Source organism: Mesorhizobium sp. NZP2077 (assembly GCF_013170805.1).
Classification (GTDB): Bacteria; Pseudomonadota; Alphaproteobacteria; order Rhizobiales; family Rhizobiaceae; genus Mesorhizobium.
This window is the reverse complement of the sequence record NZ_CP051293.1, coordinates 6,702,376-6,759,416: the sequence shown is the minus strand read 5'-3', so window position 1 is coordinate 6,759,416 and position 57,041 is coordinate 6,702,376. Positions and strand designations below refer to the sequence as shown.

Here is a 57,041-nt window from a genome sequence, read left to right as displayed (position 1 = left end):
GCACAATTGAACGGCGAGATCAAAGAGTGCGCTGGGACTACCCATTCGCACTCGGCCCAAGTATTCCCCGTCTCCTCCGGCCGGCTTGCATGCTATTAACGCAGGTGAGGGCGCCGGCCATGATATGCGCAGCCCGTTGAAGGCGGAAGCGTACGCCCCGGTTCACATCACCCGCATTGGACTGAGGTTTAGTTCATCCATGGCGTGGATGATGGCTATCCCAACAATCAATTTTACCGAACTGACTGGATTCCATTAGAAGAATCTAACTGAGCGCATGCCGGGCGGCGTCCCTCGTCTGCGTCGGCTAAGGCTGCCGGGAAGAATTCGGAGAAGAACATGTGCGGAATTGTTGGCATCGTTGGGCAACAGCCGGTGTCGGAACGCCTGGTCGACGCATTGAAGCGTCTGGAATACCGCGGCTATGACTCGGCCGGCATTGCGACGATCACCGAGGGCACCTTGCACCGCCGGCGCGCGGAGGGCAAGCTCGTCAATCTCGAGAGGAGGCTCAAGGAAGAGCCGCTGGGTGGTACCATCGGCATCGCCCACACCCGCTGGGCAACCCATGGGCCACCGACGGAACGCAATGCACACCCGCACTTCACGGATGGTGTGGCCGTCGTCCATAACGGCATCATCGAGAATTTCGCCGAACTGAAGGACGAATTGGCGGCGACGGGAGCCGAGTTCCAGACCGACACCGACACTGAGGTCCTTGCGCATCTCTTGGCAAGGCACCGCCGGGAGGGCATGAGGCGTGGTGAGGCGGTGCATGCCATGCTGAAAAGCGTCAGGGGTGCCTACGCGCTTGCCATCCTCTTTGAGGATGATCCGTCGACCATCATTGCGGCGCGCAATGGACCACCGCTGGCGATCGGTCACGGCGACGGCGAGATGTTCCTGGGCTCCGACGCGATCGCGCTTGCTCCATTCACGAATGAAATCACCTATCTCATTGACGGTGACTGGGCCGTTGTCGGCAGGACGGGCGCTGATATCTTTGATTACGACGGCCACCCCGTCGCGCGTCCGCGCCAGACCTCCGTGGCCGTGGCCACTCTGGCCAACAAGGGCAGCCATCGCCACTTCATGGAGAAGGAAATCCTCGAGCAGCCCGAGGTCATCGCCGATGCGCTCGGTCATTATATCAATTTCATCGAAAATGGTGCCGATGCGGTTTTTGGCATCGACTTCGCCAAGATCCCGAGCTTGGCGATCTCTGCCTGCGGCACCGCATATCTCGCCGGGCTGATCGGAAAATACTGGTTCGAGCGCTATGCGCGCCTGCCGGTCGAAATAGATGTTGCATCCGAATTCCGCTATCGCGAGATTCCGTTGTCGCCGCAGTCTGCGGCTCTGTTCATTTCACAGTCGGGCGAAACCGCCGATACGCTGGCATCGCTGAGGTACTGCAAGCAGCTTGGGCTGAAAATTGGCGCTGTCGTCAATGCGCGCGAATCGACCATGGCTCGGGAGGCCGATGTGGTCTTTCCGATCCTTGCCGGCCCAGAGATCGGCGTCGCCTCCACCAAGGCCTTCACCTGCCAGCTAGCCGCTCTTGCCGCACTCGCCATCCACGCAGCCAAGGCCCGCGGAACCGTGACCGAAGATGAGGTGCAGGCGCTCGTCGAGAGCCTCGCCGAAATGCCGGGCCTCATGAGGCAGGTACTGGACAGCATCCAGCCGGAGATTGAGCTTCTGTCGCGCGAACTGTCAAAGTGTCATCATGTCCTTTATCTCGGCCGTGGCACAAATTTCCCACTGGCGATGGAGGGTGCGCTGAAGCTCAAGGAGATTTCCTACATCCACGCCGAAGGCTATGCGGCGGGTGAATTGAAGCACGGTCCTATCGCATTGATAGACGAGAACATGCCAGTGATCGTCATCGCGCCACATGATCGCTTTTTCGACAAGACCCTCTCCAACATGCAGGAAGTGGCCGCCCGCGGAGGGCGCATTATCCTCATCACCGATGGAAAAGGGGCAGCCGCATCGAAACTCGATACGATGCACACGATCGTGCTGCCGGCCACCGACGAGATTATCGCGCCGATGATCTTCTCGCTGCCGATACAGCTTCTTGCGTACCACACGGCGCTCTTCATGGGCACAGATCTCGACCAGCCACGCAACCTGGCAAAATCAGTCACCGTCGAATGATGTGACGCCTTCATTAGTCGCAACGCTCGCCCATTCGGAAAAACTCCAAGCACTTCAACCGGGGCTCAAGCGCGCCGCTACCGCCTTGCCGTTATTTGCTGGAGCATGCCGTTTAGCGACGATTGGTTATCCCTTTGGCCTCCCCTCACGCTGCTTGGCTGTGCCTACGGGCAAACCCGGTCGAGAAAAGCATCGAATACGCAGCAATAGCGCTAACCACAAAGCGATCCTCCTGCCGCATGCGGATAAAACCCTTCGCTGTCCACTATTTCGTCCTCGCTCGATGATTGCGGCTCGCCGCGGTCTTCGTCGGTGAGACGGTTGCCCTTTGACTTTGCCAGGCGGCCAGCTGCGATGTGCGGGCTGTAGGAATCCCGTGTAACCTCGTTCTGGATCTAACGCTCACCGATAGGCCCGGCCAGTCGCAAGAGGACCGGGCGATGATCGACACTTCCTGGAACCGCTCGATGGTTCGGTCGAGCGCGAGGATCGTGAAATCGTGGTCGCACGGCACGAGATTGGGCGAGATAAAGACATGGTCGATCAGCGACTTGAAGGGCGCCTTGACGCAGGTGATTTGCTTGTCCGAAGCATCCTGCGCGGCGAGCGCGGTCAGGCCGGCGGCGGTCAGCGCGGTCTCCGGAAGCCAAGGTTGCATTGAGTCGCCGCCGATTCAGTCGTTATCGAAGCTGGGATACTGGGCGAGTTCGGCGATTGCTTCGGCGATCACGCGCCCGCCAGCAAACCTGCCGCAACGCTTTACCAGCTGTCACATCCCGGCAAGCGGGGCATCGGCCGCGCTCTAATCGCAGCTGTATCCGATTGCGAACGTGTCAGGGCTTATCTGCCGCAGGCGTGGCAGGTCCCCCGCATAATCGTCATTCGCCGCCTGAGGCCACCGAGATGAAGCTCTTCCTCCCGTTAGAATGAACGTTCGAAACGGAGGATGCCGCCGACACTGCTCTTTTTGTTGGCATTAGCCCAGCTAATGGAAGGGTCGACCTTGCCGACGGCGAAGTCGCCGTAGCGGTCATAGTCGAGTTCGGCTGTAATTGTGAAATCTGCAAGAAACGCATAGGCAACGTTTGCAGCGACTCCATAGTTCCTGAGCTGATCACCCGAGAGCTGAAGATTCAACGAAGTTGTCTCATTGAGCTTGTAAGTGGCGCCGGCCCAGAAAGCCCAGTTACCGCCCCAACTTTTGTAGAACCCGCGACCATGAGCGTCGATTGCGTTAGTGACGTCATCGTTGAGCTTGCCGCTGGAGCCGTAGCCGAACATTCCGAATAGCGAGAGTTGGTCGGTAACATCGACGTCGATGCGGACCTTGCCGGCGACCGATTCGTAGTTGCTATCATAAGCGACAACGCCGGTGATCGCGCCCCAGTGTTGTGTGTATTTCACTCCGCCGACTAGGTGCGGAACGTAGCTGTCGATGGTGCCGACCAGGCCCGAGCCTTCTTCGAGTGAAACCACAGCCGAAAAGCCGTTACCGGCGTCAAAGTAGTACTGAACCACATTAGTATCGAAGGCGCCGTACGGGATAAGCATCTGATTGAGCACGTCGCCCGCGTAGCCAATAAACATGTCGAAGGCGGACCAGTCCTTGCCAACTCGGAGGCCACCAAGCTGAACCCAGGCGAAAGTCAACGTGATGCCTTGGCTGAAGGCATAGTATCGAGGACTGTCAGAACCGGAATAGGCGGTGTGCTTGCCGTAGTTCATGCGGGTCTCGATGTAGGTCTGCAATGTACCGAGTTCGGTCTCTTGCCCGGTCCAAGTTTTGAATGTGAAACGCGTGTGGTTTTGCCATATGCCCTGGGCCGCGCCAGTCTTCACATCCGTGGTTCTAGCTTTGTCATACGATACGACATCGCCGAGGCCGATGTCGTAACGGATATAGCCGCCGATGCGCAGGCAGGTCTCGGTGCCGGGGATGTAGTAGTAACCAGCGCCGTAAACGTCGCAGATCTTGACGTATTCAACGGGCTCAGGCTCGGCCAGGACGATGGCGTCGGCGGCTCGGGCACAGGAAACGGCGATCAGGGCCGCAGCTGAGCCGAGCAGGAGGCTCCTGATGTTCATTCTTGATCTCCGTTCAAATATTGAAGAACGGGACGTCAACGAACGAGCCAGCCCTTCCTGTCCCCACAATCGAAAACGATGCACATCGCTGCGCCTATCGCAGTGTGACACACGGATCATAATAATTATTCAACAACAGGGGCTCTGAAGCTGAATCATACTTTAACACGATAAGTTGTTGTTCTCATATCACCTGCTTGAAATGCCCGGGGAGGAATCAAACACTTCCGAGTCGATCGCCATGATTATCTCCGATAGCTGCGGGCGTACCGTCACAACGGCTTCGAAAATCACCCCGCAAATGACGTGCCAACCTCACGACCAAGCTACGATTGACACTCAAGTTTGCCGTCGGACCTTGGTTTGCGTTTTCCTTTTTTGCTCTGAGGGTCAAGCTGAGCACGAAAAGCAAATGTTTCGGACATGGTTCGTCTGTTCGCTTCGCGACAGTATCGTTCAATGGCGATAGCTTTTGTTTGTTTTGAGCCTCGACATTGTTGACATCATGCGAGTGCACCGCTCGGTACGTCAGCCGAGATGCCCCACTGATGCCGACATGCCTAGGCGTAAGCGTCCTCGTTAGGGCGAAGGGCCACACGTCGGCGGTGGCGAGGTGCACCAGCTTTCCAGCTAATCCGGACAAAGTGGTTCCGAAAGGCGGGAAGGTCGAGACGAGCCGTTGTAAGCCCCTCTCTGAATCGGAAGCCGTGCACGGGCCATTTTTGTTTTTACGGAAGCACATGCGAATTCGCTCGATTGTCAGTTGCGAGCGATGCTTGAGTTGCGCTTCACTCCGGCGCTTTGCCGGGCCACAGGAGCGCGATTTGTCGGTGATCATGCGCCTGGCGTAGCGCTACTTTCTAAATTGGTTCATCAAGCTTGCAGCCTTGGCAGGGGCGGACCTGGACGATCTCCTCGAGCACAATTCCCGCTCTGACAGACGGTGCGCCACGGCCAAAGCCTCGTGCCGGCAATTAATACGACGAACTCATCGAGATGCCAGGTATCGCTACGTGACGCCGTCTTACGCACCAGCCGGCGAGCAAAAGTCTGGTCCCAACGCCGAATCGACTGGTCGGATGCGGCATGCTGCGTTCCATCGGACGCTGAAGGGAGGGGATAGGATAGGATAGGATAGTAACACCAAACGGTGTGCGGGAAAGTCTCGACGGGAAACCCATGGCGCTTGTCCCTGACCAGCGCGTGCTCATACCATCGCTGTCCAGCCAAGGCTGAATGGGGCTATCGCTGCGAAATAATCGGGCCCAAAGCGGACCGGACTGATATAGCGCAAAGACACAGGAGAGCGCAGTGGTAAGGATGGAAGGCAACAACATGGGACGGTAACTGTTGCAGACCACAAAACATCGCGAAGCCCGCCTGCCTTGGTACACCATCTATCCGACTGTCGCGGAGTTCTCTGGGGCGGTCGGCGCCGACGCTTATGAGGAATGGCTCAGGAACCTACCGGCTAACGATCCGGCGTCACTCTACTTGCACGTTCCGTTCTGCCGATCAAAGTGCTGGTATTGCGGCTTCCCCACCACCATCACCCGCCATGATGCGCCGATCGTTAAGTATCTGGCGGCGCTGCGTGACGAGATACGTTTGGTCTCGGAGCACGCGCCACAGGCGCTGCCCGTGAGCGATGTGCATTTCGGCGGCGGAACGCCAACTCTCATGGGGCCAGTTGAGTTCCTCGCCCTGACGGAATTCCTGCGCCGCCACTTTGCGCTTGCGGAAACAGCTACGATCGCCGTCGAGATCGATCCACGCACGTTCACGGCCGATATGGCCGAAGCCTTGCAAGCAGCCGGCGTGAACCGCGCGAGCCTCGGCGTGCAGAGCTTCGATCCCATTGTTCAAAAAGCGATCAACCGGGTCCAGAGTGAGGCGCAGACGGCGGCTGCCGTCGAAATGCTGCGTCGGCATGGAGTGACAAGCATCAACTTCGACCTCATCTTTGGTCTCCCGCATCAAACGGTGCAGTCTTGCGTCGAGACCACGAGGGCGGCGGTCGCCATGCGCCCCAACCGGCTTGCGGTGTTCGGCTACTCGCACATTCCGTCCTTTATTAAGAATCAGCGCCTCATCGAGGAGGCATCGCTTCCGGGCAGCGCTGCCCGCGCCGAACAGGATGCGGCCATTGCCGTGACGCTGATTGCCGCCGGCTACCGAGAGATCGGGCTCGACCATTTCGCCTTGCCGGACGACGATCTCGCGCTGGCACAGAAAACCGGTCGCCTGCGGCGCAACTCGCTGGGCTACTCGGCCGACACCTGCAAAACCCTGATCGGTTTCGGCGCGTCGGCTATCGGGCGTGTCGGCGAGGGCTACGTCCAGAACGAGGTTACACGGGATTCCTACTGCCGTCACATCGCAGCTGGCCGTCTGGCGACGTCAAAGGGCTACCGTCTCACCGACGAAGACCGCGCGCGAGCCGCAATCATCGAGCGACTAATGTGCGATCTCGAGGCCGATGTGCCGGCAATCTGTGCCGCCCACGGATCTGATCCGATCCATTTTCTCGATTCAGCTGAACGCTTGGCGATGCTTGCCAAGGACGGGATTGTGGACATCGAAAAGGGTTTTGTCCGCGTACGGCGGCAGCATCGCTTTGCGATGCGCGTTGTCGCTGCCGCATTCGACGCTTTTCTCGACCGGGTTGCCCGCTGAGTCAGCCAACCAAGTGTGAGGAGGCCAAGGCGACGCCGAAGCGAAATTTGACGCCCATGCGGTTTCCTTTCTTCGAGGTCAGGATTTCACAGCCTTCGCCGGCGTAGCAGGCCTCAAGCGGCTTCCCGCCCTCGAAGAAAGCCACGGTGTCGCCATCGATCGTGATCCGCTCGAATTGGTGCGATAGCCGATCTCGTAGTAGGCGCGTACTCATCTGCGCTCTGGTCGCCGCTCTCCGCCTTATAAGCCATGACTGGATCGAGCGTTCCATCGTCAGGAAGGGATAGACCAACTGCCAATCCCGGACCCAAATTCGACAGGGCGCGCTGCTTGATCTGGTCGTCCTCAAATGTAGATCGGCTGGACCACGGGATCGTGGCTATATGCGTGGTCTTTCTCAGCTGCTTGATCGTGGATCTTGCCGCTCCCGCCGACGGCCACGATGTGGAAGGGCTTGCCCTCCACGGCGATCTCGCCGTTCCTGGTGAACGATCCCGCCGACACGATATAGGTCTTGAGGGTCGGTCACGACGATGTTGTCCCCTGCCGCGGCGATGCGCGGCCGTGCCCGTCCATCGAATAGAGGTCGTGAGCTTGAGCGAGTTGGCGATCTTGCCAGCCACGAAGCTTGGCGTTCTGGTGACGCTCAACAAGGCGACCGCAGCAATGGAACGTGCTGCCAGAGAAGCCGAATCCGTTGAGGCGGGCGGCAAGCTGCGGCCGCGCGTGCAAATCTGTAGGGTCAGGGAACTATTGAAGGGCAGAAAGCCCACGCTTCCACCTGTCTATGACATTATCTCTGCCGCTGCCGCCCGGCAGGTGGCCGCCGCGGTTGCCAACGCGACAGGAAATACGGGATCCGCCGTCCTTCAAATATTCCATCGCCGGCAGCGGACAGAAAGCCACGAACGATCAGTCGCCGACACCTGTGAACAAGCCGTGTGCGACATTGCAATCATCCATTTATTGGCTCAACTGCCCACATGGCCGTGAATGAACTGGATTTGTTGGTTTTCCAGATGGCAGTGGAAAGCGTCCGCTCACTCTGCTTGAGCTTCAATGACAAAGCGGCGGAGATAGCCGCGAGGAGCCGCGGAAACCTGCTTTTCGATGTGCGGATCGATGATGACGCCGAGGTCCAACGGCTCGCAGCCATCCGATATCGAGGCGGGCAGATTGGTGTGCTGGCGTTGGACAGACAAGGCCTTATTAGCCGCTACTGCGTCGTCGACGGTACCTTCTCCCGCTTCATTGCACCGTTGGAGAATTGGACCAGCATGCCGGTGTCAATGCAGGCCAAAATCGATGTCACTCACTATGCCGGCCTCTTCCTAGGCGCGTTGCGAAATGCCGGTCATATGCTTGGCAACTAGCGCTGACGGAACGCATCTGTGGATCTTTGCATCCGCCTGGGCGTTTGAGCCGGCGGCTCATCGAGGTTCTGCAGCGCGCGGATGTGCCACGGCCGGGGTGATAGCCGCCTCTGCCCAACAGATCGCCGGCGAGGGCTTGTCGGACAATGAATGTCGTCAATTCACCGTCCGAGAAATGGTGTCTTGCTCACAAGAAGCACAGCGAATTGAGACTGAAACGCAGTCCAGCTGGGAAACCCAGCGCGAAGGCCGGAAGGTAACTTATCTGCGATAGAGGCAACGGGAAGGCGCCTTCCACTTATAAGGCAGCGCCCAATATGTCGGTACTCGCCTGAGGAATTCCCATGGCGGGCAGGGCTACCTCGCGATCCGATCTCGATAGGCTTGTTGTACCTCAGACCGGACTCGATGTTCAGAATTTCCTCAGCGGCTTGCCCGCACGCCACCGCCGCTCCCCGACCACGTGCTCACGATAGGCACGACCGATATGAGTCCCCTCCGACTTAGCAGTCCTCGGGAATGCGCGAATATTGATACACCTCGAAGGAGAGCAACGGCGCGCCAAACAGCCTCTCATCGCACCAAGTCGTACATAGGGCGCATTCCTGTTCCGGCCGTCCCGGGTGATGCTCGATCCATCTCTCCAGAACAGCGGAGCAAGCCAGTGACGCCCACGAAGCTTCTGATTGGGCAGATCGCCATTGTGTTCGCCATCGTTCTCCTCGGCGTGTGGGCTGCCACGCAATGGTGCGCTCATATGCTAGCCTTTCAGGAACAACTCGGCGCGCCATGGTTTGTCGCGGCTGGCTGGCCGATCTACGAGCCGTGGAAACTGTTGGAATGGTGGTTCCAATTCGATGCCTATGCGCCCGAGGTATTCGACAAGGCGGGCATGCTTGCGGGCACCAGTGGATTCATGGGCTGTGCCGCTGCGATCGCTGGTTCCCTCTGGCGCGCGCGCCAGCGCGGCTTGGTCACCACCTATGGCTCCTCTCGATGGGCGGCGACGCGGGAGATCGAGGAAGCAGGGCTGTTTCAGCCGGCAGGCGTCTTCCTCGGCAAACTGAAGGACCGGTATCTGCGTCATGACGGGCCTGAGCACGTCATGGCCTTTGCGCCGACACGTTCCGGCAAGGGCGTCGGACTGGTTGTCCCAACCCTTCTCTCCTGGTCCGGCTCGGCCGTCATTCACGACATCAAAGGCGAGAACTGGCAGCTGAGCTCCGGCTGGCGGTCGAGGTTCTCGCATTGCCTTTTGTTCAATCCGACTGATCCGCGATCGGCCCGCTACAACCCGCTGCTGGAGGTACGCAAAGGTTCGGACGAGATTCGCGATGTCCAAAACATCGCCGACATTCTAGTCGATCCGGAAGGCGCGCTGGAGCGGCGGAATCATTGGGAGAAGACCAGTCATTCACTCCTGGTCGGCGCTATCTTGCACGTGCTCTACGCCGAAGAGGAAAAGACTCTTGCCCGCGTCGCCACCTTTCTCTCGGACCCGCAACGCTCGTTTGCCGCGACTTTGCGGCGAATGATGACGACCAACCATCTCGGCGCGGCCAATAAGCCTCAGGTCCATCCCGTCGTGGCCTCGGCGGCACGAGAGGTGTTGAACAAATCGGAGAACGAACGTTCAGGCGTCCTCTCGACCGCCATGTCTTTTCTCGGCCTCTACCGTGATCCGACCGTGGCGGCGGTAACATCGGACTGCGACTGGCGCATTGCCGATCTGATGGATGCGGAGTGGCCGATGTCGCTCTATCTGGTCGTGCCGCCATCGGACATCTCGCGCACCAAGCCCCTGGTGCGACTGATCCTGAACCAGATCGGCAGGCGGCTGACGGAGCGCCTCGAGGGTGACCCAAAGAAGAGCCGCAAGCATCAACTGCTGATGATGCTGGATGAGTTTCCGGCGCTCGGTCGCCTCGACTTCTTTGAGACCGCGCTCGCGTTTATGGCCGGTTACGGAATTCGTGCCTACTTGATCGCGCAATCGTTGAACCAGATCTCCAAAGCGTATGGCGACAACAACGCCATTCTGGACAACTGCCATTTGCGAATTGCCTTTTCCTCCAATGATGAGCGCACGGCCAAGCGAATCTCGGACGCGCTTGGCACTGCCACGGAACTCAGATCCATGCGCAACTATGCGGGCCACCGGCTGGCACCTTGGCTCTCGCATGTCATGGTGAGCCGCCAGGAAACCGCCCGCCCGCTGCTGACACCGGGCGAGGTGATGCAATTGCCGCCCGCGGACGAACTGGTGCTGGTTTCGGGATTGCCCCCCATCCGGGCCAAAAAGCTGCGATACTATGAGGATCACAATTTCACCGAGCGGGTGCTGCCTTCGCCGGTGTTGCGCGACGGACCCTACGCGGACTGCCCGATGTCGCGGCCGGACGATTGGACTGGGCAAGTACGCGGCGTCGACCGTCGTCTTGCGTCTGACGATGAAAGCGCTGGCGCCGCGCTTGCGGACGAGGGAGGTGTTCAGCAGCAGCGCCATCCTGGCCTACCCGAAGAACATACCGCCGTCACCCAGGAACCGGACCAGGACGATCTGTCCAGACCCGCAGACGATGATAGCGAGGCGATGGCGGACAAGCGCGTCATGGACCGGATCTCCACCGTCGCAGGTGCCTATGGCATCAACGAGGGAAGGGGCGATGATAAGGATATCGTCCCCGGCTTCTGAACGCTTTCCGCAGCTCGGGCGTATCTCAGCGTAGATAACGGCCGTAAGCAATTTTGGGCATCTCGATAATGCTTGTTCCGCCGCCGGCCCGCCAGCGCCGGCCAGTTGGAACAAGCGCATGAAGCCCCACCGCATTCGTCACCAGTTTCTGCTCGAACCGGAATTGAGCGAGAAGCTGGACAACCTCAGCCGCGATCCCTCGACCACAAAATCCGCGGTCGTCGCGAAGGCCGTAGAAGCTTTCATCGAGCGGCGTGGCGAGAATGAACTCGATCGGCGCTATGGCATGAGGCTGGACCGTCTTTCCCGCGACCTCAGTCACGTCAGGCGCGATGTCGACATGACATTGGAAAGCTTGGCGCTCTTCATCCGCTTTTCGATCACGCTTCATGCCCACACGCCTGTTCCGGACAAGGCGACGCAGGCGATTGCTCAGGAGCGTTTCGACAAATTCGTCGAGCAGGTCGGTCGCCAGATCGCATCGGGGAAACGCTCGTTTGGCAAAGACAATGGCGGAGGAGGGGAAGGATGAGCGCTCATCCAGAGGCCGACCACCGACGCCGCGCCATGCTGCGCACCGCCATGGGTCCGACGATCACTGAGGCGCTGGCCGATCCATTGGTCATCGAGGTGATGGTCAATCCCGATGGTGCGCTGCGGCTCGACCGGCTGGGAGAAGGCCGGATCGATACGGCCGTGCATATGCATCCTTCCGAGGCGGAACGCATCATCCGCCTGGTCGCTTCCCACGTGCGTGCCGAGGCGCATGCGGACAATCCGATTGTCAGCGCCGAATTGCCATCGGGCGAACGCTTCGAGGGACTGCTGCCGCCTGTCGTGCTGGCGCCTTGCTTTGCCATCCGCAAACCAGCCGCAAAGCTCTACACGCTGGCCAACTATGTTGCGGATCGCATCATGTTGCCGCTGCAGGCCGATGTGTTGATAAAGGCAGTCCGAGAACGGCGCAACATCCTTGTCGCCGGAGGCACGTCGTCGGGTAAGACGACGCTTGCCAATGCGCTGCTGGCCGAAGTCGCCGAATGCGACGAGCGAGTGATCCTCATCGAGGACACCCGCGAACTGCAATGCGCAGCAAAGGACTGCGTTGCCCTGAGAACCAGGCGGGGCTCGGTCACACTCGCCGATCTCGTGCGCTCGACGCTCCGGCTCCGCCCCGACCGCATCATCGTCGGTGAAGTCAGGGGCGCGGAAGCGCTGGACATGCTCAAGGCATGGAACACCGGGCACCCCGGCGGCATCGCCACGGTTCATGCCAATTCGGCGCGCTCTGCCCTCTATCGCATCGAGCAGCTTGCACAGGAAGCTGTCGTCACCGTGCCGCGCCGCCTCATCGCCAATGCCATCGATCTCATCGTCTTCATCGCGGGGCGCGGCTCGTCGCGCCGCATCGATGCAATCGCTGAGGTCACAGGTCTCGACGGCAGCGGCGACTACGCCGTCACCCCACTCACGCCTCCGCAACTCCAGCAACTCTGAAAGGCCCCCTTATGCGCAAGAAGCTCCGCTTTCTATCGTTTGCCGCGCTCGCGTTTCTTCTCACAGTTCCGGCGCACGCTGCCGGCTCCGGCATGCCTTGGGAACAGCCGCTGCAGCAGATCCTGGAATCGGTGCAGGGACCGGTCGCCAAAATCGTCGCGGTGATCATCATCATCACCACCGGCCTGACCCTTGCCTTCGGCGATACTGCCGGCGGTTTCCGCCGGCTGATTCAGATCGTCTTCGGCCTGTCGATCGCCTTCGCCGCATCGAGCTTCTTCCTCTCGTTCTTCTCCTTCGGCGGCGGGGCGCTCGTCTGATGACCGCCGGAGTGCAACATATCGAGGGCTTCGAGGTTCCCGTTCACCGGGCATTGACTGAACCGATCCTGCTGGGCGGCGCGCCGCGGGCGGTGGCGATCCTCAACGGCACGGTGGCTGCGGCCATCGGACTAGGCTTGCAGCAATGGATTGCCGGGCTAGTGCTCTGGCTTGGCGGCCACACGCTCGCGGTCTTTGCCGCAAGGCGCGATCCCGACTTTGCCAGCGTGCTTGTCCGTCACCTTCGCCTGAGGGGATGGCTCGCATGCTGAACCTTTCGGAATATCGCGGCAAGGCCGACCGGCTTGCCGACCATCTGCCCTGGGCAGCACTGGTGGCGCCCGGCATCGTGCTCAACAAGGACGGCAGCGTTCAGCGGACTCTTCGGTTTCGCGGGCCCGATCTGGAAAGCTCGACCGAAGCCGAACTCATCGGCATCTGCGCCCGGGCCAACAATGCGCTTAGACGCCTTGGCTCCGGCTGGACATTGTTTTTCGAGGCGGAGCGCATCGAAGCGCTGGGCTATCCGTCCTCGCGTTTCCCGGACGCGGCGTCATGGCTGGTTGATGAAGAACGGCGTGCTGCCTTCGAAGGCAAGGGCGCGCATTTCGAGAGCCGCTATCACCTGACCTTGCTGTCCATGCCGCCACCGGACGCCCAGGCGCGGGCGGAAAGCGCGCTCGTCGACTCGCATCATTCAGAAGGCGAAAGAGACTGGCGCCAGGAGATGGCGCGGTTCCGTGACGAGACCGACCGTGTGCTGGATCTTCTGTCGGGCTTCATGCCCGAAGTGCGTCTGCTCGATGACGCCGAGACGCTGACATACCTGCACGACACGATCTCGACCCGCCGCCATCCGGTCGCCGTGCCGGAAACGCCGATGTATCTGGACGGCATCCTGGTCGATGTGCCGCTTACCGGCGGCTTGGAGCCGATGCTGGGTGAGCAACATCTTCGCACACTTACCATCCTCGGCTTTCCGAACCTCACCCGGCCCGGAATCCTCGATGCCCTCAATCATCAGGATTTCGCCTATCGCTGGATGACGCGCTTCATTCCGCTCGACAAGACCGAGGCCACCAAGACGCTGACCCGCTTGCGCCGGCAGTGGTTTGCCAAGCGCAAATCGATCGTCGCAATCCTGCGCGAGGTTGTAAGCAACGAACCCGTTCCGCTCGTCGACAGCGACGCCGACAATAAGGCGCTCGATGCCGATGAAGCACTTCAGGCGTTGGGCGGCGATTATGTCGGCTTCGGGTATCTCACTACAACGGTGACGGTATGGGACGAGGATCGCCAAGCCGCCGCTGAGAAACTTCGCGCGGCCGAGCGCATCATCAATGGGCTCGGGTTCACCACCATCCGCGAAAGCGTCAATGCGGTCGAAGCCTGGCTCGGCTCGCTGCCGGGTCATGTCTATGCCAACGTTCGTCAGCCGCTCGTTCACACGCTGAACCTTGCCCATCTCATGCCGCTTTCCTCGGTGTGGGCCGGTCCTGCGGCGAACGAGCATCTGGCTGAAGTCACTGGACGAGAGGCCCCGCCGCTCCTCATCGCCGAAACCAGCGGGTCGACTCCGTTCCGGCTTTCTTCCCATGTCGAAGATGTCGGCCACATGCTGATCGTTGGACCCACCGGCGCCGGAAAATCGGTGCTGCTTGCCCTGATCGCCCTGCAGTTTCGTCGCTATGCCGGCGCGCAGGTCTATGTCTTCGACAAAGGCAATTCGGCGCGCGCGGCAACGCTCGCGATGGGTGGAGAGCATCATGTCTTGGGTTCGGACGGTGCGCTTGCCTTCCAGCCACTGCGCAATATCGGTGATCAGGGTACGCGCAGCTGGGCAGCTGAATGGATCGCCGGCCTGATTGCCCATGAGAACGTCACCCTCACGCCGGAGGTGAAGGAGGCGATCTGGTCGGCGCTCAACAGCCTCGCCACCGCGCCGGCGCAGGAGCGCACACTGACGGGTCTGTCGGTCCTGCTTCAGTCCAATGCGCTGAAGTCCGCCTTAATGCCCTACACGCTCGACGGTCCCTTCGGCCGATTGCTCGATGCCGACGACGATCGGCTGGCCCTGTCGGATGTGCAGTGCTTCGAGACCGAGGAGCTGATGCATAGCCAAGGCGCTGTGCTGCCTGTGCTCACCTATCTCTTCCATCGCCTTGAGGAGCGGTTCGACGGGCGACCGACGCTGCTCATGCTCGACGAGGCCTGGGTCTATCTCGACAATCCGCTTTTTGCTGCCCGCATCCGCGAATGGCTGAAGGTGCTGCGAAAGAAGAACGTATCGGTAATCTTCGCCACGCAGTCGCTTGCCGACATCGCCGGCTCTGCAATAGCGCCGGCGATCATCGAGAGCTGCCCACAGCGCATTTTTCTCCCCAATGATCGTGCCGTGGAACCGCAGGCACGGACTGCCTATGAGCGCTTCGGTCTCAACGACCGGCAGATTGAACTGATCGCCCGGGCCACGCCGAAGCGGCACTACTATTTGCAGTCGCGCTGCGGCAACAGTCTCTTCGAGCTCGGGCTCGGCCCCATCGCGCTTGCACTTTGCGGCGCCTCGGGTCCGGCCGCGCAAAGCCTGATCGACAGGGTCCTGTCCGAGCACGGGCAGGACAGCTTTGTCTTTCGCTTTCTCGGCGCCCGCGGCCTGGATTGGGCGGCCGAGCTTCTCCAGCAATTCCCTCAACCAACCAAGGAGCAATCGTCATGATGCGGCGCCGCTTTCTCTCGGGCCTGATCACCCTTTCGTTGATCGCCAAGCCGATGGCCGACTACGTGCAGCCGGCCTACGCGCTCATCGTGTTCGATCCGTCGAACTACGCACAGAACGTGCTCACGGCGGCGTGCTCGCTGGAGCAGATCAACAACCAGATCCAGTCGCTCCAGAACCAGGCGACCGTGCTGCAGAACATGGCACGCAATCTTCAGAGTCTGGATTTTTCTTCCGTGGGTCAGCTTACCGGCTCGCTCCAACGGATCGACGGTCTGATGGACCAGGCAAGTGGCCTGAGCTTTGATCTCAACAAGCTTCAGGACCAGTGGCGTAATCAATATCCGGAAAGCTACGACGCCACGATCAAGGTCAGCGATGTGGCGAGCGCCGCACGTGACCGCTGGCACAGCGCAATGCAGGCATTCCGTCAGACCATGGGTGTCCAGTCGCAGATCGTCGAGAATGTTCGCGGTGATGGCGACCTGCTTGCCGATCTCGTCAACCGCAGCCAAGGCGCGGCCGGTGCGCTTCAGGCAAGTCAGGCCACTAACCAGCTCCTTGCGCTTTCGACCAAGCAGCAGATGCAGATCCAGACGCTGCTCGCAACGCAGTTCCGCGCTGAGGCCGAGGATGCGGCGCGCAAGGCGCAGTCCGAGGAGGCCGCGCGCGAGACGACAAAGCGCTTCCTCGGCACAGGCACGGCCTATCCCGGCAACTGATCACCAATCTCTTGACGACGAGGAAGGCGGCATGAACGACCTTGGGGTCATTGATCGCTTCATGGAGACCTTCATCCGCTACATCGATAGCGGGTTCGGTCTGCTCTCGGGCGATGTCGCCTTCCTTACCACGACCCTGATCGGCATCGACGTCACACTTGCCGGCCTCGCCTGGGCATTCGGCGGCGAACCCAACATATTCGGCCGGCTCATCCGCAAAGTGCTCTATGTCGGCGTCTTTGCCTTCATCCTGAATAATTTCAAGAACCTCGCCGACATCATTTATCGGTCTTTTGCCGGTCTCGGCATCAATGCGTCATCCGGCAACCTCTCCGCCGACAATCTCCTGCATCCAGGCCGCATTGCCGCAACCGGTTTCGAGGGCGCCTGGCCGCTTCTCGATCAGGCAAGCCAGCTTCTGGGCTTCCCAGAAATCTTCGGCAACGCGCTCACCATCTTCGTGCTGCTCGTGGCCTGGTTCCTGGTCATCATCGCCTTCTTCATCCTCTCCATCCAACTCTTCATCACCATCCTCGAATTCAAACTCACCACTCTGGCCGGATTCATTCTCGTGCCCTTCGCGCTTTGGAACCGGTCAGCGTTTCTCGCCGAGCGCGTGCTCGGCAATGTCATCTCGTCGGGCATCAAGGTGATGGTGTTGGCCGTCATCATCGGCATCGGCTCCACGCTCTTTGGCGAGTTCGCTTCCGCGCTGCAAGGCAAAGAGCCGGATCTGGCCGCCGCCATGTCACAGGTCCTGGGCGCCTTGGCGCTCCTTGGTCTCGGCATTTTCGGACCTGGGATAGCCTCCGGTCTTGTCTCGGGCGCGCCGCAGCTTGGCGCGGGCGCCGCACTTGGAACCACGGCAGCCGCAGCCGGTGCATCGCTCGTTGCCGCAGGCGCAGCATTTGCCGGCGCGCGCATGGCAACCGGCAGCGGTCTCACCGCACTCCGTGCCGGCACGACCATGGGGTCAGCGGCTTCTACGGCCTGGCAGATGGGGCGCGCAACATCGCCCGAGTCCGGCCTGCCCGGTGTAGCTGCTGGAATGCATGGTGTGACCAGCGCCGCCGGCGGCGCCGCAATGCGGGCGGCACGATCTGCCGCAGGAGGCTTCGGGCGCAGCGTTGATGCAGGGCGCGAAGCTGCCTGGACCGCGACCGGTGGTGCGCCGACCGCATCCATGACCGGAAGCCCTACTGGTCCGGTCACTGATGCCGCGCCCGGCTGGGCCAGGCGCCTGCGTTCCGAACAGACAGCCCGTGCCCAGCGTCACGCCGCCATGCAGGCCGTCCGTGAAGGCGACAGGCCGGGAGGCAGCGCCAATCCCTCTCTCAACGACAAGGACGACTAAATGCTATTCAAGCGACCCATTCAACGTTACGGCAAGACGCCCGAGCCGGTCACGCCGTATCAGAAGGCCGCGCAGCTCTGGGACGAGCGCATCGGCTCATCTCGAGTGCAGGCCCGCAACTGGCGGTTCATGGCTCTTGGCTGTCTGACCTTGGCGGCCGGACTTTCCGCCGGACTCGTGTGGCAGTCGATGCAGAGCCGCGTCGTGCCTTACGTCGTCGAGGTCGACGGCTTCGGCGAGGCACGCGCCGTTGCGCCGGCAGTCCGGGACTACGAGCCCTCCGATGCCCAGATCGCGTGGCATCTCGGCCGCTTCATTCAGAATGTCCGTTCCGTTTCCACCGATCCGGTGCTGGTGCGGCAGAACTGGCTTTCGGCCTATGACTTCGCCACGGACCGCGCGGCGCTCTTTCTCAACGAGTACGCCAAGGCGAACGATCCTTTCGGCCAGATCGGCACACGCAGCGTGTCGGTGCAAGTGACCAGCGTGGTCAGGGCTTCCGACAGCTCGTTCCAGGTCAAATGGGCCGAGCAGGTTTTTGAGCGCGGCAGCCTTGCCAGCACGACGCGCTGGACCGCGATCCTCACCATCGTGATCCGCCCGCCAAGCAATACTGACCAACTGCGCAACAACCCGCTCGGCGTCTTCATCAATGCGATCGACTGGTCGCGCGAGCTCGACAGTGCTGCGCCGACGTCCGTTTCCCCAAAAGGAGTCCACCAATGAAGAATAGAATGTCGTCGGTCCGTGCCGCGCTGATCCTGTCGGCCTCTACAGCAGTCCTCTCCGCCTGCGCGTCGAAGCCGGTACCGCCGCCTGAGATTTCCTATGATGCTGCCGATTTCAAACCAGCCGCAATCGAGAAGCCGCCGGAGAAGCCGGTCAAGATAGTCGAAGTGCCAAAGCCGCTGCCGTTGCCAGGTCAGCTACAGCCCGATCCGGGCAGGGTGGCCGATGACAAGCGCTCTCCTGAAGAACGGGTCTCCGATGCCAATAAAGCAGCGACGCAGCAACCCACCAGGTATGGGTACGTGAATGCGGTTCAGGTCTATCCATTCGCCGATGGCGCACTCTATCAGCTCTATGCCGCGCCGGAGCGCGTTACCGATATCGCACTCCAGCCGGGCGAGAAGCTAACAGCCGTGTCGGCCGGCGACACGGTGCGTTGGGTGATCGGCGATACCGTCAGCGGCACCGGTGACAATCAGCGCACCCATGTGCTGGTAAAACCCTTCGCGCCGGGACTTAACACAAATCTGGTGATCACCACGGAACGACGCACCTACCATTTGCAGCTTCAAAGCACCGAGAAGACCTCAATGGCGGCGATCTCCTGGACCTATAGCGAGGACCAGATCATCGCGCTACGCCAGCGCAACGCCCAAGCCGAGGCTGCCATGCCGGTAGCGTCGAATGTGGCGCTCGAGAATATCCGCTTTCGGTATTCAATCACCGGCGACACACCACCCTGGAGGCCGACGCGCGCTTTCGACGATGGCAGCAAGGTCTATATCGAATTCCCCCGTCGCATTGATCAGGGCGAAGCGCCTCCTCTCTTCATCGTCGGTGCCGATGGGGACAGCCAGCTCGTCAATTATCGCATGCGCGGCAACTACTACATCGTCGATCGCCTCTTTGGCGCTGCAGAACTGCGTCTAGGCAGCAAGCAGCAGCAGGTGGTGCGCATCACCAGGACTGACGGCCGGCAACCGCCGCGGCGGATTCCGCTCTTTGCGCGGCCCAGCAGGTGAGGGGAGCGCTCATGACCGATACTTCCCGATCCGATGCGCCGCCGAAACTCGATCCCGAGCAGCTGCAATTGCGAGCCTCGCCCCGCCGCGCTGTCCGATTCAGGCGCGGTGTGATCGTCGCCATCGCTGCAGTCGGATCCGGTGCCATTCTGGGCGTCACGATGATGGCGCTTCAAGGACCGGCACGGCGTATCAAGCACCAGGCAGAGGACCGCTATAACACCGAGCGCAAGCCACCCGCCGAGGGACTAGAAGCGCTTCCCAAGGACTATGCCGGGATCATGCCGAAGGCCCCTGTGCTCGGACCGCCACTGCCCGGCGACCTCGGTCGCCCCATCCTTGAACGCCAACGTCAGCTCGGCATCGCGCCAGGGCAGGATGTCTCCGCCGAGGAGCAGCGCCTTGCCCAGCAAGCAATTGAGGCGCGCGAGTCGCAAGTCTTGTTCCGGATCGACAATCGACCCAGACAGACAGATGTCGCCGGCGGCGGGCCGAGTGCGCAGCAGCCGTCTGAGGCGCTTCCGCAATCCGGAGCGACGCGCGTGTCAGCTTCCGTTGCCCCAGCCGAGGGTGACCAGAACAACCAACAGCGCAAGCTCGATTTTGTCAGTCAGCGAAACACAAGCGGGATCTACAATCCGCAAGCGCTGCAGACGCCGGCCTCGCCCTACCAACTGATGGCCGGCAGCGTGATCGCGGCCAGTCTCGTCACCGGCATAAATTCCGACTTGCCTGGCCTTGTCGTCGCGCAGGTCACCGAGAATGTGCACGACACAGTCACCGGCAGCATTGTGCTCATTCCGCAAGGCTCACGCCTCATCGGCACTTATGACAGCGTCGTGGCTTTTGGGCAGAGGCGCGCATTGCTGGTCTGGCAGCGAATAATCCTGCCCGACGGTTCCTCGATCGAAATCGACAATCTGCCAGCGACGGATACTGCCGGCTATGCCGGGCTTGAGGACAAGGTCGATTTTCACACCTGGCAGCTGATCAAGGGAGTTGCTCTAGCGACGCTACTGGGCGTTGGTACCGAGTTGAGCTTTGGGGAAAACGAAAGCGACCTAGTTAAGGCGATCCGGGAATCCACTCAGCAAAACATCAGTCAAGCCGGCCAGCGCATCACCGAAAAGAACCTGAATATTCAACCCACCATTATCGTCCGACCCGGTTGGCCCCTACGCGTGATTGTACACAAGGATCTTGTGCTGCGCCCATACCCGACTTGAACAGGAGTAATCATGGCAGATCTGAAACTTGGAAAGCTTCCAGACCGGACACCTTCGAAGATGACCATCACCGTTAGCGCGGACCTGAACCAAGCACTCAAGGACTATGCGGCGCTTTACCGCCAGACCTATGGCGAGTCTGAAACGGTAGCGGAACTCATACCTTTCATGCTGGCAGGGTTTCTGGAAGGTGACAGAGCGTTTGCCAAGGCCAGAAAGGAAAGCTTGCCCGCCGGCATGTCAGAGAAATCGCGACGCGTGTCAGGTTCAGATTCCGAGTAATCGAAGCATAAAGTTGGTCAATTGGCGCAGCCGCCCGGGTGCCTAATTTCCCGGCGGTCGCGGCCTACCGATCCGTCATGTAAGGCCTATGCGCGAACTTCGAGCAGCTGGAGGTCAAGTAAGTGCCTGGGCGGCCCGGAAACCGCGAACAGGCGCAGGGCGTGCGAGCCGCACTGATGCATGGTTTCAGACACGTGGGAACGCCGTGCGGTTGTTACTCAGAATGAGCTCATCTCAAAGGGGCATTCAAGAGCCGCAGCGCTGAGTAGCGGAAGCCGCAATGGGGTGCGTCGCCGACATTCAGTGAAAGACTGGGCCGAACAATCCAACCTGCTTGGGCGGATACGAAGTGGAGCCCTGCCTGCAGGGTTCCGGCGGGTCCCAGCCCTCTGCCATGCGACCCCCTTTGGTAAATACCCGCGTCGTCACAGCATCGTAAAGTGGCGCCATATGCACTATCGAATTGTTAGCTGCTGGTTTCGGCGATTTTGAGGAGGTTCGCGATCGACTGAAGACGGTGACGTTCGTCTGTGGCACTCAGACTGCCACTGAGTGCCTGGCCGTTCCACTTTCGAAATATTTGTCGAACTTCGCTGCAATGCTCCTTACAAAGGGACGACTTTCCGCCGATACGACGTAACTGTCACCTTGGAGTTCAAGCGGTCGAGCAGGGTCGCCAATGGCGATGGAGCTTGCTTGGAAAAGAAGCTTTTGTCCGGCTTCCCCGAAGCGTTCCACCAGATCGGCTGCTGAAAAGCCGAAATCGCACATCAAGCGCTCGATGATCCAGCCGCGAACACGGTCATCTTCGGAAAACGCGATGCCGCGGACCGTGGCCAGATGTCCCCCCTCGACCATGCGTCCATATTCGGCTGTCGACGGCATGTTCTGCGAATAGCCCTGTCGAAACCGGCTGATCGATGACGGCCCGAGCCCGATCAGTGTTTCGCAGCGATCCTCGGTGTAGCCCTGGAAATTGCGGCGGATCGTTCCCGCGCGAGCCGAGACTGCAAGCGCATCATCCGGCTTGGCGAAATGGTCTATTCCAATCGCCTCGTATCCGGCGCCCATGATCAGACGGGCGGCAATTTGCCACTGAGCGAACCGTTCGGCCGGACCCGGCAACCATGCCTCGTCGATCATAGTCTGATGCTTCTTGAACCAGGGCACATGCGCGTAGCCGAACAGCGCCATCCGGTCCGGCTCCAGAGTCAGCGCCTGCGCCACGGTGGAACAGACGCTCTCCCTGGTCTGATGCGGCAGGCCGTAAAGCAAATCGAGGTTCACGGACCCTACGCCGCGAGAGCGAATGCCGTCGACAACCGCCTTGGTCTGCAAAAAGCTCTGCTCGCGGTTGATCGCCTTCTGCACCTTCGGATCGAAATCCTGAACGCCGAGGCTCGCCCGCGCCATGCCGATCTCGGCAAGTGTATCAAGGCGGGCTTCGTCCATGTCGTTGGGTTCGATTTCGACGCTGATCTTCGCATCGGCAAGAAAATCGAAGCTATCCCGCAGGACAGTTCCCAAGGCTATCATATCCTCGGGCTTCAGCATGGTCGGCGAGCCGCCGCCGAAATGCACGGCGCGGACATGGGCCTTGCCGCCGACAAGACCGGCGACAGTCGCGATCTCCGCGTGAAGCGAGCGGAGATACGAAGCCACCGGCTCGTAGCGGCGGGTCTGCTTTGTATGGCACGCACAGAACCAGCACAGCCGGTCGCAATAAGGGATGTGCAGGTAGAGCGAGACCTCGTCACCGCTTTCGAGCGCCTTCACCCAGCTTCGATAGACATCAGCGTCGACGCCAGGATGGAAATGCGGCGCGGTCGGGTAACTGGTATAACGCGGGACGTTCTCGCCAAGCCTGGCAGCTAATTCCGGTCTCATTTGGTGGTCCGCCGTTTTTGCCTCGCCGGTAGTCTGGACGCGTCGAAGAGCCAATGCCCTGATTTCGGTCAGCCTCCAGCACGGACAAACTGCCGCAAGGATTTCTCTGCCATCGCTTGCTATCCTGTCGAAACTTGGGATCGGTAGCGCGAGCGTAATGACAGTACGGCAAGACATTCACAGTTCCGGCATTCCCGTTCTTTGCCTGTCTTGCGCAGCACGACTTCGCGGCGTCTGCGCTGCGCTCGATCCAAACCATTTGGTTGGGCTCGCCAAAACTTCGTCGCGGCACAAGCTCGAGCCGGGGGTCGAACTGATCGCCGACGCCGAGGCCGTCGACAGCTATTCAAACTTGCTTTCAGGCGTTGTGAAGCTGACGAAGTGCCTTTCGGACGGCCGCCAGCAGATTGTCGGTCTTCGGTTCGCACCGGATTTTCTGGGACGGCCCTTCAAGGTGAAAAGCACGATCAATGTGGAAGCAGCAACCTCCGTCTCGCTGTGCTCGTTTCCGAAGGCGGCCGTTGAACGGATAATGAAGGAATCACCGGGACTCAAGCATCGCCTGCTCAAGCAGACGCTGGACGAACTCGACGAGGCACTTGAATGGATGGTGACTCTCGGGCGCAAGACCGCGCCGGAGAAGGTGGCGAGCTTTCTCCTCATGATCGCCCGGAATATGGATTCCAGTATCGACCCGGCGGCTGGGTCGGCATGCTTCGATCTGCCGCTGACACGTGCCGACATCTCTGATTTCCTTGGACTGACGAACGAGACCGTGAGCCGCCAGCTTACGCGATTGCGGGCTGACGGCGTGATCCGGATCGAGAACAAACGCCATGTAACGGTCGACAGCATGAGCCGGCTGGAGCAGCGCTGCGGCGGCCGAGGCGCGCGGCAACCGGCCTTTGAATGAGACCTAAGCGTCGGGGCCTTCGTCGCTTATTACGATCCGCGGCAGGACATGCTCGCGTTCGAAAGCGATGTGTCGCCGCAAGCCTTCGAAGAAGCCGCGTAGCATGAATCCGACAGCTTCCGCGCTCTCTATCGGATCACCATGACCGATCGCTAGGAGCGTTTCGGCCACCTCGCCAGCGAAGCATTGATCCTCAAGGTGCTCGATGCGCAACCGGCTGGTAGAGGCAAGTTTGGCCTCGGCCGGGGTCAAGTGCGCCTCATACGCAGGGAAAATCACCCTCTCCTCAAACCCATGAATGTCACGGAGCAGCGGAACGATCTTCTTGGCCGTTCCAAGACATTTGAGGCGGTCGACGTTCGGCAGTGCATCGGCAATGCTTTCCAGCGAGAAGCAGAGCTCCAGCTTTTCCCGATGGGCAAGCTTCATGACCTCGCCCGGAATCGCCTCTGTCCCGGCCTGGCGCGAGAAAGCCGCACTTGTCCATGAGCGGGTTGGCCCGTGCTGCGTTTCCTTGTTCAAATCGCCACCTTCTGATTGCACCGAACTCGATGCTGCCCGAAGCAAAATCGTGCGGCTCTGACATGGATCAGGGCGAGCAGGCGGCAACTACGGAATTAATGCACCGCGGATTTGGCGTCCGCGCATTGGAATCCTGGTCGGGGACATGTCATGAAATTCGGCACGGAGATCGTCGTTCTAAGCCTGTTTGCTTTTGCGGCCCTGGTGGCTGCCGGCTTCGGCGTAGAAGGACCTTTTCGCCAGCATATGGGGGTTTTGTTCGTCGCCGTGGCTGGCTTTACCGCGATCCTGCTGCGCAACACAGATTTCAAGCCGGCGGCTCCGATCGACACCTCCGCCTACATGGATGGCCCGATCCGCTACGGAGCCATTGCAACGGTATTCTGGGGCGTCGTCGGCATGCTCGTCGGTGTGATCATTGCCCTGCAGCTGGCATACCCTCACCTCAACATCCAACCCTGGTTCAATTTCGGCCGGCTGCGGCCGCTGCACACATCCGGCGTCGTCTTCGCCTTCGGCGGCAACGCTTTGCTTTGCACGTCTCTCTATGTCGTGCAGCGCACGTGCCACGCCCGGCTGTTTGGCGGCAAACTGGCCTGGTTTGTGTTCTGGGGTTACCAGCTGTTCATTGTCATGGCCGCGACCGGCTACCTGCTCGGCATCACCGAAGCCCGCGAATACGCCGAACCCGAATGGTATGTGGATCTCTGGCTGACCATCGTCTGGGTCGCCTATCTCATCCTGTTCCTCGGCACGATCCTGAAGCGCAAGGAACCGCATATCTACGTCGCCAACTGGTTCTACCTGTCCTTCATCGTGACAATCGCGATGCTGCATGTGGTCAACAATCTGTCGATGCCGGCGTCGTTCCTGGGCTCGAAGAGCTACTCCGCCTTCTCCGGCGTCCAGGACGCCTTGACGCAATGGTGGTATGGCCACAACGCGGTCGGCTTCTTCCTCACCGCCGGGTTCCTCGGCATGATGTATTATTTCGTGCCCAAGCAGGCGAACCGGCCGGTCTATTCCTACCGCCTGTCGATCGTCCACTTCTGGGCGATCATCTTTCTCTACATCTGGGCCGGCCCGCACCACCTGCATTACACCGCCTTACCCGACTGGGCGCAGACGCTCGGCATGGCGTTCTCGATCATGCTGTGGATGCCGTCATGGGGCGGTATGATCAATGGCCTGATGACGCTGTCTGGCGCCTGGGACAAGCTGCGCACCGATCCGATCATCCGCATGATGGTGATGGCAGTCGCCTTCTACGGCATGTCGACCTTCGAAGGTCCGATTATGTCGATCAAGACGGTCAATTCGCTGTCGCACTACACGGACTGGACCATCGGTCATGTCCATTCCGGCGCGCTCGGCTGGGTTGGCATGATCTCGTTCGGCGCAATCTACTACATGGTGCCGAAACTGTGGAACCGTGAACGTCTCTATTCGCTGCGGCTCGTCACCTGGCACTTCTGGCTGGCGACGCTCGGAATCGTCGTCTACGCCGCGGTGATGTGGGTTTCCGGCATCATGCAGGGCTTGATGTGGCGCGAATACGACGAGCAGGGTTTCCTCGTCTACTCCTTCGCCGAAACCGTCGCCGCCATGCATCCCTTCTACGTCATGCGCGCCATCGGCGGTGCGATGTACCTCACCGGCGCCCTGCTCATGGCCTGGAACGTGACCATGACCATTCTTGGCCACCAGCGCGAAGAGCAACCAATGCCAGGTTCCGAGCCCGCCCTCCGGCCTGCCGAATAGGGAGCCAGACAATGGGCTTGATGGACAAACACGCGATCATCGAGAAGAACGCCACGCTTCTTCTCGTTGGCTCTCTTCTTGTCGTGACCGTCGGCGGCATCGTCGAGATTGCGCCGCTCTTCTATCTCGACAACACGATCGAGAAAGTCGAAGGCATGCGGCCCTACTCGCCACTGGAACTCGCCGGACGCAACATCTATGTGCGCGAGGGCTGCTACCTCTGCCACAGCCAGATGATCAGGCCTTTCCGGGACGAGGTCGAGCGCTACGGCCACTACAGCCTGGCCGCCGAGTCGATGTACGATCATCCCTTCCAATGGGGATCGAAGCGCACCGGTCCCGATCTCGCCCGGGTCGGTGACCGCTATTCGAACGCATGGCACGTCGCACATCTTTCCGATCCACGTTCCGTGGTGCCGGAATCGATCATGCCGAGCTATGCGTTCCTTAAGGACGCTCCGATCGAGGTGAAGGACTTCTCGACGCATCTGGTTGCGAACGCGCGTGTTGGCGTCCCGTACTCCGATGACATGATCGCGCACGCCAATGCCGATCTGATGGCCCAGGCCGACCCGAATGCCGATGCCTCCGGCGTCGAGAAACGCTATCCGAAAGCCAAAGTCGGTGATCTGGACGGCAATCCGCAGCAGGTGACCGAGATGGATGCCCTCGTCGCCTATCTGCAAATGCTGGGAACACTGGTCGATTTCAAGACCTATGACGATGCAGCCGGCTACCGCTGAGGGGGGACGCAATGAGCTATAATTTGATGCGGGAATTCGCGGACAGCTGGGGTCTGCTTGCCATGGCGCTCTTCTTCGTCGGCTGCATTGCCTTTGCCTTGCGTCCCGGCGGCAAAACACAGGCCGATCAAGCCGCCCAGATTCCACTCAAGGACGACTGATCATGAGCAGCGAGCATATCGATGAAGTCTCGGGCATCTCAACGACCGGTCATGAATGGGACGGGATAAGGGAACTCAACAACCCATTGCCCCGATGGTGGGTGATAACCTTCTACATCACCGTCGCTTGGGCGGTGGCTTATACAATTGCGTATCCGGCTTGGCCGATGCTGTCTTCCGCGACCAAGGGTGTGCTTGGCTATTCCAGCCGCAACGCTGTCAAGATTGAGCTGGCGGCTGCCGAAGCCGCCAAGGGCAAATATGTCGCGGCCATCCAGCAGAAGACCGTATCCGAGATTGCAGCCGACGACGCGCTGCGTGAATTCGCGGTAGCGGCCGGTGGAGCTACCTTCAAGGTCAATTGCGTGCAATGCCACGGCTCGGGCGCCCAAGGGTCGAAGGGCTTTCCAAACCTGAACGACGATGACTGGCTATGGGGCGGCACGACCGAGCAGATCCAGCAAACGATCGCGCACGGCATCCGTTTCGCATCCGACCCGGATACTCGGCAGTCGGAAATGCCCCCCTTCGGTGACATCATCACGCCCGAACAGATCGCACAGGTCGGCGCCTATGTCGCCAGCCTCTCGGGCAAGGTCCAGGATGCAAGTCTTATCGAGCCCGGCGCCAAGGTATTCGCGGAAAACTGCGTCGCCTGTCATGGCGATAATGCGAAAGGCAACAAAGAGCTCGGCGCGCCCAATCTGACCGATGCGATCTGGCTCTACGCACCCGGCGAGACAGCCATCGCCGTCCAAGTCCGCGCGCCGAAGCACGGTGTCATGCCGGCCTGGATCGGGCGTCTCGGCGAGACCAAGGTTAAGGAACTTGCGGTTTATGTCCATTCGCTTGGCGGCGGAGAATAGGAACGGAAGCCTATTCTCGGCCCTCCCCGCCAAGCGACGGGGCCCGGCACGAGTCGGGCCCCGGCATGCGGCGATTGACCTGCAGCAAGGCGGCGCGGCCCACACGGCGAAGCGGGCTCACTGCAGACCGGACGTCTGTCGAAGCAGACAAGTCCGTCGCACAACGATGTCATAGGCCGCGCGCGAGTGGAGATGCACGTGCTGGATAAAACGCAGATGGAGCGGCTCGAGGCAAAAGCGGTCAACTCCGCCAAGACACGACAGCCGCTCTATGCTCCGCGCAAGAAAATCTTCCCTAAACGCGCCTCGGGCAGCTTTCGCCGCTTCAAATGGCTGGTGATGGCGATCACGCTGGGCATCTATTATCTGATGCCCTGGTTGCGCTGGGATCGAGGTCCGTTTGCTCCTGATCAGGCCGTGCTGATCGATCTTGCCAACCGCCGTTTCTACGTCTTCTTCATCGAGATATGGCCGCAGGAATTCTACTATGTCGCCGGCCTTCTGATGATGGCCGGCATCGGCCTCTTCCTGATCACGTCCACCGTCGGCCGCGCCTGGTGCGGCTATACCTGCCCGCAGACGGTATGGGTCGATCTTTTCCTAGTTGTCGAGCGGGCGATCGAAGGCGATCGCAACGCTCGCATGAAGCTCGACGCCGGCCGCTGGACCGCGCGCAAATTGGTGCTGCGTGTGTCGAAACACGCCATCTGGCTGGTCATAGCGGCAGCTACCGGCGGCGCCTGGATCCTCTATTTCGCCGATGCGCCGACGCTGATCGGCGACGTATTCAACGGCACCGCCGCTTCGGTCGCCTACGTCACCATCGCGGTGCTGACGGCGACCACCTACACGTTCGGCGGGCTGATACGCGAGCAAGTCTGCACCTACATGTGCCCGTGGCCGCGCATCCAGGCTGCCATGCTCGACGAGAATTCGCTCACTGTGACCTACAATGACTGGCGGGGCGAACCTCGTTCGCGGCACGCCAAGAAGGTCCAGGCTGCGGGGCAGCCGGTCGGTGACTGCGTCGACTGCAATGCCTGTGTCGCAGTCTGCCCGATGGGGATCGACATTCGCGACGGCCAGCAACTCGAATGCATCACTTGCGCGCTGTGCCTTGATGCCTGCGACGGCGTCATGAACAAGCTCGGCAAGGAGCGCGGGCTGATCTCCTATGCGACGCTGTCCGACTACAACGCCAACATGGCGGTGGCGACCGCAGGCGGCTCCGGTCCCGTGAACCCTTCACTCGTCAGAACGGCCGACAGCACATTCTCCGCCAGGTTGGCGCATTTCCATATTCGCAAGATCTTCCGACCGAGGACCTTCTTCTACATGGGCGCGTGGACGGCGGTCGGGCTTGCCTTGATCTATTCGCTGCTGACGCGCGACCGACTCGAGATCAACGTCCTGCACGACCGCAATCCGCAATTCGTGACCCTGTCCGACGGCTCGATCCGCAACGGTTACACCGTCAAGCTGCTTAACATGATCCCCGAGCCAAGGACGATCGTCGTCACGATGCAGGGCTTGCAGGGAGCCGAAATGAGCGTCGTCGGCAGTGATCTGCCGGCAGCTCGCTTCTTCGCCGTCGCGGTCGAAGCCGACCGGCTGAACATGCTGAAGGTCTTCGTGCGCCAGCCAGCGGGTGAGGTTCGGCACGCTGCACAAACCTTCAAGTTCCGCGTCGAGGACAGAGCGAGCTTCGAATCGGACGAATACACCGCCACCTTCAACGCACCGGAGATCGCCAGATGAGCACCAATACGCAAAAGACGCGTGAGTTCACCGGCAGGCACATGCTGCTCACCATTCTCGGCTTTTTCGGCGTGATCATCGCGGTCAATCTCACGATGGCGACACTCGCCAGCACGAGCTGGACCGGCCTTGTCGTCGAGAACACCTATGTGGCCAGCCAGCAATTCAACAAAAAGGCCGAGGAAGGGCGCGCGCAGGCGGCACTCGGCTGGACCGGCAAACTGACGATCGCTCGGGGTGAGGTCCGCTACAGCTTGAGCGATACCACCGGCAAGCCGGTCCCCTTGCATGGCGTCAAGGTGCTGTTTCGCCATCCCGCATACGAGAAAGAGGACAAGTCCGTTACGCTCGCCCTCGCCTCCGGCGAGGAATTCGCGGCGCGGCACATGCCGAAGGACGGCGTCTGGATCGTCGAAGTCGACGCCGATGCCGGCCTGGCGCAACCCTATCGCGACGTCCGCAGGATCATGATTTCGCAAGGAGCGCTGCAATGAGCTGCTGTGCACCCGGTGCGGAACAGGCAATGGATCTGACCGGTACCACATCGGTCCTGCCATCTGGCCAGGAGATCAGGTTGGCGAGCCGCTTGGTTGGCGATGGTCTTCGCCAGACCGACCTTTCAGTACCGACGGTTCATTGCGCAGCCTGCATCCAGGCGATCGAGACGGCGCTGGCAAAGCTCGACAATGTCGAAGACGCGCGTGTCAACTTGTCGACCAAGCGCGTCGCGATCCGGTGGCGAGGCGACGAGGTGCCGCCCTTCGTCGCTGCGCTGAGACGACTGGGCTACGAGGCGCATCTGTTCGCCGCCGAGATCGATGAAAAAGACAAGACGCTTGCCGAGCTGATCCGCGCGGTCGCGGTCGCCGGGTTCGCCGCCGGCAACATCATGCTGCTTTCGGTCTCGGTCTGGTCCGGCGCCGAAGGTGCTACCCGCGACCTGTTTCACTGGGTCTCTGCATTGATCGCCATCCCGGCGCTCGTCTTTGCCGGCGGCATCTTCTTCCGCTCGGCCTGGAATGCACTGCGCCACGGCCGCATGAACATGGACGTGCCGATCGCGGTTGGGGTGTCGCTCGCTTATGCCATGAGCCTCTACGAGACGATCAATCATGGCGATCACGCCTATTTCGACGCGTCCGTATCCCTGCTGCTTTTCCTGTTGATCGGCCGCACCCTGGATCACGTCATGCGCGAACGGGCACGGACCGCCGTGAAAGGCCTGTCCCAGTTGGCCGCACGTGGCGCCATGGTGCTGCGCGGCGATGGCGCGCGCGACTACCTGCCGGTTGGCGAGATCGAACCGGGCATGCACCTTCTGGTCGCCGCAGGCGAAAGGGTCCCTGTCGACGGCCGGATCATTCGGGGCGCGTCGGATCTCGACTGCTCGCTGGTTTCTGGCGAGAGCACACCAAAAACCATGACGTCCGGGCAACAGGTTCAGGCCGGCACGCTCAACCTTACCGGCCCGCTGACCATCGAAGCGACCGCTGCGGCAAAGGACTCCTTCCTGGCGGAAATGGTCCGGCTGATGGAAGCCGCCGAAGGTGGTCGTGCGCACTATCGGCGGATCGCCGACCGTGTCTCGGCGCTCTACGCGCCGGTGGTCCATCTCACCGCCTTCGTGACGTTCCTTGGCTGGATGGCGGTAACCGGCGACTGGCACCGGGCAGTGACGATCGCGATCGCCGTTCTCATCATCACATGCCCATGCGCGCTCGGTCTGGCCGTGCCGATCGTGCAAGTGGTCGCGGCGCGCCGCTTGTTCGAAGCCGGCGTCATGGTCAAGGACGGATCGGCCATTGAGCGCCTGGCAGCGATCGACATCGCGGTGTTCGACAAGACCGGCACTCTCACGCTCGGCCAGCCCAGGCTGGTCAACGCGTCGTCCATCGATCCGGCGATGCTGGCGATGGCAGCCGACATGGCCGCGCACTCCCGTCACCCGTTCTCGAAGGCCATCGCCGCATTCGCGGGTTTTGCCGGCCAGCCGAAGCTGGAAGCCGTCAGCGAGCACCCGGGTCTCGGCATCGAAGCCACGACCGCGGACAGCACCTGGCGTCTTGGCCGGCGCGGCTGGGCCGGATGGAAAGCCCGGACCGGTGGCGAAGGCAAGTATGGCGGCTATGGCGGGACGGTGCTTTCGAAGAATGGGAGGATCGTCGCCTCCTTCAAGTTCGAGGACGCTAGGCGCGCCGACGCCAAGGCGGCGGTCGGACAATTGAAGGATGCCGGCGTGTCGGTCGAAATGCTGTCGGGCGATACCCCGGACGCTTGTGGCGATGTCGCAAGAATATTGGGCATCGACCGTTTTGTTTCGGCGCTGCTGCCGTCCGAGAAGGCTGAGCGGATCGAAGTGCTGACCAAGGCCGGCCACAAGGTCCTGATGGTGGGCGACGGGCTCAACGACACGCCAGCGCTGGGCGCGGCGCACGTCTCGATCGCTCCCGCGACCGCCGCCGATATTGGCCGCAACGCGGCCGATTTCGTGTTCCTGCGTGAAAGCCTTTCGGCCGTACCCCTTGCGCTGGACGTCTCGCGGAAGGCAGGGCGGCTGATCCGCCAGAACATAGCCATCGCGATCATCTACAATGCTGTTGCCGTGCCGATCGCCATCTTCGGCAACGTCACGCCGTTGATCGCCGCGGTCGCGATGTCCGCCTCATCGCTGCTGGTGATCGGAAACGGGCTGCGGCTGCAGGGCTTTAGGCTCGCCGAGCTGACGAGGGCTTCTTCGGCAACGCATTCCGGCATTCACCCATCAGCGCGGTCATCATGACGATACTCGTCTACCTCATGCCAGTCGCCCTATTTCTTGGCGCACTGGGGCTGACTGGCTTTCTGTGGGCGTTGAAGAGTGGCCAATATGAGGATCTTGACGGAGCCGCTGAGCGCATCCTCCGGGACGACAAGCCGGAACGCTGAGCCAGACCGCTGTTCCTGACGCTGTGCTGACGCCGGCCGTCAGCCGACTCGGAATAACGATTGAAGCTCCACAACCAGTTAAGTCGCTTGACGTAGATTTGTGAAAAGCCCCTGTCCCTCGAAGGACTGCGTCGCCGGTTCCGCCCCAACATAGACGCGGCCAATGTCATAAAGCTGATGTTCATGTTCACGATAGGTGCGGACACGGGGTTGCAGTTACACTTGTTTGGGTTCAACTGCAGGTTTCGTGCACCCAATTTCGTCCAGATAATCGGCCCACCACTGCATCATACTGACGCGCTTTTCCCAGTGCTCTGCCCTGGCGTAAGTGCGCCGAACGTCGTTCTTTTCAATATGGGTCAGCTGTCTCTCTTGCGTCTGGATGCCACTTGCCGCATTCATTCAACAGAGTTGATGCCGTTGCTCGGAAACCGTGAGCCGCTGCTTTTTCTTGCTGTAACCCATGCGACGCAGGGCGGCGTTAAGTGTATTGTCGGAAATCGGACGAGAACCCGATCGCACACTTGGAAACAGCAGCGCCTCGCCGCCGGAAATGTCTCTGAGATCGGTGATGGCCTGCCTCGAAAGTGCAACGCGGTGCGGCCGCCGCATTTTCATGCCTTGCTTCCGGGATGGTCCACACCGAGCCTTTGAAGTCGAACTCTTCCCATTCGGCGGCTCGCAACTCGCCGGGGCGGGGAAACAGTAGGCGCAGTTATGCGACGCTAAGTTTCCGGAAATAGCTTAGGAAACAGTTCGTCCAACGTGTCGACCGGGAAGCGTAGCGATACCGGTCCTTTCGGGGTATCGGACGCAAGCAGGCCAAGCTCGAGCACCTCGGTAAACACGCGGCGGGCCGTACGTTCCGGCAAGCCAGCGATACGTGAGGCCTCACCGCGATCGAACTCGCCGCGCAGAAGCGCCTCCTCGAGCAGCCGGAAAGCTTCGGGCTTCAGGTCGTAGCGTTGAACGAACCGCTGCAGGCGCCGGGCTAGTTGGTTCAAATCGAACAGGCTCGACATGAAACTGACCTGGTCGATACATACCCGTAGAAACCATAAGGTAAAATCCGCCAGCGCCCGCATAGAAAGATTACCGCGGCCGTCGCGATCGCCTTGGCGTGGCATGTCGGCGTGATCCATCATGCGTTTATAGTCGCCGCGGCTTTCCAGACCCCGCGCCAGGCCTCGGGAAATCGACCACAGCCCGTGCGCGGCGATTCCTGCCTCATGGGCCATGGCGTGACTCATCAAGCGGCTGACGCGTCCATTGCCGTCTGGGAAGGGATGAATGTAATTGAACCGATGATGCGCGGCCGGAATCGCCAATATCCTAGCCGCTTTGCCCGTACGTTGGAAGCGGTACCGGCTAGCGAAATGCTCCATGAACGCTTCGACGCGATCGCTTGACGGCGGCTGGTGGCGGCCGACAGTGACATCATGTTCAGGCTGTGATCGCCACCGACCCGGAACCATCAAGAATTCTCTGTCTGCGCCGCGAATGCGCAACATCGCCTCATCGGCGTCACGGTAGAATTCCGCATGCAGCCAGCGCAAAAAATCAAGCGAAGCCGGTTCTGGGAGCTGACCCTCCGCTGCCAGGCGATCGATTTCCCCCTGCAGTCGGACATGGGCCGCGGCTTCCACCTGCAGGTTGCGTCGTTCCTGGTCTTTGTCGAATTCGCCGGCGAGGGCGCGTTCGATGTCGCGGGGGCGCGTGTTGTGGCCCTCGATCAGGTTGCTGTAATAGGTGTTCATGATGCGCACGAGATCCGCCAGGTTCGCGGCCGTGCGCGGATGCAGCTTGGCGCCGAGAACCGCCGAGCTTGCTGACAGCTCAGCCAGCGCGTCGGAGATAGGCTCCGCAACGTCTTCCAGGCGCGCCGGCTCGATGCGCTGTACGGTCTCTTCCATAATTGGCCGATGTTAGATCGCGCTAAGTACGTATATGTCAACAGAAATTTTAGCTGAGCGCCCATAACTGGCCGATCATTTGGCCGATGTTAGCCGCTACCTCAGCTTCACCGAGACGGTTGATCGACGACGCCAATGCCGATGCCGATGCCGATGATGGCCGATATTCGCTATGCTTAGCGCATTGATAGTATGTACAAATTTGCGATCGGTCGGTCGATTTGGCCGATCGCTTGGCCGAACTTCGCCGGTCGCGCTGACTAGGGATATACGACCAGGAAAATACAGGCGACTCCAAATGATTCTCCAGAGACTGCGGAAGCACGCGACGCTGCGACCAGGCTGCGCGAGGACTCGAACGAGGCAGCCCAATATCTGCTGAGCTCTGCGAGAGCGTGTGGAAGCCCGATGCGGGGGCCAGGTTCTCACGTTCGCGTTCGAGTGCGATCCATTCGCTCTCAAATCGCGACTGGCGTCTTTGACGCTGGATTTGAATCCACAATAGATACGTGCCGACAATACACCTGTAAGCAACGTCTGCCAGTCATAGAGCGCGCCGATGAACGGATTGTGGAATTTCGGTAGCGACTCCGCGCAGCGCTCGAACAGGCTCCGGGCAAGCGCGTTTTCGCAAATAATGTTCGGCAGATTCACGCTATATAACCTCTGTCTTCTGCTCATGTGATGCAGGTAGGCAGCGTGGGCAGTTCAGTCAACAATTCTGCGAGGCGTCAGAAATGCGGCGGCGTGGTGCTTCTGGGAAATTCGCGGCAATCACACCGAGGTCGAGTGCCAGCGCTGCGGCTGGCTCGACGTTTCGCCGACGCCGAGATGAGGCAGCGAAAGTAATAACCGAGAGACACTGTTGGTGTCGTAGCTTGGTGATTCTTCGCCAAGCTGTCGAAACCAGTGGAATGCCGATTCACGGCCAAGCCTAGACCTTGACACTCGCCTCGCATTTTCCGAGCGTCCCGGCACGTCAGACGCACAATGCGCGGGTGAATTATTTGAGCTTCCCACACTGGATAACAACTCTTGGGAAGAGGTGGTATCGGAATCAGTTGAGTGAAGGAACTGCTTGGACGGCGTTTGGCCTGATCGTCGCGGTAAGCCTTCTGCTTTCGGTGGGTCCAGATTTTCAAGAGTATCTGATCGCAATTCTAAACAGCGATACTCCTTCCATCTATGAGTCGGCTTATCAAACCGATATCATCAAGTGGCCAGGGCTGTAGGACTGGCTTTTCAAAGCCATCAATGTTCAGTTCTGGCTTGAGGCTACGGTAATTGTGGCCATATCCTTTCACGCGCGATCATTTAGAAGAGTTGTTCATACGGTAGCATTGACAAGCTTCGCCACGATGGCGATGGTGGATACCATTATTCTCACCGTCTTTGGACCGAGATCGTTTGCCGCTTTCTTCCAAAACATAGTTGCAGACCTCCTGGGCGGCAACGCGCTTGCCTTTGTGTTGGCGATCATTCTGATCGCCTGCGAATACGTTCGCCAAGCATTCTGGGAAGGGTCTCGCTTCGTTGGGCGCTTACTTTCCGGGTTTGCCGCCATCATCTTGGGCATCTTGGCATCCACAGCCGCGTTCTATGTTTTTGATTTCTTTTACAGGCCGCTACCGGTCCGCTTCGATATCTCATTGGGCCACCCATCCAACGGAACGATCATCGCAGAACCGACTGACCCACAGCCCAAAAAGCAGTTTGACGGGCAAATTGTTTCTCGGCTGCCATTTTCGTTCGCGCCTAATGTCTCGGCAGGTGGGGAGATTAACTGGGCGAGCCCCCAGGGACCCACAAAGGTGCAATGGTCAGCGCTCGGCACACCCGCGAAGTTCGATGCGGAAATTACACTGGTCGGGGGCTGCTGGGACATAGCCGGCGCCAAGGCAGCCGGCCAAAGAGCAGCATACAGCCTCCCAAACGTTCGAACTTTGGATTTTTGGATCGATGGCGGCATCACCGACCTGACTATAGATAGGCCGAATGGGTCATCTGGCGACCTAAGCGTCACCCACCAACGCATATCGACGTTTTCGACTTCTAAAAACGACGCCAGCAAGAAGATCGAGCTTCAACAGTTCATATACGGCAAGGCTATGCTGGGGTTTAAGACGTCCGACAGCGAAGTCAGCTATTACGTAACCGCGTCGGCGTTTACAGTTAATGATGAAGCAGTCCGCAACAAGCCTACAACACTCCACGTGAATGTGGATGGAAGAGAGACCGCAATCCAGCTCAAGACAAAGGCCGGACTGATGGATGGGAAGGAACCTGTGGTGTGTAGGCAGATCGGCGCTCCAATTGCTTTTTCCCGACGATCCGTCGATATGGATGCAATCGGAAGCTTGCTCGGCATCTTGATCAAAGTGAAGACTCGGGCTGACAGCGGCTTTTACGTTGTGCCCACTCAAGATTTAAAGGCCGACGGTGAAAGCGGTTGGATCACCCTAAAGGGATTAGAGCCTCAAGCGTTGAGCCAAACGCCTGCAATGCATGCTGAAATGGTTGCCATTGGCAGCGGGATATCAAGCGCCGCGGTGAATGAAACAGCAGAGACGATTAACGACACCTACGATGCTCTCGGAGATTTCGACGGGAGCTATGATATCAATGGACGTATGCGGTTCGTGGGGGTCGCCGACTTTCTATGGAAGAATAGTATGCGCGCTAACCCTACAAAATGGGAGAGCACAAGCAGTGAGGCGCGTGGACGGTTGATCGGTTGGGCCATCGCTGCTTTGAGCGTGTTGGTCAGCGTTTTTGTTGTTAGGTTCAGGAATAATATCGATCTGAAAATCTAATATTCTCAGGTCGGATCTTCCGCGGCAGCCGGCAAATTGACCGACTTTGGTTCATCCTTGCAAAGGATCTCTTGGGCTTGGATGAGGAATAGCGCGTCCGTCGCCACGCTTTTGATCCTCCCTTGCACCTTCAACAACATGATGACCAATTCTTTTGGCGGCAGCTTTTCAAGCTCGCGAGCGTCCTCAAGGGTTTCCAGTCTTGCAACTGGCTCGGACTTGTCGGTGATCTTTTTCTTGAAGTCGTCCAGAAAGCCTGGTTTTGGCGCAGAGCAAAACATCTTCCGGAAATCCTCGTCCGAGAGCAGCGTCGCGAACACCGCGTCGGCGGGTATGTTGCTATCGTAGCCGTGCCGCGCGTTTGACATCGAGGATGTATTGGGAGACCCTATTGACAGCCCATTGCCGAGCATCGTTTGGAACGTCCTTGTTGCCGAGCATGGTGTACGCCTCAGTGAACTCCTGAAGATCGACGGCCGCTTGGCTCTGCTCTTGTGAGAACCATGCGGTGAGCAGCACCGTGATGATGGGGATCGCAATTGTTGACGCAACTGTGAGCACGATGGTTTGGGTCTTTTCGTTCATTAAAATCCCCCAGTCCCAGCTATCGCCAGGCCCTGAATTAGCTCGGCATTACTGGGCGGCAAGTTTTCGCCGCGATATCCGGTATACCGCCGCAGGTAGTCGCGAAGCGTTAGACCTGCAGGCTCTGAGAAAGGTAGTCGCGAACCTCAAAGAGATTGACGCCAAATCGCTCGGCATCACCAGGGAAGACTACGATCGACAGTTTATTTGAAAATACCTTGTCGTACGAAGCATCCGCAAAGGATTGCGCGATCTTCTCGATCACCTTCTTTCTCGGCAATCCAACGCGACCGCGACCGGTCCCGATCAAACCGATCGCAGTATCGCCAAGCTCGCCCTTCGTAGCGACGAATTGCCAAAGAGCCTCAAGCGCCTCATCGAGCATTTTGGGCGTCGACTTGGCAGTACCTTCCTCATTTAGTTCGGCCATCGCCGAGAGGTAGAACGTCTTTCCGTGCGTGCTGACCTTTGCGACCGTCCCAACGGGATATCTACGGTTCTTCCCCTTGCCAGCCGAGTGCTCTTCGAAAGCCATTCCTTTGAGGGACATCGTCAGATGCTTGTCCAACTCAACCGTGTTCCCCAAAAAATACTTGTTCGTGAACTTACCCTGCAAGCTGTCCGGATTGATCAGGCCGCTGGCTATGTCGGTGTCGAACGTCGTGTTGGTGCTGATGACTATGTTGGTGGCGGGCGATTCCAAAAGATCTCCGATAAGAACCTCGTAGCTAAAATCCTTTTTTGGAATGCGATAAGAAATTCGAGATACTGGCCGCCTAGAAAGAAGGGCAGCCACCACAGCGAAGCCCAACACCACAAAGAAGCTGTAGGCGCTGTATTTGTCTCGTGTGTACATGCTGAAGAAATCCAGCATTTCCAGCAGAAGATATATTCCCCCGAGAACGGCGAGAATCCTCGCTAGCCCGTTAACTGACAGGATTGCATACCGCCAATACGACCAAGTTCGGATTGAGTCGAAAAAATACTTCACGACTTACAGTCCGAGGTTTTTGTAGGTTTGGTCGGTGTAGTAATACGGACCGGTTTCTCCCTCTTTTCGATGTTCGGTGTGACTGTCTGGCCAATTAGTCATGGCATACTCTACGATCTTGACCCCAAATGGGACGTAGATCGCCAAGCTCTCCCGAATTGCTGGCGGGCAACGGTCGTCGCGATGCCGGACGCCATTTAGATTTACCCCGATGATTGGCAGGTCAAGCTTCAGCGCGACTTCCATTTCCCACTTAACGAACTTCGTCAGCAGTTTTGTCTTTTCGCCGATGAGGACGATCAGCAGCTTTGAATTAGCGAAGCGCTCGCGAAGTTGGCGCTTAATGCTTTCTTCTTGGCTTGTATCTCGCGCCGTATTTAGGTCATGCGCGTTGTGGAAATCGAACGTGAATTTCTCATTCTCCGCCCATGCCGTCATGAGGCGATAGTAACGCATGTCTGTATCGCCGTCGAAGCAGATATAAGTCTTATTCCTGTACGCCATCTCTTTCCGCCACCCATTGAGCGGAAAGACTTGTCACAGAACAAGAGAGTCGTCTAGCCTCAGAGCGGCGGCTGTTCCACAACTACCCAGTCGCCCTCACGCCTCGCCTATGTCGCTCATGTTCTCTGCCGTAAGCCGCTTCTAATTTCTGGAAGTCATTGGCCTCGGTATGGCCATTGGGCTGATTGCAGGCGATTTCACCCACGTTAAAAAGCACAAAAGAAGAACATTGACAGAATCACTTTTTACAACAATTATGTTGTAATGATCCCTGCGTTCGATCCGCTCACTGGGGAACTGCCGCCTGGTGAACATTCTGCTGGATGGGACGAGGTCTTCGAGCGATTCGGGTGGAACGCACACAGGTTGTGGCTGCTAGCCGGTCTTCTGCGGGCTTCCACAAACCTAAGGAACGCAGGCTGCAAGTTCTTCCTACTGGACGGCAGCTTCGTGACCGCGAAACCGAACCCTTCGGACTATGATGCATGCTGTGACTATACAGGAATGGACCCGCTTAAGATCGACCCTCACCTACTAATGGGAAAAAAGGCGATGAAAGCTGAATTCCGGGGCGAGATCCATCCTGAGAACCATTCGGCGGATGGTTTTTCCCCTTTCCGCGAGTTTTTCCAGACCGATCGGGACGGTGCCCCTAAGGGGGTCGTCATACTTGACTTGAGTACTCTTCCATGATTGCGACAGAGAACCAGTACAGGGTTACATCCCGCAAGCTCGACAAGCTTCGTCGCGTGCTCGAAGACCTTGAGGACGCTTCGGTCCTGGACTCTGTTTTTGTGACTGCCCAGGCCCTCACTCTGTCTGAGACCGTTCAGGAACTCGAGGAGCAACTTGCCGAGTACGAAGCGCTGAGATCGGGCAACGTAGCAGAGATACCCGTAGACAGCCTGGCAGATCTCCCCAAGGCGCTGATAAAGGCGCGAGTCGCTCGCGGGTTCAGTCAATCCGATCTCGCCGGAATGCTCGGATTGCGTCCCCAGCAAATCCAGCGCTGGGAATCGGAGGAGTACGCCTCCGTGTCGTTCGCGTCGCTTGCTCGCATCGCCAATGTCTTGAAGCTCGATACGAGGCAGAACGTCCTTCTGGATGACAGGCCGGCGTATGATCCCAAGGAACTGCGGCGAGCCCTGATGGATGCGGGGCTGCCAGCCTCTGTACTCGACACAAGAATCCTGCCCCGACGGCTGGCGACGCGGCTCGACATGTTCATAGACGAAGTGGACGCAAGGCTTCGGAAGCTTTTCGCCTTCGGCATTCGGGAGGTGCTCAGCCACCGGGAATTCGCGCCCACGGCGCTTCAGTTCAAACTTCCCGCTTCGGCCAATCAGGTTCGTACGCGCGCATACGCGGCGTACTTGGACGGTTTGTGCTCGATCGTGGCCAAGGCCGTCAGGCGAAAGCCATCGCCGCTCCCGGGCTCCATAGAGGACATGCACGCTCAACTGTTCTTCTACGGACTATCGTTGCAGTCCGCAGTGGAGGCGTGTTGGGAAATGGGAATTGGGGTCATTGCCCTCGACGACAGGATCGCATTCAACGGAGCCTGCTGGCGACGCAACGGGCGGGCCGTGATCGTCCTCCGGAATACCGGGGACGAAGAGTCTCGGGCGCTGTTCGACCTTATTCACGAGCTCTATCACCTTATTGCGACTGAAGGCGACTTCGCACTGATCGAAGCCGAAGAGACGTCCGGCGAGCGGAGAGAATCAATAGAGGAGCAGAGAGCCAACCGGTTTGCAGCGGAGGTCCTAACGGAAGGACGCCTGGCAACCATAATCTCGGAGTTCCTCCAGCGATCGAACGGCCAGGTTAGCCGCCTTAGCGAAGCTGCGATCGAGATCGCGAACGAGGAGAACATTCCGGTTGGGATTCTGGCCAACCTGTTCGCTGCACATGTCGACAAGGAAAGTAGCAACAGGAGCTGGTGGGCCGCCGCCCGGAACCTGCAAGAGCCGGGCGATCCCTGGAGAACCGTGCGCGACACTTTCATCCGCAACGCCGAACTCGACCGGTTGGACCGTGTCGAAACAGACCTGATCAACCAGATGCTGGAGACATCCGATGAGCGAACTGACAGACAAACTTGATGCTCCGCTTCCTTCCGTAAAGATCACGTGCACTTCAGTGGCTTGCGGTGAAGACCTACATTGCTTTCTTCAGAAGAAGCGGACGGGGAACCTTCCGCACTATGGACCATGTCGCGCTTGTGGTGCGGAGCGAGTCGACTGGGAGAGGGCGCATCGTCGAGATTTCGGCGACATCGATATTCTTTTCACCGAACTTCGCCAGGAGGTAATCAGGGAGCATATGTGGACGAAGCCGTTCGACAACGACGCGGTCAGACGTGCCTCGAAGGTTGACCGAAAGACGCTCCTGGAGAAAGCCAGGAAGCGGCTGATCTCATCTGTCGGTAAGCCTGCTGGTGCCTGGGACAGCCGGCAGACAAAAATGGAAGGCAACGTCATCTTCTATGCACAGCATGCGACCGCGACCTGCTGTCGGCAGTGCATGCACTACTGGCACGGGATCGACAAGAACACGCATCTCACTCAGCAGGAAGTAGACTACTGCCTTACCCTCGTCGAGCGTTTCTTGGATGCTCGTCTACCCGAGATCGAGAAAGCCTGAAGGTAGCCTATGCCGTCCGCCATACGGACTGACCACATGGTTTCAGTGATGCGTCGACGCATCGTGGACACAGATCGCCGCCACGTGCTCGTGTCACGCATGGAAGGGTCTAAACAGGAGCAGGACCTTACGCTGCCTCCGAATGCGAACGGTATAGGACGCAGGCGACATTTCAGGAGACGGTCGGGTCCGGGATGGCCGGACAATCCATTACCAATCGTCCCCGCCAGCAGATGGCTCGGAATTGAGCCGCCCGAAGTCATGCAGGCTCAGGTCTTTCAGCTCGCCGGGTGCGCATGGCGGTGCTGGTACTGTTTCGTCCCGTTCGACCTGCTTTCCGCAGACACCTCCAAGTCGGTCTGGATGGACGCTTCAGCGCTTGTAGATCTCTACCTCGACCAAGCCGACAGGCCGCGTATCCTAGACCTCAGCGGAGGCTCGCCGGACCTCGCGCCGGAGTGGATAGCCTGGACCATGGACGCCATCGAGGCACGCGGCTCCAAGTCGGAAGTCTACCTTTGGTCGGACGACAACCTAAGCACCGACCTGCTGCTTCGGAAGGATTCGCGCACACTGCTGGAACGCATTCAGTCCTACGGCCGCGGATATGGGAAGGCATGCTGCGTCAAAGGATTCGATGCGGAGTCCTTCGCTTTCAACACCTCCGCCGAGGGATCCGGCTTCGAGGAACAGCTGCTAATCCTTCGGGGGTACTCGGAGATGGGGCTCGACCTGCATATTTACGTGACCCTTACGGCGCCGCCGCGCGCCGGCGACCGCGAGGCGATGACAAGATTCATCGAGCGCCTCCTTAACATCCGGGACGACCTCCCTGGCCGTGCGGTGCCGCTGCTTGTGAGCGAGTTCGCGACGATGACGGCGCGCGTGAACCCGATACGCGCGGACGCCCTGGAGCATCAGTGGCGCCTTTTGGACATGTGGCGCGAATCCTTGCACGCGCTCGGACTGGCGGACTGCGGATGAAGGCCTCCCTCCTCGACGTCGTGCGGGAGCAAGTCACCCGCAGCAGGGACTTCCGCCAGCTCTCGTCGCGGTGCCTGGGCGCGTGGCCGGTGTCCGTGCTCGAATGTCTTGAACGGCTGGCGTTGGAATCAGGCCCGGCCCAAGAGGCCGCAATACGTCTGGCCGACGACGCGCAGGAAGGATTCGCGGAGGACCTTTCGCCTGTGGAGGGGCTTCCAGCGGAGCACCCGCTAGACGGGGACTGGCGCTTCGCCCCGGGCGTGCCCGAGACAATCCTCCGCAGGCTTCGCGACGCCGCTGGCAATGGCGGCAGGATTCTCCTGGCCTGCGTGCCGACGCTGGTTCTTGCGGCCGCGCGCCTGCGGATGTCCCACCAAATCGTCGTGGCCGTGAGGAATGGAGACCCGGTTTCCGAAGCGCTGCGCGGGCTGGTCCCCGGCGCCCTGTATCTGGATTTCGACGAGCTGGGCGGTTTGGAAGCGTCCGCCGGCGTGATCGATCCTCCTTGGTACGACGACGTGGCGGCTCCGCTCGCCCAGAGGGTGTGCGTAGGCATCCGTGAAGGAGGTGTCCTCCTAGTCTGCGGGCCCGATCTGCTAACCGCGGCTTCTAGCGCTCGGGCTCTGTTCGGAAACGTGACTGACCTGTATCCGGGACTGGCTCCCGTGGGACGGACATCCAGGGTCAGGTATCGCACGCCGCTTTTCGAGTCCCGTGCGCTGCAGGCGGCGGGCATCAGAAACGTTCCGGCGTTCTGGCGAACCGGTCTGCTAAGGCCTTTCGTCCGATCCGGAACAAGCGACTCCGCGATGCTGCCGCTGGCTCCGGATAGCGGCTGGGTGGAAGGCGCTTCCCGTTCCGGCAGGATATGGCTAAGGGCCTCGATGGCCCAAGGCAAGAAACCGAAGATCGTTGTCACCGACTCCGTAAGCCGAACTTCTCCGCTCCGGGCCACTGCGTCGGCCTGGACTTCTTCAAACACGGTCATGATCGGCGGCACGGTCGACGAAATCGGGAAGCTAGCCCTCGGGCCGGCTGGCCCGGTCTCGGGGCTCGTAGGGAAGATCGAGGAGTCGGATGCGAAACCCTGTTGGCGACGTCGTGTCTCCCAACGGACGAAACTTGCGCCTTCGGAACATGGGTGGGATAATTCCCACGGGCTGCGAGAGTCGGGGGTTCCTGCAGTCCTATCGGAGATGTGACCATGGCACTGAATTTCGTACTAGCGTTCTCAGGGGGACTTGGTGTCGGAAAGTCCTCGCTGACGAACGCCTTGCATGAACGGCTCGGCTGGCCACGCGCCAGTTTCGGCGACTACGTGCGCAAGCTTGCGTCGGACAACGGGCGGGACTGGAAAGACCGAGCGGTCCTCCAACAGCTGGGCCAAGCGCTAGTGCTGACCAACGTGGAAGGATTCGTTGACGATGTGCTCGCCCAGGCTGGGGACGCGCCGAACGTCATCCTCGACGGCGTACGCCACGTGGAAGTGCTGTTCACGCTCCGCGAGAAGCTCGACGACAAGGTTAAGCTCGTCTACCTCGAGGCGCCGAGTGACGTCAGGCAGGAACGGTACATGCAACGAGAGGCGGTCGAACGGAGGCTTCTCGCACGATACGAGCAGGACATTACCGAAGCGCAGATCGCTCGTATTCTTCCGCAATACGCTGACCTGATCGTCGACGCGACCTTGCCGTTATCCTTCCAGGTCGACAAGGTGGCCGACTTCGCAAAGAAGGCCGCCATAGCAGTCAAGGAGGCTGCGTAAAAGCGCGGCCGCCATGGAGGTTTTCGGGGTTTTTGAAGGCGGCGGAGCAAAGGGTTTGGCTCACGTCGGTGCGTTGCGTGCCGCCGAGCAGCGCGGATTCCGCTTTCGAGCCGTCGCGGGAACATCGATCGGAGCAATGATAGCCGCCCTGGTCGCGGCCGGATTCAAGTCCGATGACCTGTTTCGCGTTACCGAGGCTGGCGAGCGCGGATTGCTTTCGGACAACCTCGAACTTAAGTTCATGGACGAGGCCGAGTACTCGCGCGTCCTTCGCCTTCGAAGGCATCTGGAAACGCTTCTGCGCCAACCCGAGCCTGGTTTCCGCACGTACATCTGGGAGCACGTCGCATCCCGTCTATGGTTGAGCTGGGGCGTGGCAGTAGCAGCTGCGAACTTTTCCGCCTTACCCCTGGCAATGCATAGTAAGGTATTGGGCGACCTCTGGTGGGAAGCGGGCGCGGTCGGAACCGGGCGGCTCCGCGCATGGATCGACGAGACTATCAGGGTAAAGCTCGGCCTGCCTGCGGGCACCTCCGTGCGTTTTCAGGATCTGCCTATAGATTTGCGTGTCGTTGCGACCGATCTCACGCGCAATGACATGCAGATATTCGGGCGCGACAGAACGCCGGATACCCCCGTGGCAGATGCCGTCACCGCCTCGATGGCCTATCCTCTCTTCTTCAAGCCGGTGCTGTTCGACGGGGCTGTCTACGTGGACGGCGGACTTGCCTCGAACGGACCTGCTTGGGTCCTGGACGACCTGCGGGACATGGCTGACGCGAGAATTCCTACGTTCGCCTTCCGGCTGCTCGACCCGTTACCCTCGGCGCTGCCGAAACGGTCGAGGCGACGATGGCTGGGCAGGACGCTGCGGAAGTGTCTCGAGAGTGCCCCGAAGGCATCGACGAGGCGTCCGAAGCTCGGGCCATTGGCACGGCGGTTCGTGACTTCCTCGCTCAACAGCCGTTCGTTTCTTGAGACACGTAGAATAGACGAGTTCCACCTGATCGAACTCAGCGCCCAGCTGAACACGCTAGATTTCGATGCTGTGAATGCCAATAAGGCTGCGACGGTCGAGCATGGGGCCCGTGGCGTATCGGAGTATCTGTCCCGGAAGATCGGACCGCGTGATCCTGTCCTGATGGAGAAGGCCCTCCGGGCGTTCGCCGGGATGGTGAAGGAGCACACCTATGACGACGGCGTGGTCCGCGCGTACGTTCTGCAGCCCACTAGCGAGCTCGTCGGGAGAGTCGTGTACGCAGCAATGCTGGAGGGGGAAGCAGACGATTCCCTCGCAATGGGGCTGGACACACGCTCCCAGGCGCTCTGCCTAAGGTTGAGGGAACCAGTTTTGATGAGAGCAAATTCGCTTCCCACCGAGGACCTCACAAGAACCGCGACGAAATACCTCCACGCTGCCCGACCTGCGGACGTCACGCATGTCCTTTGCGTCCCGATATTCCCAATGCATTCGGCGTGGACCGAAAACATACCAGAGAGCCGCCCGCCGCCCTTAGCGGCGCTGTGCTTCGACTTCCGTAGGCCAGGCGGCGAGCACCTTCTGCTGGATCCCAGAATGGAGGACATGGTCTCCGCCATTGCGCAGGCCCTCGGCGATTTCTGGACCAGCATGCCGCTGTCCGACGTCGAATGCCTGCCGGAACAAGCCGGAACACCCTCGCAAAACTGGGTGCAACTCGGCGGTACCGCGGGTTTCTATGTGTCTGGCAGAAAGGTACGCGCTTGCCCGGAACTCGCCATTGCCGAGCAGATTTCGAGAACGGTAGCGCGCGTTGGCGGAGACGCTGAACTCTTTCCGATCACCTCGCTGCCAGACGGTCCAGCATTGCGTGATGAAGCCTTATTGCACGGAGATCCCACCCAAGCCTAGGCTCCACCCGCCTCTTAATACCCTCCATACCGCATGTCCAACACCTCCCATCAGGAGAGGATCCCGGTGGAGATCGCCACAGTCGATCAGGTGTTTCAATTCGGCGGCTACACGCTCGACCTCGGCGAGGGCACGCTGCGCCACGCCGACGGGCCGGCGTTCCTGCGGCCGAAGGCCTATGCGCTGCTGACGCCGCTGGTCCGGCGCCGCGTCGTTACGTCAGCAACGGGTCGTCAGCAGAATGGCCGATTTAGATGATCTCGTCCTGTTAGCTGTCAATCCGCTACCGGCCCCAAACCAGCCACGTTCGTCACGGGTTAATCGACCTTTCTTGTGGACGACGAGACACCGCGGAGGGATACTAGTCCTCCTCCTGGTCCTTAGGTTCGCCAGACCATACGAGAGAATACGAAGGAAATGTGTGGCCAACATAACGTATTGATTTCCTGTGGAAAACGATGACCCTCCGGGCCTGCAACATTGGTCGCCCAGTTTCGGTGTTTTCGACGGGGTTCAGTGTGATTTTCGGAGATTGGAGGTTCGTCTCGTCGTTTGGCGAACCGTCGCTGTTGGCTTCCAAACTAGACCCTCGCGAGGATGTATGGACAGCAGGCTTGCCTCGCGTCCCCCGATTGAGACCACCAGCGAGTTTTTGCTCTCGAGTTCATCCAGATAATCGGCCCACCATTGCATCATCCTGACGCGCTCTTCCCAGTGCTCTGCCCGGGCATAGGCGCGCCGAACGTCGTTGTTCTCAATGTGGGCCAGCTGCCGCTCTACGGCGTCCGGGTGCCACTTGCCGCATTCGTTTAGCAGAGTTGATGCCGTTGCTCGAAAGCCGTGCGCGGTAGCTTCTTCTTTGCCATAGCCCATACGGCGAAGGGCGGCGTTAAGCGTGTTGTCGGAAATCGGACGCGAACCCGATCGAACACTAGGAAACAACAGCGATCCACCACCAGAGATTTCTCTAAGTGAGGTCAGGACGCTGACGGCCTGCGTGGAAAGAGGTACGCGGTGCGGCCGTCGCATCTTCATGCGTCCTTCAGGGATGCTCCACACCGAGCTTTCGAAATCGAACTCGTCCCATCCGGCCGCGCGCAGCTCGCCGGGGCGGGGAAATAGCAGGGCCATCAGCTTCAGAGCGGCTCGGGTTGTAGGCTGTCCGTCAAATGCATTAATCGCCCTCAGCAAACCTCCCAAGGCCTTAGGATCGGTAACCGCGGCACGGGGCGTGACCGTCGGACCGACGAGTGCGCCCCTCAGGGCGATCGTTGGATCTACATCGGCGCGTGCGGTTGCGATTGCATATCGAAACACGCTGCCGATGGTGGAGCGCATTCGCCTGGCCGACTCGTATCGACCACGAACCTCCACGCTGCGGAGAGCGGCAAGAATTGTGGCCGGATCGATCTCCCGAACGCTTTTGTCCCCAAACGTTGGATAGGCAAAGTCGAGCAGCCATTTGACCTTGGTGATGGTCCGGTCGGCACGTCCCTCCTTCTTCAGCTTGTCGACATAGTCCTCCGCGATTGAGCGAAAGGTGTCCTCCGCCGAAGCCTTTTGCGACTTACGCTCCTGTGCGGGGTCGATGCCACGTAGGAGGAGACGTTTGGCGGTATCGCGCGCCTCGCGTGCCTCAGCGAGGGAGATGAGGGGATAGCTGCCCAACGCCAGAAGCTTCTGCTTGCCGCCAAAACGATAGGCGAGGCGCCATAGGCGAGATCCGGTAGTCTGCACCCAAAGCTGGAGCCCGCCACCGTCAGACAATTTCACGAGCTTGGAAGCGGGTCGGGCATTACGGCATTTTACGTCGGAAAGAGCCATTTTCGGGACCTCCATTTGGCTGCATCGATACCATCAGGATCTCCAATACCAGCGAAAATACCAGCCCCCCGCCTCGTTGGACCAACTGCGCCGAAATTCCACGAAACCCGACCATCGGCGCTCTGCGCGCCGAAATCAGTAAGGATTTCAGCTAGTTGACGAGATGGAAGCGTAGAGGCTTCGGCGAAAGAGACTGTCGGGAGAAGAGGGGATGGTGCCCAGAGGCGGATTCGAACCACCGACACGCGGATTTTCAGTCCGCTGCTCTACCAACTGAGCTATCTGGGCCTGTTCCGGCAAACGAAATCTCGTGAACCGGATTTCATCAAGGCGCCGTGGGGCACCCCTTGAAAGCGCGTGGGTTATAGCACGGGAATTCGGCCTGTCCAGCGCCTAGGTGGCGATTTCCGGCAGGAAAAGAGAGGCTGTGGAAAGGGCGGCTTTATCAGGTGCTTTCATAACGGGAACGCCACGCGGGCTGGCCCCTTTCTGCCCTTTGGCCTCCGTCCCGACGGCGCCATGGCAAGCTGCAACTGCCGGATCCGTCCTTAGCCGACGATCGAGATGCCGCAATGCGCTCGCGTCAACAGGCAAGCGGCAGCCGGCCATCGCTTCTACCTGGCGCTTGGCAGACCCTTGCGGAAATCAGACGGCGTCATGCCGGCCAGCTTGCGAAAGGACTTGTTGAAGGCGCTGAGCGAGCCGAAGCCGGAGTCCATGGCGACGCGCAGCACATTGGCGTCCTGGTGCATCAGCAGCGCCTGCGCGTAGCTCAGCCGCAGCAGGTTGACATATTCGTTGAGCGTCATGCCGGTCGACTTCTTGAACAGGCTCATAGCGTATTTGGGATGGATGTCGGCGGCCGCCGCGATGTTCACGCAATCGATGTCGTAAAGGAAATTCTCGGCGATGAAATCGCACATGCGCCCGACATTGCGTGACGATTGCGGGTCGAAGGGGCTGCCGGCTTCCTGCCCGGCCGCCGTTTCGGGCACCAGCCGGTAGGGCTCGAACCGCACCCGCTCCAGCCGCAGCAGAAGTTCGTTGACGGCGTGCTCGGCCTTGGCCGGATCGCCCGAGCGGGCGTAGCGGTTCCAGCGGGCGAAATTGTCGTTGTCGGATTGATCGGTGGAACTCGTCACCAGCGTCGCGCCGGTCATCAGCCGGTGGCGGATGTCAGCCGGCAGATGCAGCCGAAAGAAATGCACCAGCGGCAGATGCGCGCCGGCATAGATGGCGTCGTCGCTGAGATCGTCCATCTGGTGCGGCAGGCCGCCCCAGAAGAAGCACATCTCGCCGGCCGAAAGCGAAATCTCGTGCTCGTTCATGCGATAGTGCACGCTGCCGCGCACGATGAAATTCACCTCGACCTGGGCATGCCAGTGCGGTTTCAGCATCACCAGCGGAGCGGTGTGAAACATCTGCAGAAGCAGCGGCAGGCCTTCCACGCTGCTGGCGCCTGGTTGGTAAAACGGCCGTTCCGGCATCTTACTTTCCGCCAATTCCGTATTCCCTTTGTCGGCGACAAGCCTTCCGTGCCGCATAGTCTAGCCACGCTCGCAGAGAGAGCAAATGAAATGGGAGGATTTCAATGCGCATCACACTGACATGCGCCGCGCTCGCGCTTGCCCTGGGCTCAGCCCCGGCCTTTGCGCAGTCCGGCGAAATCACCATCTGGAGCTGGAATGTCGCCGCTTCGTCGCTGAAGTCGACGGTGGCCGGCTTCAACAAGCTGCATCCCGACATCAAAGTAACCGTCCAGGACCTCGGCAACCAGCCGACCTACGACAAGTCGATCGCCGGCTGTGCCGCCGGCGGCGTCGGCCTGCCCGACATCGTCACCATCGAGAATGGCGAGGCCGAGAATTACTGGAGCCAGTTCCCCGACTGCTTCGTCGACCTGCACACGCTAGGCTACAGCGCCGAGGACCAGAAGAAATTCCCCGACTTCAAACGCACCGAACTCGAGGTCGGCGACAAGGCCTATGCCATGCCGTGGGATTCAGGCCCGGTCGCCGCCTTCTATCGCCGCGACTTCTATGAGAAGGCCGGCGTCGATCCGGCATCGATCAAAACCTGGGACGATTTCATCGCCGCCGGCAAGAAGATCCAGGCCGCCAATCCAGGCGTCTCGATGACCAATGCCGATTTCAACGGCGACAGCGAATTCTTCCGCATGATTTCCAACGAGCAGGGCTGCGCCTATTTCGCCGAGGACGGCCAGTCGATCACGGTCAACCAGCCCAAATGCGTCGACGCCATGACCAAGGTCAAGGAGATGAAGGACGCCGGTATCGTCTCGTCTGCCGACTGGGGCACCAAGATCACCAATAACACGGCCGGCACCGTTGCCACCCAAATCTATGGCGGCTGGTATGAAGGCACCATCCGCACAGAATCGGCCGGTGAAAACGGCAAATGGGGCGTCTATCTGATGCCGAGCCTGACTGCCGACGGCCCCCGCGCGGCCAATCTCGGCGGCTCGTCGCTGGCCATCACTTCGGCCTCGAAAAACAAGGAAGCGGCCTACGAGTACCTGAAATACACGCTCGGAACCAATGAAGGCCAGATCACCATGCTCAAGGAGTTCGGTCTCGTCCCCTCGCTGGTCTCGGCGCTTGACGATCCCTACGTGAGCCAAGGCCTGCCCTATTGGGGTGGCCAGGCGGTGTGGAAGGATATTCTGGGCACCTTGCCCAGGGTCGTCCCCAGCCGCGGCACGCAGTTCCAGAGCGATGCCGAAATCATCGTTCGCGCGGTGCAGACCAAATATCTTGGCGGCGGCTATCCCGACGCCAAGGCCGCACTCGACGACGCCGCAAATCAGATTGCCGCGGCGACCGGACTGCCGGTCAAATCATAACCTCCCAAGGACGGGGTCCGGGACGGCTGGTGCCGCCCGGACCCTCCGCCTGCGAGCTTGTCTGAAACACCTGAGAGGAGGAGGAGGAGGAGGATGCGCAACCGCAACGCCACGGCCTATCGTTTCCTCGCGCCCTATCTGCTGATCTTTTCCGTCTTCTGGGTGTGGCCGATCATCTCCTCGTTCATGATCTCCTTCCAGGCGACACGCACCGTGCCCTGGCGCTTCGCCCCCACCTTCAACTGGGGCCGGCTAATCGGCGATCCGGCCTTCTTCAACGCGCTGAAGAACACGCTGCTCATCCTCGTCATCCAGGTGCCGGTGATGATCGCGTTGGCCATGGTGATGGCGGTGCTTTTGAATTCGCCGCTGCTGAAGGCGAGGGGCCTTTACCGCTTCGCCTTCTTTGCTCCCGTCGTCGTTGGCGAGGTCGCCTATTCGGCGGTGTTCCGGCTGATGTTCAGCCTCGATTTCGGCATCATCAACAAGCTGTTGAACAGCGTCGGGCTGCCCAAGGTCGACTGGTTCTCCAATGTCACCCCGGCCATGGCGCTGATCATGATCGCGGTCACCTGGCGCTGGGCCGGCTACAACGCAATCATCCTGCTGGCCGGCATGCAATCCATCCCCGAGGATGTCTACGAGGCGGCGACGCTCGACCGCGTCAGCAAGCTGAAGCAGTTCTTCTACATCACCTTGCCGCTGTTGAAGCCGGTCATCGTGTTCTGCCTGGTGCTGTCGATCATCGGCACCATGCAGTTGTTCACCGAGCCGTTCCTGATCACCGAACGCGGCGGACCAGGCGGCGGCACCGAGACGCTCGGCCTGCTGCTCTACCGCCAGGGATTCCGGTCGCTCAATTTCGGCTACGCCTCGGCCGTTGCCTACACCATGGCGGGCCTGGCGATCGCCATCACGCTAATCCAGCTGTGGCTGACGAGGGAAAAGCAATGAGCTCGCTCTCCTCCGCCCGCTTGAGGCGCAGCATTGCGCTGCATCTTTTCCTCACCCCGCTGGCGCTGATCTGGCTGTTCCCGCTGTGGATGATGGTGGTGTTCTCGACCATGCCCGACAACGGCATTTTCAGCCCCGGCATCGAGCTGTTGCCGCACGGCAATTTCGTCGACAATTTCAACAATCTGCAGCGCGACACCAACTTTGTCGGCGCCATCGGCATCTCCGTTTCCGTGGCGGTGACCTACACCGTCCTGTCGGTGCTGTTGACCTCGATGGCGGGCTGGGCACTGGCGCGTTACCAGTTCTTCGGCAAAGGCGTGGTCGTCGGCATCATCTTCGGCACCATCACGCTGCCCTATGCCGTGGTGCTGATCCCGCAATTCATCATGGTGGCGCGGGATTTCCAGCTCGCCAACACCTGGGTGGCGCTGATCGTGCCGCCGCTGTTCAATTCGCTCGGCGTGCTGTTCATGCGGCAAAGTTTTTCGATGATGCCCGACGATCTGTTCGACGCCGCGCGCGTCGAGGGCGTGAAGGAGTGGCGCATCTTCCTCTTCGTCGCGCTGCCTTTGGCGCGGCCGATGCTGGCCGCACTTGCCATCATCCTGTTCCTCGCTTCCTGGAACAATTATCTCTGGCCGCTTTTGATCAACAGCCAGCCGGGTTCGATGACCGCACCTGTGGCGCTCGGCACGCTGATCGGACTCACCAAAGTGTCGTGGGGCGGCATCATGGCGGGCGCCGTGATGCTGACCGTGCCGATGCTCATCGTCTTCGTGCTCCTGCAGCGCCATTTCATCGCCGGCATCGCCGCCGGCGCAGTCAAGTAAGAGGCAGCATGGCGACCGTCACACTCAACAATGTCGTCAAGCGCTTCGGCGCTTTCGAAGTCGTCCATGGCGCCAACATCAACATCAAGGATGGCGAGTTCGTCGTCTTCGTCGGCCCGTCGGGCTGCGGCAAGTCCACGCTGCTCCGGATGATCGCCGGGCTCGAGGATATCAGCGGCGGCGAGATCGCCATCGGCGGTAAGCTGGTCAACGATGTCGAGCCGGCCGACCGCGGCATCGCCATGGTCTTCCAGTCCTATGCGCTCTATCCGCATATGAGCGTCGAGCAGAACCTCTCCTTCGGGTTGCGCATGACCGGCAATCCGAAGGCCGACACCGACCGGCGGGTGCAGCGCGCGGCCGAGATCCTGCGCATCAGCGAATTGATGGACCGGCGTCCGAAGAAACTCTCCGGCGGCCAGCGCCAGCGCGTCGCCATCGGCCGTGCCATCGTGCGTGAGCCGCAAGTGTTTCTGTTCGACGAGCCACTCTCCAATCTCGACGCCGAACTGCGCGTCCAGATGCGGGTCGAGATCTCGCGCCTGCATAAGGAGCTCGGCGCCACGATGATCTACGTCACGCACGACCAGACCGAAGCGATGACGCTTGCCGACCGGATCGTCGTGCTGCGCGCCGGCCATATCGAGCAGATCGGCCGGCCGCTCGATCTCTACGACGATCCGGACAACCAGTTCGTGGCCGGTTTTGTCGGCTCGCCGAAGATGAACTTCATCAAGGCACAAGTCATCGGGCACGATGCGCGTGGGGTCGTGGTCGAACTGGCGGGCCAGGAGAAGACCCTCATCATCCAGCCACTGACCACTACCGGGCCCGAGCTGGGCAGCAAAGTCATTGTCGGCGTGCGGCCCGAGCATTTCGGCGATGCCGGAGAAGGCGACACCGATCTTGTCGTCGGCATCGACGTGGTCGAGCATCTCGGCGGCACGAGCTTTCTCTACGCCCGAACGACCCATGGCGAAGATGTGGTGATCCAGCGCGACGCTGCGAAGGTTCCCACCACCTCCGAGGTCACCGTTTCCATCCGCAAATCCTACCTGTTCGACGAAAAAGGGCTGCGGCTGCGCTGACCGGGCCGTTCCCATCCAGACTTCAAGGAGATGACAATGACCGCAACCACGCCCATTCGCTGGGGCATTCTCGGCCCGGGCAGCATTGCCCAGGCCTTCGCCGGTGGCGTGGCCGCTTCGCGCACCGGAAAACTGGTCGCCATCGGCGCGCGTAACACCGCCAAGCCGGGCCTCGCCGAAAAATTTCCCGGCGCCCGCATTGTTCACGGGTATGAAGCGCTGCTTGCCGATCCCGACATCGATGCCGTCTATATCGCGATACCGCATCCCGGCCATGCGCAATGGGCGATCAGGGCGGCGGAAGCGGGCAAGCATGTGCTGTGCGAAAAGCCGCTGGCACTGACCGCCTTCGAGGCCGACGCCATGATCCATGCCGCGCGCAAGGCCGGCACCTTTCTCGGCGAAGCCTTCATGTACCGGCTGCACCCGCAGACGCTGAAGCTGGTGGAACTGCTCAAGTCCGGCATCATCGGCGAGATCAGGATGGTCAAGTCTAGCTTCGGCTTCGCCATGCCGGGCTTCATGCCGCAGCACAGGCTCTACGCCAATGATTCTGCCGGCGGCGGCATCCTCGATGTCGGCGGCTATACCGTCTCGATGGCACGGCTGATTGCCGGTGCGGCGACAGGACTTCCCTTTGCCGAGCCCGACAAGGTGGTGGGCACCGCCCATCTTGGCCAGTCCGGCGTCGACGAGTGGGCCTCAGCGTTGCTGCATTTTCCCGGCGGCATCGTCGCCGAAGTGTCCTGCAGCATCTCGCTTAACCAGGACAATGTGCTGCGCATCTTCGGCACCAAGGGCCGCATCGAGGTGCCGGACTTCTGGTTTGCGGGGGGAAATCGCGATGTCGGCCTCGGCCGCATCGACGTGATCGGCGCCGATGGCGCGCGCGAGACGATCAGCGTCGACGAAAAGCGCCATGTCTATTCCTTCGAGGTCGACGGCGCCGGCGAGGCGATCCTTGCCGGGCGGCAGGAATTCGCCTGGCCGGGCATGGATTGGGCCGACAGCCTCGGCACCTTGCGCGTGCTCGATAAATGGCGCGCTGCCGTTGAGTTGGAGTATGAGATCGAAAAGGCCGCGCTGCGCACCAGCACCATTTCCGGCCGGCCTTTGCGCTCCGGCGGAACGGCGATAGGCAAGCGCGCCATTCCCGGCCTGACGAAACCGGCATCGGTGGTGGCGCTCGGCTTCGAGGATTTCCGTACCTTCTCCTCGGGTTCGATTCTGCTCGATGCCTTCTTCGAGGCCGGCGGCAATCTCTTCGATACCGGTTTTGTCTATGGCGCCGGCTACACCGAAAAACTGCTTGGCGAATGGCTGAAGAACCGTGGCGTGCGCGAGCAGTCGGTGATCATCGCCAAGGGCGCGCATTCGCCGCTCTGCTATCCCGACGTGATCGGCAAGCAGCTTGCCCAGTCTCTCGACCGCCTGCAGACCGACCATGTCGATATCTATTTCATGCATCGTGACAATCCGGACGTGCCGGTCGGCGAATTCGTTGATGCCATGGATCAAGAGGCCGAAGCGGGCCGCATCCGTGGCCCGTTCGGTGGCTCGAACTGGACGATGCACCGCATGGATGAGGCGATTGCCTATGCCGAGCGCACCGGCAAGCAGAAGCCCGGCGCGCTCTCCAACAATTTTTCGCTGGCCGAAATGCTGGAGCCGATCTGGGCGGGCTGTGTCACCTCGTCCACCGATGAATGGAAGGCTTGGCTGACATCCAGGCAGATGCCGAATTTCGCCTGGTCGAGCCAGGGACGCGGCTTCTTCACCGAGCGCGCCGGGCGCGACAGGCGCGACAGCGAGGAACTGGTGCGGGTCTGGTACTCGGAGCGCAATTTCGGCCGCCGCGACCGCGCGATCGAACTCGCCGCCAGACTGCGCAAGAGCCCGATCCACATCGCGCTGGCCTATGTGCTCAGCCAGCCCTTCCCGTCGGTCCCACTGATCGGGCCGCGCACGCTGGGTGAGCTCGACGACAGCCTGCGTGCCCTCGATATCAAGCTTTCCCCGGCCGATCTCGAATGGCTGGACGGCAGCAGCCTGCACGCGGCCTGACAAAGCGTGGCCCCCAAGCGGCTTCAGGTCTCGTTATCAGGCATCCTGACGCCGCGCCTGGCCGGGGTCCGCAGATTGGCATACATGCCGGTGGTGCGGAATTGGCTGGGCGTGGTGCCGTAGAGGCGGCGGAACACCTTCGAAAAATAGTTGGCGTCCTCGAATCCGCACAGGATGGCGACTTCCTTCACCGGCAGGAAGTCCGCCTTGGTCAAAAGCTTCGCCGCCCGCTGCAGGCGCTGCTGCAGCACGAATTCGGCGGGCGGCAGGCCTTCGCTCTCGGCGAAGCAGCGCGAGAAGTGGGCGCGGCTGAGCCCGCTGATCTGGACGAGGTCCGCCACCGGCAGCGGCTTGTCGAGATTGGCGTTGATGTGATCGATGACCGGCTGCATTGCGCTCTGTTTTTCGGCAAAGGCGTGCGAGCCGAAAACATCGTCATAGAGCGCCATCGCCGCCTCGTAGGCGATCGCGGACGCCGCCCCCGGCGACGCCGCCCCCTTGACGAGACGCAGGCTGCAATCGGCAAGGTGATCGATCGTCGCCGGCTTCAGCCGAAACACCGGACCGGAGCTGCTGAGGATCGACTTGTGGATGCGCAGCGCCTCCTCGCCGTTCATCGAGATCCAGAAATATTCCCAGCGCTCGTCGCTGGCCAGCCAGTAGCGGTGGTTGTGCGGCACCAGCACTAGCAGCGTGTCGTTCTCTTGCAGGCGGTAGTTGCGGTTCTCGTAGCGCAGCCGGCCGGTTCCGCTGATCGTATGCTGAAGCACGGTGAACGGCGTCTGGCCGCGTTTGCGCCCGTCCCAGTCGTAGGTCTCGTCCTCGCGCACCTCATAGCCGGTGCTTGTCGGCATGGCATGCAGGCGCTGGCGCCCGCGCGGCAGCGAGATCGTGCGCATCGACTGTCCGTTGGCGATCAAATCCCGC

The 57,041-nt window shown here is 60.3% G+C and carries 53 protein-coding genes and 1 tRNA gene (1 of these 54 running past the window's edge); 39 read left to right on the top strand and 15 right to left on the bottom strand.

What is annotated here, in order from left to right:
- Positions 1-339 precede the first annotated feature (339 nt).
- Entirely contained in the window at positions 340-2,163 is a 1,824-nt protein-coding gene (gene glmS / locus HGP13_RS33285) for a glutamine--fructose-6-phosphate transaminase (isomerizing) (RefSeq protein ID WP_097572441.1), read from the top strand.
- A gap of 440 nt (positions 2,164-2,603) precedes the next feature.
- Positions 2,604-2,969 (top strand): hypothetical protein, encoded by a 366-nt coding sequence (locus tag HGP13_RS38225; protein ID WP_246707211.1) that lies wholly within the window; start codon positions 2,604-2,606, stop codon positions 2,967-2,969.
- Between the two features lie 115 nt (positions 2,970-3,084).
- Here HGP13_RS38225 and HGP13_RS33275 read toward each other — a convergent pair whose 3' ends face one another.
- The gene (locus tag HGP13_RS33275; protein ID WP_165779607.1) at positions 3,085-4,248 is read right to left on the bottom strand and encodes a porin; all 1,164 of its coding nucleotides are present in this window, start codon (positions 4,246-4,248) and stop codon (positions 3,085-3,087) included.
- 1,350 nt (positions 4,249-5,598) lie between these two features.
- Here HGP13_RS33275 and hemN (HGP13_RS33270) point away from each other — a divergent pair.
- Complete coding sequence (gene hemN / locus HGP13_RS33270) at positions 5,599-6,924, top strand: oxygen-independent coproporphyrinogen III oxidase (protein ID WP_097572443.1); 1,326 nt, start codon at positions 5,599-5,601, stop codon at positions 6,922-6,924.
- 1 nt (position 6,925) lies between these two features.
- Here hemN (HGP13_RS33270) and HGP13_RS38220 read toward each other — a convergent pair whose 3' ends face one another.
- Both HGP13_RS38220 and HGP13_RS38215 read right to left on the bottom strand, forming a co-directional pair.
- Entirely contained in the window at positions 6,926-7,216 is a 291-nt protein-coding gene (locus HGP13_RS38220; protein WP_097572444.1) for a ZinT/AdcA family metal-binding protein, read from the bottom strand.
- Between the two features lie 53 nt (positions 7,217-7,269).
- On the bottom strand, positions 7,270-7,428 hold the full coding sequence (locus HGP13_RS38215; RefSeq protein WP_165779608.1) for a hypothetical protein: 159 nt from the start codon (positions 7,426-7,428) through the stop codon (positions 7,270-7,272).
- A 90-nt stretch (positions 7,429-7,518) separates the two neighbouring features.
- Here HGP13_RS38215 and HGP13_RS33260 point away from each other — a divergent pair, with 90 nt between their 5' ends.
- The 14 genes from HGP13_RS33260 (at position 7,519) to HGP13_RS33195 (ending at position 20,860) form a co-directional block, all read left to right on the top strand.
- On the top strand, positions 7,519-7,917 hold the full coding sequence (locus HGP13_RS33260) for a hypothetical protein (RefSeq protein WP_133117144.1): 399 nt from the start codon (positions 7,519-7,521) through the stop codon (positions 7,915-7,917).
- Positions 7,908-8,297, top strand: coding sequence for a hypothetical protein (locus HGP13_RS33255; protein ID WP_167434265.1), 390 nt, complete (start codon positions 7,908-7,910; stop codon positions 8,295-8,297). The genes HGP13_RS33260 and HGP13_RS33255 overlap by 10 nt, the downstream gene beginning before the upstream one ends.
- Positions 8,298-8,961: 664 nt before the next feature.
- Entirely contained in the window at positions 8,962-10,992 is a 2,031-nt protein-coding gene (locus tag HGP13_RS33250) for a conjugal transfer protein TraG (protein ID WP_172234963.1), read from the top strand.
- 118 nt (positions 10,993-11,110) lie between these two features.
- Entirely contained in the window at positions 11,111-11,524 is a 414-nt protein-coding gene (locus HGP13_RS33245) for a hypothetical protein (protein WP_006329210.1), read from the top strand.
- Complete coding sequence (trbB, locus tag HGP13_RS33240) at positions 11,521-12,489, top strand: P-type conjugative transfer ATPase TrbB (protein WP_027056301.1); 969 nt, start codon at positions 11,521-11,523, stop codon at positions 12,487-12,489. Before HGP13_RS33245 ends, trbB begins: the two co-directional genes overlap by 4 nt.
- An 11-nt stretch (positions 12,490-12,500) precedes the next feature.
- Positions 12,501-12,809, top strand: coding sequence for a TrbC/VirB2 family protein (locus tag HGP13_RS33235; protein ID WP_010914020.1), 309 nt, complete (start codon positions 12,501-12,503; stop codon positions 12,807-12,809).
- Complete coding sequence (locus tag HGP13_RS33230; protein WP_027033451.1) at positions 12,809-13,081, top strand: VirB3 family type IV secretion system protein; 273 nt, start codon at positions 12,809-12,811, stop codon at positions 13,079-13,081. Before HGP13_RS33235 ends, HGP13_RS33230 begins: the two co-directional genes overlap by 1 nt.
- A complete protein-coding gene (gene trbE, locus HGP13_RS33225) occupies positions 13,075-15,525 on the top strand; it encodes a conjugal transfer protein TrbE (protein WP_172234047.1) in 2,451 nt (816 codons plus the stop codon). The genes HGP13_RS33230 and trbE overlap by 7 nt, the downstream gene beginning before the upstream one ends.
- Entirely contained in the window at positions 15,522-16,247 is a 726-nt protein-coding gene (gene trbJ, locus HGP13_RS33220; protein ID WP_172234045.1) for a P-type conjugative transfer protein TrbJ, read from the top strand. Before trbE ends, trbJ begins: the two co-directional genes overlap by 4 nt.
- Positions 16,248-16,278: 31 nt before the next feature.
- Positions 16,279-17,601 carry a P-type conjugative transfer protein TrbL gene (gene trbL, locus HGP13_RS33215; protein WP_172234043.1) on the top strand — a complete coding sequence of 441 codons (1,323 nt, stop codon included), beginning with the start codon at positions 16,279-16,281 and terminating at the stop codon, positions 17,599-17,601.
- Positions 17,602-18,327: a conjugal transfer protein TrbF gene (gene trbF, locus HGP13_RS33210; RefSeq protein WP_172234041.1), complete on the top strand. Its 726-nt coding sequence runs from the start codon at positions 17,602-17,604 to the stop codon at positions 18,325-18,327.
- Positions 18,324-19,352, top strand: coding sequence for a P-type conjugative transfer protein TrbG (gene trbG, locus HGP13_RS33205; RefSeq protein ID WP_172234039.1), 1,029 nt, complete (start codon positions 18,324-18,326; stop codon positions 19,350-19,352). The genes trbF and trbG overlap by 4 nt, the downstream gene beginning before the upstream one ends.
- An 11-nt stretch (positions 19,353-19,363) precedes the next feature.
- Positions 19,364-20,578, top strand: coding sequence for a TrbI/VirB10 family protein (locus HGP13_RS33200; RefSeq protein ID WP_172234037.1), 1,215 nt, complete (start codon positions 19,364-19,366; stop codon positions 20,576-20,578).
- A 12-nt stretch (positions 20,579-20,590) separates the two neighbouring features.
- Positions 20,591-20,860 carry a DUF2274 domain-containing protein gene (locus HGP13_RS33195; protein ID WP_010914026.1) on the top strand — a complete coding sequence of 90 codons (270 nt, stop codon included), beginning with the start codon at positions 20,591-20,593 and terminating at the stop codon, positions 20,858-20,860.
- A 537-nt stretch (positions 20,861-21,397) separates the two neighbouring features.
- Here HGP13_RS33195 and hemN (HGP13_RS33190) read toward each other — a convergent pair.
- Positions 21,398-22,747, bottom strand: a complete 1,350-nt coding sequence (gene hemN, locus HGP13_RS33190; RefSeq protein ID WP_172234035.1) for an oxygen-independent coproporphyrinogen III oxidase — start codon at positions 22,745-22,747, stop codon at positions 21,398-21,400.
- Positions 22,748-22,904: 157 nt separating this feature from the next.
- Between hemN (HGP13_RS33190) and HGP13_RS33185 the strand changes: the two genes are divergently transcribed.
- Complete coding sequence (locus HGP13_RS33185) at positions 22,905-23,660, top strand: Crp/Fnr family transcriptional regulator (RefSeq protein WP_172234033.1); 756 nt, start codon at positions 22,905-22,907, stop codon at positions 23,658-23,660.
- A 3-nt stretch (positions 23,661-23,663) separates the two neighbouring features.
- On the opposite strand, the gene HGP13_RS33180 is transcribed toward HGP13_RS33185, so the two are convergent.
- On the bottom strand, positions 23,664-24,182 hold the full coding sequence (locus HGP13_RS33180) for a hemerythrin domain-containing protein (RefSeq protein WP_006329234.1): 519 nt from the start codon (positions 24,180-24,182) through the stop codon (positions 23,664-23,666).
- 150 nt (positions 24,183-24,332) lie between these two features.
- On the opposite strand from HGP13_RS33180, the gene ccoN reads away from it, so the two are divergent.
- The 8 genes from ccoN to ccoS all read left to right on the top strand — a co-directional run bounded on the left by ccoN (position 24,333) and on the right by ccoS (position 32,396).
- Entirely contained in the window at positions 24,333-25,943 is a 1,611-nt protein-coding gene (gene ccoN, locus HGP13_RS33175; protein ID WP_172234031.1) for a cytochrome-c oxidase, cbb3-type subunit I, read from the top strand.
- Between the two features lie 11 nt (positions 25,944-25,954).
- Positions 25,955-26,686, top strand: a complete 732-nt coding sequence (gene ccoO / locus HGP13_RS33170; RefSeq protein ID WP_027056289.1) for a cytochrome-c oxidase, cbb3-type subunit II — start codon at positions 25,955-25,957, stop codon at positions 26,684-26,686.
- A gap of 11 nt (positions 26,687-26,697) precedes the next feature.
- Positions 26,698-26,847, top strand: coding sequence for a CcoQ/FixQ family Cbb3-type cytochrome c oxidase assembly chaperone (locus HGP13_RS33165; protein ID WP_027033462.1), 150 nt, complete (start codon positions 26,698-26,700; stop codon positions 26,845-26,847).
- A gap of 2 nt (positions 26,848-26,849) precedes the next feature.
- A complete protein-coding gene (ccoP, locus tag HGP13_RS33160; RefSeq protein WP_019856557.1) occupies positions 26,850-27,713 on the top strand; it encodes a cytochrome-c oxidase, cbb3-type subunit III in 864 nt (287 codons plus the stop codon).
- Positions 27,714-27,911: 198 nt separating this feature from the next.
- The gene (gene ccoG / locus HGP13_RS33155) at positions 27,912-29,471 is read left to right on the top strand and encodes a cytochrome c oxidase accessory protein CcoG (protein WP_172234029.1); all 1,560 of its coding nucleotides are present in this window, start codon (positions 27,912-27,914) and stop codon (positions 29,469-29,471) included.
- Entirely contained in the window at positions 29,468-29,965 is a 498-nt protein-coding gene (locus HGP13_RS33150) for a FixH family protein (protein ID WP_069091264.1), read from the top strand. The genes ccoG and HGP13_RS33150 overlap by 4 nt, the downstream gene beginning before the upstream one ends.
- Entirely contained in the window at positions 29,962-32,250 is a 2,289-nt protein-coding gene (locus tag HGP13_RS33145; protein WP_172234027.1) for a heavy metal translocating P-type ATPase, read from the top strand. The genes HGP13_RS33150 and HGP13_RS33145 overlap by 4 nt, the downstream gene beginning before the upstream one ends.
- A complete protein-coding gene (gene ccoS / locus HGP13_RS33140; RefSeq protein ID WP_006329249.1) occupies positions 32,247-32,396 on the top strand; it encodes a cbb3-type cytochrome oxidase assembly protein CcoS in 150 nt (49 codons plus the stop codon). Before HGP13_RS33145 ends, ccoS begins: the two co-directional genes overlap by 4 nt.
- Positions 32,397-32,798: 402 nt before the next feature.
- Here the strand turns inward: ccoS and HGP13_RS37640 are convergent, their stop codons facing one another.
- Positions 32,799-33,014: a hypothetical protein gene (locus HGP13_RS37640; protein ID WP_209444685.1), complete on the bottom strand. Its 216-nt coding sequence runs from the start codon at positions 33,012-33,014 to the stop codon at positions 32,799-32,801.
- 107 nt (positions 33,015-33,121) lie between these two features.
- Entirely contained in the window at positions 33,122-34,309 is a 1,188-nt protein-coding gene (locus HGP13_RS33130) for a Fic family protein (protein WP_006329252.1), read from the bottom strand.
- A gap of 1,340 nt (positions 34,310-35,649) precedes the next feature.
- On the opposite strand from HGP13_RS33130, the gene HGP13_RS33125 reads away from it, so the two are divergent.
- The gene (locus HGP13_RS33125; RefSeq protein ID WP_172234025.1) at positions 35,650-37,122 is read left to right on the top strand and encodes a hypothetical protein; all 1,473 of its coding nucleotides are present in this window, start codon (positions 35,650-35,652) and stop codon (positions 37,120-37,122) included.
- Positions 37,123-37,127: 5 nt separating this feature from the next.
- Here the strand turns inward: HGP13_RS33125 and HGP13_RS33120 are convergent, their stop codons facing one another.
- The 4 genes from HGP13_RS33120 to HGP13_RS33105 form a co-directional block, all read right to left on the bottom strand.
- Positions 37,128-37,490, bottom strand: a complete 363-nt coding sequence (locus HGP13_RS33120; protein WP_172234022.1) for a hypothetical protein — start codon at positions 37,488-37,490, stop codon at positions 37,128-37,130.
- The gene (locus HGP13_RS33115; RefSeq protein WP_172234020.1) at positions 37,462-37,707 is read right to left on the bottom strand and encodes a hypothetical protein; all 246 of its coding nucleotides are present in this window, start codon (positions 37,705-37,707) and stop codon (positions 37,462-37,464) included. The genes HGP13_RS33120 and HGP13_RS33115 overlap by 29 nt, the downstream gene beginning before the upstream one ends.
- A gap of 109 nt (positions 37,708-37,816) precedes the next feature.
- Entirely contained in the window at positions 37,817-38,698 is an 882-nt protein-coding gene (locus HGP13_RS33110) for a macro domain-containing protein (protein WP_172234018.1), read from the bottom strand.
- Positions 38,699-38,701: 3 nt separating this feature from the next.
- A complete protein-coding gene (locus tag HGP13_RS33105; RefSeq protein ID WP_172234016.1) occupies positions 38,702-39,202 on the bottom strand; it encodes a TIR domain-containing protein in 501 nt (166 codons plus the stop codon).
- A 689-nt stretch (positions 39,203-39,891) separates the two neighbouring features.
- Here HGP13_RS33105 and HGP13_RS33100 point away from each other — a divergent pair.
- From HGP13_RS33100 to HGP13_RS33070, 7 genes are all read left to right on the top strand, one after another.
- On the top strand, positions 39,892-41,307 hold the full coding sequence (locus HGP13_RS33100) for an XRE family transcriptional regulator (RefSeq protein ID WP_172234014.1): 1,416 nt from the start codon (positions 39,892-39,894) through the stop codon (positions 41,305-41,307).
- Positions 41,282-41,848 carry a DUF4186 family protein gene (locus HGP13_RS33095; protein WP_172234012.1) on the top strand — a complete coding sequence of 189 codons (567 nt, stop codon included), beginning with the start codon at positions 41,282-41,284 and terminating at the stop codon, positions 41,846-41,848. Before HGP13_RS33100 ends, HGP13_RS33095 begins: the two co-directional genes overlap by 26 nt.
- A gap of 474 nt (positions 41,849-42,322) precedes the next feature.
- On the top strand, positions 42,323-42,832 hold the full coding sequence (locus HGP13_RS33090; protein WP_172234010.1) for a hypothetical protein: 510 nt from the start codon (positions 42,323-42,325) through the stop codon (positions 42,830-42,832).
- Entirely contained in the window at positions 42,829-44,034 is a 1,206-nt protein-coding gene (locus tag HGP13_RS33085) for a hypothetical protein (protein WP_172234008.1), read from the top strand. Before HGP13_RS33090 ends, HGP13_RS33085 begins: the two co-directional genes overlap by 4 nt.
- A gap of 2 nt (positions 44,035-44,036) precedes the next feature.
- Positions 44,037-44,597, top strand: a complete 561-nt coding sequence (locus HGP13_RS33080) for an AAA family ATPase (RefSeq protein ID WP_172234006.1) — start codon at positions 44,037-44,039, stop codon at positions 44,595-44,597.
- A 13-nt stretch (positions 44,598-44,610) separates the two neighbouring features.
- Positions 44,611-46,488: a patatin-like phospholipase family protein gene (locus tag HGP13_RS33075; RefSeq protein WP_172234004.1), complete on the top strand. Its 1,878-nt coding sequence runs from the start codon at positions 44,611-44,613 to the stop codon at positions 46,486-46,488.
- Positions 46,489-46,554: 66 nt separating this feature from the next.
- Complete coding sequence (locus tag HGP13_RS33070; protein ID WP_246707208.1) at positions 46,555-46,746, top strand: hypothetical protein; 192 nt, start codon at positions 46,555-46,557, stop codon at positions 46,744-46,746.
- Positions 46,747-47,001: 255 nt separating this feature from the next.
- Here the strand turns inward: HGP13_RS33070 and HGP13_RS33065 are convergent, their stop codons facing one another.
- From HGP13_RS33065 to HGP13_RS33055, 3 genes are all read right to left on the bottom strand, one after another.
- Positions 47,002-48,312, bottom strand: a complete 1,311-nt coding sequence (locus HGP13_RS33065) for an integrase arm-type DNA-binding domain-containing protein (protein WP_172234002.1) — start codon at positions 48,310-48,312, stop codon at positions 47,002-47,004.
- 212 nt (positions 48,313-48,524) lie between these two features.
- Positions 48,525-48,600, bottom strand: a tRNA-Phe gene (locus HGP13_RS33060).
- Positions 48,601-48,926: 326 nt separating this feature from the next.
- Complete coding sequence (locus HGP13_RS33055; protein ID WP_172234000.1) at positions 48,927-49,799, bottom strand: helix-turn-helix domain-containing protein; 873 nt, start codon at positions 49,797-49,799, stop codon at positions 48,927-48,929.
- 104 nt (positions 49,800-49,903) lie between these two features.
- On the opposite strand from HGP13_RS33055, the gene HGP13_RS33050 reads away from it, so the two are divergent.
- The 5 genes from HGP13_RS33050 to HGP13_RS33030 all read left to right on the top strand — a co-directional run bounded on the left by HGP13_RS33050 (position 49,904) and on the right by HGP13_RS33030 (position 56,114).
- Complete coding sequence (locus tag HGP13_RS33050; protein ID WP_172233998.1) at positions 49,904-51,175, top strand: ABC transporter substrate-binding protein; 1,272 nt, start codon at positions 49,904-49,906, stop codon at positions 51,173-51,175.
- Positions 51,176-51,268: 93 nt separating this feature from the next.
- Positions 51,269-52,129, top strand: a complete 861-nt coding sequence (locus tag HGP13_RS33045) for a sugar ABC transporter permease (RefSeq protein WP_172233996.1) — start codon at positions 51,269-51,271, stop codon at positions 52,127-52,129.
- Entirely contained in the window at positions 52,126-52,962 is an 837-nt protein-coding gene (locus HGP13_RS33040) for a carbohydrate ABC transporter permease (protein ID WP_172233994.1), read from the top strand. The genes HGP13_RS33045 and HGP13_RS33040 overlap by 4 nt, the downstream gene beginning before the upstream one ends.
- 8 nt (positions 52,963-52,970) lie before the next feature.
- Entirely contained in the window at positions 52,971-54,050 is a 1,080-nt protein-coding gene (gene ugpC, locus HGP13_RS33035) for a sn-glycerol-3-phosphate ABC transporter ATP-binding protein UgpC (RefSeq protein WP_172233992.1), read from the top strand.
- Positions 54,051-54,086: 36 nt separating this feature from the next.
- Positions 54,087-56,114, top strand: coding sequence for an aldo/keto reductase (locus HGP13_RS33030; RefSeq protein WP_172233990.1), 2,028 nt, complete (start codon positions 54,087-54,089; stop codon positions 56,112-56,114).
- Between the two features lie 23 nt (positions 56,115-56,137).
- On the opposite strand, the gene HGP13_RS33025 is transcribed toward HGP13_RS33030, so the two are convergent.
- Positions 56,138-57,041 carry the 3' portion of an AraC family transcriptional regulator gene (locus HGP13_RS33025; protein ID WP_246707207.1) on the bottom strand. It continues 5 nt past the right edge of the window, so only the last 904 of its 909 coding nucleotides appear in the window; the start codon falls outside the window, past its right edge; the stop codon is at positions 56,138-56,140.

Excerpts from the sequence above, each read along its gene's own strand:
- HGP13_RS33255 (WP_167434265.1), top strand. The coding sequence starts at position 7,908 with ATGGCCGTGAATGAACTGGATTTGTTGGTTTTCCAGATGGCAGTGGAA.
- HGP13_RS33100 (WP_172234014.1), top strand. The coding sequence starts at position 39,892 with ATGATTGCGACAGAGAACCAGTACAGGGTTACATCCCGCAAGCTCGAC.
- HGP13_RS33105 (WP_172234016.1), bottom strand. The coding sequence starts at position 39,202 with ATGGCGTACAGGAATAAGACTTATATCTGCTTCGACGGCGATACAGAC.
- trbE (WP_172234047.1), top strand. The coding sequence starts at position 13,075 with ATGCTGAACCTTTCGGAATATCGCGGCAAGGCCGACCGGCTTGCCGAC.
- trbL (WP_172234043.1), top strand. The coding sequence starts at position 16,279 with ATGAACGACCTTGGGGTCATTGATCGCTTCATGGAGACCTTCATCCGC.
- HGP13_RS33120 (WP_172234022.1), bottom strand. The coding sequence starts at position 37,490 with ATGTCAAACGCGCGGCACGGCTACGATAGCAACATACCCGCCGACGCG.
- HGP13_RS33050 (WP_172233998.1), top strand. The coding sequence starts at position 49,904 with ATGCGCATCACACTGACATGCGCCGCGCTCGCGCTTGCCCTGGGCTCA.
- hemN (WP_172234035.1), bottom strand. The coding sequence starts at position 22,747 with ATGAGACCGGAATTAGCTGCCAGGCTTGGCGAGAACGTCCCGCGTTAT.
- glmS (WP_097572441.1), top strand. The coding sequence starts at position 340 with ATGTGCGGAATTGTTGGCATCGTTGGGCAACAGCCGGTGTCGGAACGC.
- trbG (WP_172234039.1), top strand. The coding sequence starts at position 18,324 with ATGAAGAATAGAATGTCGTCGGTCCGTGCCGCGCTGATCCTGTCGGCC.
- HGP13_RS33055 (WP_172234000.1), bottom strand. The coding sequence starts at position 49,799 with ATGCCGGAACGGCCGTTTTACCAACCAGGCGCCAGCAGCGTGGAAGGC.
- HGP13_RS33040 (WP_172233994.1), top strand. The coding sequence starts at position 52,126 with ATGAGCTCGCTCTCCTCCGCCCGCTTGAGGCGCAGCATTGCGCTGCAT.
- HGP13_RS33230 (WP_027033451.1), top strand. The coding sequence starts at position 12,809 with ATGACCGCCGGAGTGCAACATATCGAGGGCTTCGAGGTTCCCGTTCAC.
- HGP13_RS33185 (WP_172234033.1), top strand. The coding sequence starts at position 22,905 with ATGACAGTACGGCAAGACATTCACAGTTCCGGCATTCCCGTTCTTTGC.
- ugpC (WP_172233992.1), top strand. The coding sequence starts at position 52,971 with ATGGCGACCGTCACACTCAACAATGTCGTCAAGCGCTTCGGCGCTTTC.
- HGP13_RS33130 (WP_006329252.1), bottom strand. The coding sequence starts at position 34,309 with ATGGAAGAGACCGTACAGCGCATCGAGCCGGCGCGCCTGGAAGACGTT.
- HGP13_RS33275 (WP_165779607.1), bottom strand. The coding sequence starts at position 4,248 with ATGAACATCAGGAGCCTCCTGCTCGGCTCAGCTGCGGCCCTGATCGCC.
- trbJ (WP_172234045.1), top strand. The coding sequence starts at position 15,522 with ATGATGCGGCGCCGCTTTCTCTCGGGCCTGATCACCCTTTCGTTGATC.
- HGP13_RS33065 (WP_172234002.1), bottom strand. The coding sequence starts at position 48,312 with ATGGCTCTTTCCGACGTAAAATGCCGTAATGCCCGACCCGCTTCCAAG.
- HGP13_RS37640 (WP_209444685.1), bottom strand. The coding sequence starts at position 33,014 with ATGAAAATGCGGCGGCCGCACCGCGTTGCACTTTCGAGGCAGGCCATC.
- HGP13_RS33090 (WP_172234010.1), top strand. The coding sequence starts at position 42,323 with ATGGACGCCATCGAGGCACGCGGCTCCAAGTCGGAAGTCTACCTTTGG.
- HGP13_RS33030 (WP_172233990.1), top strand. The coding sequence starts at position 54,087 with ATGACCGCAACCACGCCCATTCGCTGGGGCATTCTCGGCCCGGGCAGC.
- HGP13_RS33165 (WP_027033462.1), top strand. The coding sequence starts at position 26,698 with ATGAGCTATAATTTGATGCGGGAATTCGCGGACAGCTGGGGTCTGCTT.
- HGP13_RS33245 (WP_006329210.1), top strand. The coding sequence starts at position 11,111 with ATGAAGCCCCACCGCATTCGTCACCAGTTTCTGCTCGAACCGGAATTG.
- ccoO (WP_027056289.1), top strand. The coding sequence starts at position 25,955 with ATGGGCTTGATGGACAAACACGCGATCATCGAGAAGAACGCCACGCTT.
- HGP13_RS33115 (WP_172234020.1), bottom strand. The coding sequence starts at position 37,707 with ATGAACGAAAAGACCCAAACCATCGTGCTCACAGTTGCGTCAACAATT.
- ccoN (WP_172234031.1), top strand. The coding sequence starts at position 24,333 with ATGAAATTCGGCACGGAGATCGTCGTTCTAAGCCTGTTTGCTTTTGCG.
- HGP13_RS33045 (WP_172233996.1), top strand. The coding sequence starts at position 51,269 with ATGCGCAACCGCAACGCCACGGCCTATCGTTTCCTCGCGCCCTATCTG.
- HGP13_RS33145 (WP_172234027.1), top strand. The coding sequence starts at position 29,962 with ATGAGCTGCTGTGCACCCGGTGCGGAACAGGCAATGGATCTGACCGGT.
- HGP13_RS33075 (WP_172234004.1), top strand. The coding sequence starts at position 44,611 with ATGGAGGTTTTCGGGGTTTTTGAAGGCGGCGGAGCAAAGGGTTTGGCT.
- HGP13_RS33095 (WP_172234012.1), top strand. The coding sequence starts at position 41,282 with ATGAGCGAACTGACAGACAAACTTGATGCTCCGCTTCCTTCCGTAAAG.
- HGP13_RS33200 (WP_172234037.1), top strand. The coding sequence starts at position 19,364 with ATGACCGATACTTCCCGATCCGATGCGCCGCCGAAACTCGATCCCGAG.
- ccoP (WP_019856557.1), top strand. The coding sequence starts at position 26,850 with ATGAGCAGCGAGCATATCGATGAAGTCTCGGGCATCTCAACGACCGGT.
- HGP13_RS33080 (WP_172234006.1), top strand. The coding sequence starts at position 44,037 with ATGGCACTGAATTTCGTACTAGCGTTCTCAGGGGGACTTGGTGTCGGA.
- HGP13_RS33235 (WP_010914020.1), top strand. The coding sequence starts at position 12,501 with ATGCGCAAGAAGCTCCGCTTTCTATCGTTTGCCGCGCTCGCGTTTCTT.
- HGP13_RS33085 (WP_172234008.1), top strand. The coding sequence starts at position 42,829 with ATGAAGGCCTCCCTCCTCGACGTCGTGCGGGAGCAAGTCACCCGCAGC.
- trbB (WP_027056301.1), top strand. The coding sequence starts at position 11,521 with ATGAGCGCTCATCCAGAGGCCGACCACCGACGCCGCGCCATGCTGCGC.
- HGP13_RS33195 (WP_010914026.1), top strand. The coding sequence starts at position 20,591 with ATGGCAGATCTGAAACTTGGAAAGCTTCCAGACCGGACACCTTCGAAG.
- HGP13_RS33150 (WP_069091264.1), top strand. The coding sequence starts at position 29,468 with ATGAGCACCAATACGCAAAAGACGCGTGAGTTCACCGGCAGGCACATG.
- HGP13_RS38225 (WP_246707211.1), top strand. The coding sequence starts at position 2,604 with ATGATCGACACTTCCTGGAACCGCTCGATGGTTCGGTCGAGCGCGAGG.
- ccoS (WP_006329249.1), top strand. The coding sequence starts at position 32,247 with ATGACGATACTCGTCTACCTCATGCCAGTCGCCCTATTTCTTGGCGCA.
- trbF (WP_172234041.1), top strand. The coding sequence starts at position 17,602 with ATGCTATTCAAGCGACCCATTCAACGTTACGGCAAGACGCCCGAGCCG.